Source organism: Gottfriedia acidiceleris (genome assembly GCF_050457485.1).
Lineage (GTDB): Bacteria > Bacillota > Bacilli > Bacillales > Bacillaceae_G > Gottfriedia > Gottfriedia acidiceleris_D.
This window is the reverse complement of sequence record NZ_JBCMJM010000026.1, coordinates 1-49,140: the sequence shown is the minus strand read 5'-3', so window position 1 is coordinate 49,140 and position 49,140 is coordinate 1. Positions and strand designations below refer to the sequence as shown.

Below are 49,140 nucleotides of genomic sequence, written 5' to 3'. Positions count from 1 at the left end.
TGCTGTTTTACTTCCTCATGAGCCCCTATAGCGTCTACTTCATTAAATCAGTTTTACATAGAAATTATTCCTTTTCTCTTTTTTAGACTATATTGAAAAGGTAAATTGTGGGTATCCTAACTGTTAGAATCGAATGCAATAGACCATTGATAATGGCCCCTTAGTAAGCGAGACATTTATATTTAGGACGTGAGATTATGTCAGAGACAGATATGTCAAAATATGAGAAGAAAATTGAAGTTCGAAATATACGTATGGAAGATATAAGTGAAATTATGAAGTTATCAAACCGTTGTTTCCCTGGTATGGAAGGATGGAAACGAGAACAATTAGAAAGTCATATCCGCATTTTTCCTGAAGGCCAGTTTTGCGTAGAGTATGAAGATAAAATTATTGGTTCTTGTTCAAGTTTAATGGTTGACTTCGATGAATATGATGACCAGCATACTTGGAACGTCATAACTGATAATGGTTATATTACAAATCATGATCCGAATGGATTTAATTTATATGGTATTGAAGTTATGGTCGATCCAGAATACCGTCGTATGAAAATTGGTCATCGTCTTTACGAAGCGCGAAAGGAATTAGCTCGACAATTAAATCTTCAAAGCATTATCATTGGTGGTCGAATCCCAAATTATCATAAACATAGAGATGAAATGTCACCACGTGAATATGTAGCTGCAGTAGAAAAACATAGTATATATGACCCCGTTTTATCATTCCAATTAATGGAAGGTTTTACAATTAAACGGATTAATACTCGTTACCTTCCGGATGATAAAGCATCAGATTCATTTGCCACTTTGATGGAATGGAGTAATATTGACTATCTTCCAAAATCTAAACGTGTTTATCGTGCTTCATTTCCGGTTAGAATTTGCGCAATACAATACATGATGAAAAAAATCGATTCATTCTCTGATTTTACGAAGCAAATCGAGTATTATGTTGACGTCGCCGCTGACTTCGGTTCAGATTTTGCTGTTTTCCCAGAGTTGTTTACAACACAATTGATGTCTTTTTTGGAAGAAAAACGCCCTGATCAGGCTGTTCGTAGGCTTGCAACTTATACTGAGCAATACATCGAACTGTTTACAGAACTTGCTGTACGCTACAATGTCAATATTGTTGGGGGATCTCACTTCGTTGAGGAAGACGGTAATATCTATAATGTTGCTTATCTATTTAGACGAGATGGAACGATTGAAAAGCAATTAAAAATTCATGCAACTCCTAATGAGAGAAAATGGTGGGGAATTTCAGAAGGAAACGAAATCCATGTGTTTGATACAGATTGTGGAAAAATCGCTATCCAAATATGCTACGATATCGAGTTTCCAGAACTTGCTCGTATTGCAGTTGATCAAGGTGCAAATATTATTTTCGTTCCATTTTGTACGGATGATCGCCAAGGTTATCTCCGAGTTCGTTATTGCGCTCAAGCAAGAGCGATTGAGAACCAAGTATATACTTGTATCGCAGGAACAGTTGGGAACTTAACACATGTAGAGAACATGGACATTCAATATGCACAATCTGGTATTTTCTCCCCTTCTGATTTTGGCTTCGCAAGAGATGGCATTGTTGGTGAATGTGATGCAAATGTTGATACTGTCGTAGTCGGTGATGTTGACCTTGAAAAATTAAGACGTTCACGAAATACGGGATCAGTTCGTCAATTACGTGATCGACGTCGTGATTTATATCGAATTGAATTTAAGAATTTAAAGTTAGAATAAAAAACTTGATTGATAAGTAAACACTAAAAATTTAAAGATAAAAAATTAAGCTCACTAAAATAGTAAGCTGAGCTTAATTTTTTTTATTATATTCAATTTATATGTGTTAGAAATAGGCTCCAATTGTAAACACTGATGAAATGTAAAACGAAAATGGAACTTTAAAAACTTCTGTTTCATTTTCTATTCCAGCTATGATTCCTGTTTTTCCCTGAACTGTTGATTTATCTATTCTCCCAATCAGGCCATTTCCACTAGTATTAAAAAAAACGATTATAAAAGTAATGAACAACGAACTAACAAAAAGCCAATCGGTCCAAGTAGAACCCATTGCATATGAAAATCCAAAAGGTGTCAGAATCAAAATAACGAGTGTAATACTTCCTGAGAGTAAATTTTTCACTTTTTCACCTCTTTGTCTCCCTGTTTTAAGGCTCATCTTTTACCATATTCTACCAATTATTTTAGATTCATTTATTTTTATATTTTATTTAATAGATTTACTCTTAAATAAAATAAATTTAAAGCCTTAATAATTTGAAATTTTGACATTTTTTGACATCGAGATAACCCTCTACTATTCTAAAAAAATATTAAACTGAGTAATTTTTACTAAAAATTTTTAAAAAGTACAAATTTATGTACGGTATCGTTTTTTTATGATATGTTTACTTTATAATTTGATTATTCAGAAATAATTACAATTTTATATTATTTGTCGAAACTTTGTATATTTTTATTATTTCTAATGAAATCTTTTTGATATGAGGAGTGAAAGCTTTGGATTTTACAGATGTACTACATGGGCACAGATCTATTCGAGAATATGAGGATAAGGAAGTTAGTCAAGAACTGTTAGATCAAATATTAGATGCAGGTATTCGTGCGTCTTCAAGTGGCAATATGCAATCTTATTCGATTATTGTCACAAAAGACAAGGAAATTAGAAAGAAATTATATTCTGCTCATATGGAGCAATCAATGGTTATTGATGCACCTATTCTTTTAACTTTCTGTGTGGATTTTAATCGAATGAGAAAATGGCTTACTCTTAATGATGCACCTGTGCATTTTGATAATTTCATGAGTTTTATGATTGGTGCCATTGATGCTACATTGGCATCTCAAAACTGTGCATTAGCAGCAGAGAATGCTGGTCTTGGTTTATGTTATATGGGCTCTACACTTGCAAATTGTAATCAAATTGGAGATATTCTTAACTTACCACCAAATGTCGTACCAGTTGTAGGCTATTCATTAGGCTATCCTAAAGAAAATCCAGCTTTACGTGACCGACTTCCAAGACAAGGTCTAGTTCATTATGAACAATATAATGATTATTCAGATGAAGATATTCTTGAAATCTATAAAGAAAGAAATGAAAAAGGCTGGCAACGTTACATGGACGTTCCAAAGCTTAAAGAAATGACAGAACGACTAGGATTAAAGAATTTAGCACAAATTTATACGATTGCAAAGTATACACAAGAATCTCATCATGAATATTCTCAAACAGTTCTAGAATATTTAGAGAAACAAAATTTTATGAATAATAAATGATAAGTAGCATTAAAAAAGTCGATTTCCACCTGAGGAATCGACTTTTTATAATTTTCTCTATTAAAATGGAATCCTATTAATAGCACTAGTAAATTTAAGTTAATAATTGATCCATTATAGGCTGCAACCTCTTGAATTTTTTATTGTAAGATTGTCTTTCTAACAATTCTTCTACTAATTTTATTGCATCTTCTTTTCGATTTGCTTTTACGTAGCAATCAATAATTACTTTATATTGCTCATCGTATGGTATTTTTTCTAGTCTAACTAGCTCAAAAGCTTTATCGAAACTGTTGGTAGCATTTTTATAATTTTTTAAATAAAAATAGGTTCCACCATTACCAACATGTAATTCTGCACGTTGTAAATCAGTTAATGATTCTAAATTCAGACCTTCTTCTCTTATTCGAAGAGCTTTTTCGTATTCTCTACTTTCATCACAATTTAAAGCCTCGTTATGGAAATGCTTAAATTTTGTTAAGTTTTTTCTAGACTTTTTTGTTTTTAATAAAATCAAAATAATAAATAAATCTATTAAGATTGAAATAGTATCAAAACCTAGATTATGCGTTTTATACTCTCCCCAAGCCTTATAAACAAATTGAATGAGATCCCATATAAGCTTAAAATACAAAATATATAGAAGATATTTTCTCAAATAGATCCCAACTTTCTAAGATTATATCTGTTTATTATAACAATCTTGAATTTAAATGGGTAATTTTAACAAAACCCTTCAACATACATGCCAAAGTATTCTTTAAGATTAATAGTCTTTAACTAAAAAAAATAATATAATTCAATTCAATTAATAAACCTGATTATTTATAAAGATATACATATAAACTGATATCTTCTTGCTTAATGTTATAATTCTTAAATTCAGTTTCATTTAAAAACATCTCAAAATTTTCTTTTGTATAAGCACCTTTTTTCAAGAAAGTTTTAAATGCAAATTTTACAAAATACTTATCAAATCCCTTCATTCCAGTTTTTCTAATTTCACCTTCAATATCTTGTGCAGTTGCATTAAAATTCATATCGATTATAAGTGATGTTCCACCTGGTTTTAATACCCTGTACATTTCTTTGAGTGCTTTTACTGGATCCATAAAGTTCTTAAATGCTGCACTGCAAACAATAAAATCAAATGTGTTATCATCACAAGGGAGATTTGATGCATTGCCTTCTTTAAAATCTACTAAAACATTTGCTTCCTTTGCATTATTTTTTTCGATGTTAACAAAATCCGGACTTAACTCTACTCCTGTAACATCAAAACCCATTTTTGCAAGTTCAATAGATAGATATCCTGGTCCAGGAGCTACTTCTAAAATTCTTGCACCTTCTTGAACTAAAGATTTAATTTCGGTTGCATATTCTTGCATTTGTGTTAGACGACTTTTTCGTGAGTTTTTGTCATACCATTTTGCTGTATACCCATAAATACCAACATCTTTTTTCTTACGCATATTTTTCATCATCATATCCACCCTATCTCTTTTTAATGTTATCTATCATTGTTCACAAGCATTATTATTTAAATTTATTTGATTTAGCTAGTAGGTAATTTGTTTGAACTTTAAAGTAGTTTATATTTTTAGTACAATAAGAGAACAAAAATGTCTAACAACGTTAGTTATCTAACATCGTTAGATTAACATCTAACACTGTTAGAGTCAATGACAATTATTAAAATTTTGGAGAGATTTTATGGCGATAACGAAAGAAGCAATTGTAAAAGCATCCCTCGATATATTAAATCGTGACGGAATAAGTAATTTATCGATGCGCACATTGGCAAAGGAGCTTGAGATCAAAGCCGCATCCTTATATTGGCATATTAAAGATAAACAAGCTTTATATGACTTAATTGCTGAGCATTTAAATAATGAAATTGTCCTACCTGAAGAATTAGATGATGCTAGGGAAGCTTTAACAGCTCTAGCATTTGAAGTGCGAAGAGTTTTATTAAAGACACGAGATGCAGTAGAAGTTTTTGCGCAATCAATGCCAACTACACCGAGTAGATTAAAAGCAGTAAAATTCACTTTAGAAAATTTAACTAAATACGGTGTATCTGATAAGAACTGTCTAGTTGCTGGTAATCTTTTTAACAATTATGTTTTATCATTTGTAGCAGATGAACATCGTGCAAAACAGTTCACATACACTCCCGAAGAAGTGACAGCATTTACATCATTTTTTGGTGAACAGTATCATTATAGTTTTGATTTTGAAGAACAATTTCTATATGGATTAGGGGTAATATTTGCCGGATTACATACTGAATAAATAAAAAAAGTCACATCATACTTTCGATGTGACTTTTTGAAATAGTATTTAGAATTTACATCTAATTTTAATTCGTTAAATTTCTTTGAAAACATTGGTTTATAAACTAATATACACATCTTTGAAATGAAAAAGAGCTGAATCCTTATCAGCTCCTATTCCGTTTTATTTTTTTCTTTTATAACTGGTTTTCCGTCCTTATCCAATAAGGAGGTAAGTCCTCCAGCATAGCCATGCCCACTAAATAAATATTGTATTCCTGTCTCTTTATCTTCTATTAATTTTACGCCAGACGTCATTTTAGCTTCTTTATAGGTTACATTAAAAATTCGCTTAATTATTCATTAAAATCTAACCGTACTGTCTCAATACCATCAACTATATCCTCTAATTCAGTTAAAAAATTTAATTGCACTGGACCTGGAATTTGCTCCATCCATTTTTTAACTTCAGGTAACTCTTCAGCATCTTCTATCTTTGTTGGTTTTGGATCAAGCGTTTCCCACCATTTCTTCATTTCGTCAATAAATTCATAGAAGTAGCGTTCGAATCTTTCTGCCCATTCTGCTCCTTCATCATCAGTCGTTTTTTGCATCATACTCCAAGCTTCCATTGCTGTTTCAAAGTATTCATCAATCTTTTTCATGTTATTTTTCCTTTCTTAGTAAAAGTACTACTTTCTCTATTATATTAATTTTTTCAAGCTTTAACTTCATTCGGAAAATTGATTAGAACTAATTGATGTGTTAGTCTTTTTTCTTTTCAATAATCACATTTAAAATCTTGGTCGATCATTATTATGTGTCTGTCTCGTAATTTCTTCATGTAATTTTTGACTCTCGGTTTTATCTGGCGCTTTTGTTCCGAACTTTTTTTGCATAAAGAAACCAAATACAATAGCTACAACTATAAACTCCCAAAATAGATAGCCAAACAGTGTCAATACAATCCCCCCTATCATCAAGTATATAGGCAAAATAAAAATCGACTAAACGTCGATCTTGTTGTTTTCCAAGTAACTGCTATATTGACTATTTTACAACCTATGGATTATTTCAATTATTCCAGGTATTAATATCATAATGATTGAGCAAGAAATTAATAGTTTTGTGACTATTTTAGTTAATTTCTCGCTTCCTTTTCCATTATACCACCCACTGAATTGTATTTTATTTCGATAGATGACAAATATTAAAACAAGTATACCAAAATAACACCACCATCCAGTATGCGTAAGATTCACACCAAATTCATTATATATTTCTGATACAACTGTTGATAATAAAGCACCAAGTAGCCCAAAGATCAATATGATTCTAATCACTTCTAATATTAGTCCAAGTGAAACGGATATTGCCTTCATTTAATGCCTCCAATAATCTTTTAATCTTCTTTTAATCTGTTCCTATGTATTAAATATTCGGTATTTGGTATTTTTACCCTTTTTTAATTTTACAAACTTGATAAATAACTAAATAAGATTTAAGAATAAAGTGAAAATAGTTAGAAAATACTATTGAAAGGTTTTTAATGTTTAGGGGGGATACTTTGTTTAGTCAGGTCGTAAAATCTATACCTAATTTACTTACAATCGGAAATTTAGTTTGTGGTGTTCTATCGATTACGCTTAATATGAGTGGTTTAATAATGTTATCCTCAATTTTTATTTTCATCGCTGCTATTTTTGACCTTCTTGACGGAAGAGTTGCAAGGAAACTAAAAGTGAATAGTGAATTTGGTGTAGAGCTAGATTCTTTAGCGGATATTGTTAGTTTCGGCGTTGCCCCTGCGCTTTTATTTCATTCCATTTCGGCACCATCAATCTTAACCTCGCTTGCATTTATCCTTTTTCCTACGATGGGGGCATTAAGATTAGCAAAATTTAGTGCTAAACCAACCATAGGTTATTTTAAGGGTTTACCTATTCCTGCTGCTGGTTTACCTTTAGCTGGTATGGGAATGTTTTTTTATAGTAATGCATGGATTACTTTAATTCTTGCTTTCTTAATGGTTAGTCCAATTAGGTTTAAAAAGCTATAACAAACTTCAATCTAAAATGCTATTACCTTCTGTAGAGGAAATAGCATTTTTAATTTGTATTGAAAAATTTTTCTCACATTAGTTTACTTATTATTAAATGAAATGATTGCATTTTTTAAGGTGTAGAGTTTTGCTGTGAAAATATAAAGTTCATTATAGTTATTTTCCACGTATTCATCAATGATGTTTATTCCTTTTATAAAGTTCTCGATCAATAAATATGTATATTTTCCGTCCCATGCGAACCGATTAATTCTGAATAGTTCATCTGCCAATACTTGGAATCTAAATTCTTCAATTAATAGTTTTATTTGATATATTTTGTCTTTATTATTAGTAGATGTGTATTTACTATTTTCATAACTAATATGTACTAATTTGACAAAATCATTTATATCTTCAGCCAACATATTCGCTTTTTGCATCTCAAATTTCATTTCTCCATCCCCTAAAGTGTTAAAAATATACATCACTAGAGTATATGTTTTTATTTTAAATCATATCACAATCAATCCAATTTATCCCGTATCCTACTCCTTCTAGGAAAAAAGTAAATCAAATAAAATAAGAGCCACACTGTGACTCTATAGTCTGCTCGTCAAATGCTCATTTCTTTATCTGCCCGCCCAGTGCTTATCACGCTCTAACGTAACTCGCCTCGAAAGACAATTGCTTTCATCAAGTCTGAAGATCTTTGCGACTTTGACTAAATACTGAAAGTCACTATTCAACTATTTCATATATTTAGTAGTTTCAAATTTTTTACATCCACTAGTTGTGGAAAAGTTACTTACTTTTTAGCCTACTCTTTTCCATATATTCTTCTTATGCTTCATCTATTTTCTTTTTACAAATCTCACTCCACAATATTTTAAGATCATTAATTTTTTCTTCACTAGCATGTTCTGTCCCAATCTCACTGCCAAAACCTAAATGTGAATCAACATCCGAAAATAAACCCTTATCATCCGTATTGGCAATCTCATTCGGAACATATGTTAAGTCTCGATGATTTCCTAATAATTAATCAATCTGTTTTCCATCTTCATCAAAATACCTTTTTTCTAAACTAAATGCATTTGTTGCTTTGTACATTGTAATGATTTTAGCGCTCGGTCTACCAACTTTTATTTCAACTTTTTCGGTGCTCCCAGTAGCATTCACAAGGCGAACGCTTAATTTAGAGATAGTATTAAAATGATTTGTGATGACTAATATTTTCAAAGGTAAAGGCTTGTCATTTTTATATTTGATAGGCAAAGCAAATTCTTGTAAGTTTGAATCTATTTTATTTTCATTATTTATGTCACTTTCATAGTTCGATCCGTATTCGGCATTTAGAAATCTATAGGTTCCAATTTTGTCTTTTTTAAAGTGAATGTACGACGGAGAATCATTTTGCAAATAGGCTACATATCGATCATTTCCAAAGTCAAAAATTTTAATAATATCAATTGATTTTTCCCCATTGTTTACTGATTGTATTGTTGCTAGTATATTTTTTTGATTGTTTCCATTCATCTGTAAGGTAGGCTTAAGGAATTTGTAACTGATGAAGGCTAAACACAATAAAAACAATAATGTAAACTTTATTTTCTTATTGAACACAAGGGACCTCCATTAACTATTTTTTGCTGCTTTTGTTTTTAATTATCCATCACACAAAATTTGCCGTCAATTGGGTTATTTCCTGCTTTTACCTTTATTAATTCAACTCTTCTTTTCACTTAAAACAAGGTATTAATATAGTTTTTCCACTTGATCCTACAAATTAAATCATCCCGAAATATGGTAAATCGTTCAAATTAATGGAAATTTTGCTATCAGAATCTTTCATTCGAATATATAATAAAAAGTGTGGAAGTGTTCAATTCGAACTTTCGCTCCATCAAATCGTAATTCCTTATTTATCTGCCTTTTAGATAAAGGAGGAAGTAAAATGCAAAAATTAATTTATATGATTGGAATTCCTGGTAGTGGGAAAAGTGAAATGGCTAAACAAATCGCCAAAAAAGAAAAAGCCATTATTTTATCCACTGATGAGTTACGTCAAACACTATTCTTTAATGTAAATAAGCAAAAGAGGACAAATCTTTTGTATATGGAATTATACAAAAGAGCCAATCGTTTACTTGCTGAAGGGAAAAGTGTTCTCATTGATGCAACAAATATTGAACGTGAAAGACGAATGAAAGCATTAAATAAATTCGTAGACGTTCACAAAGAGTGCTATTACATGGATGTGCCGTATGAGGTTTGTGTAGACCGAAATAACAAGAGAAAGCGTGTTGTGGAAGATCGAATTCTTGTTAAAATGAGGAAGAATCTTGATTTTCCTTTAAAAAATGAAGGTTGGGATGTCATCCATATCATTCATGAGCCATTTTCATATGAAATGACGAAAGAAGAATTAACAAATCTATTAGTAAGTAAAGTTTCATACGAAGAGTTATTCGAGAAGCTCAAAACAGTACCCTTTTTTCAAGCAATGAAGGGTTTTGATCAAGAGAATCCGTATCATTCAATGACGTTATGTCAACACACATACGGACTCATTGAGTACATTAATGAAATGTACGAAGAGAAAGATAAACTAACTCTGCAAATGGCAGCTTTATTTCATGATGTCGGGAAGATATTCTGTAAGACGTATAAGGTTACCAAAGGGTATTATTCATACTTTGGTCACGAAAAAGTTTCTTCTCAAATTGCATTTCATTTTTTAACGGAGCTTGGTTATGAAGATGAATTTATTCAAGTTGTAGTTGGAATCATCGAAATGCACATGTTAATTAACTACGGTGGTAACGAAGGAGCAACTGAAATTTATCATTTACTTGGGGATGAATTACTCGCAAAACTTTATTTCTTTCGTGAAGCAGATACGTTTGCGAAGTGAGGTGTTAGAAGATGAAAATTAAGTATCCAAAGACATTTCATTTACCTTGGTCAGAATCTAAAACTTCTGATGATAAAACACTTCATAATATTGACCATTTTATTGGTAAAGAAGTTGTTGTAACGGAAAAAATAGATGGTGAAAATTGCTCAATTTATCGAGATGGGATTCACGCAAGATCAACTGATAGCCTAGACCATCCATCCAGACATTGGGTGAAAATGCTACAAGCTACGATTGGTTACCAAATCCCCGAACATTGGCGAGTTTGTGGGGAAAATGTATTTGCAATGCATTCGATCCTTTATGAGGAACTAGATAGTTATTTTTATGTCTTTTCGATATGGGACGAACAAAATAAGTGTCTATCTTGGGAAGATACGATTATATGGTCCAAATTATTAGGTCTAAAAACGGCACCGGTTTTATACAAGGGTGTATTTAATGAAGAAGCTATAAAAGCTTGCTATACAAAAAAGTCAAATTTGGGCGGAGAACAAGAAGGATACGTTATACGATTAACTGATGGATTTCAATACGATGATTTTAAACACTCGGTAGCAAAATTTGTTCGAGAAAACCATGTGCAGACAGATAAACATTGGATGACCAAACAAATTAAAGCAAATCGACTAAAACAAGAATAGAAGAGATTGTGTATAACTAATTTAAATTTTATTGAAAGGAATGAGAACAATGTAATTTGTTAATTTTATAAAAATATATGATATAAGCCATAAGTATTCAACGATAAAGAGTTGATTAATATATGTAAAGGTAGTTTAACGGTAGAACAACCATTTAAAATGGAAGGAATGGGTTCGACTCCCAGCCATTACACCAACATAAAGCAAGACCCATCTCTTTTTTTACAAAAAACAAAAAAGAGACGCTATCCCCCAAAGAATCGCATCTCCTAAAAATACTTCTCTCGTAATCATTCAAGTAACCGTTGATATAAACCTATTTAATATAAGTTAATCCGATTCGATTATTAAAAATTTGATTTCGATTTTTGAAAACAAATGATCCATCAACATAATCGATTACTAGTTGGTCTTCGTATACATCTTCAAAATTTTTATTTACCATAAATTCAAACTGGTCTCCAATTATCATTTTTTCATTAGGACCACATTCTCTTTTATTAATAACTTTTATCTCATAAATGTTATTAACTACATCACAGCTTCCACGGTCAAATTCTAACTGAAGTATTTTATTTTGATCTACTGCGCCAAGTATTTCTTTGGCTGCATCAGTTATTTTAAAATCCATATTAAAAGTCTCCTAATTTAGTTTAAACGTTTAAAAATTTCACACATACTGCTTCAGGTACTTGTACGTCTGATTGAAGCACTGTTAATTTTCCAGTCGTTTTATTTCTTGCATATAAAACTAGATTCCCTGACATTTCATTTGAACCAACTAAATAGTTCTCAGATGGATCTAAAACGAAATCTCTTGGCCAATTCCCCTCACTTGAAGTAATTTCCACTAATTCAAGCTTACCAGTATCTTGATTTACACTAAATACTGCGATACTATTATGACCACGATTTCCTGCATATACGAATTGACCGTCTTTTGAAATATGGATGGCACTTCCTTGATTGTTTTCAGTAAAATCGCTAGGGATTGTAGAAATAGATTGTAAATCCGTAAAGCTTCCATCTTCATTTAATTGTAGCGCAATTACTTCTGAACTAAGCTCCGTCATAATATAAGCGAACTTTCCATTCGGATGGAATGTAATATGACGTGGCCCACTTCCTGGTTTAACAGATAGACTGCTTACTTCAATTAAAGAATTGTTTTCGATTTTATAAGTAATTAATTTATCGATTCCTAAATCTATTGCAGCAACATATTTTTCATTTAATGTATAACCAGAAAAATGGGCATGAGGTTTTTCCTGACGTTCTTTATTCGGACCTGTTCCTTCATGTTGCATAATCGATTTAACATCACTAGCAAAACCATTTTCTTGATTGATTTTAGATAATTCAATTGTACCTTTATGATAATTTGCTGTAACAATATTTTGCTTACTTGAGTCAACGCTAATATGACAAGGTGAAGCGCCTTCATTAAGCTGTTCATTTAATTTTTTAAGCTCTCCACTGTTTTCATCAATCGAATAAACAGCAATTCCACCTAAGTTTCCTTCTTTTACAACTGCATATAGATTCTTATTGTCTTCACTAATAGCTAAATAAGTTGGATTTTCTAATTCAGCAACCGGTTTAACATTAGTTATTCTTTCTTTTTCTGTATCTAGTATAAATTGATAAATACCTTTACTTTCACTTTTTGTATATGTACCTACATAACCAACAAATTTCTGATTCGAATTCATGACTATTTCCTCCTCTATTCCTTGCTTTTATGTAAATACCCCCATTTCATAGCTACAAAATGAGTTTCAATGAAGATGGGGGCTTGATACTTATTAGATTTAAAGTTTGTTACAAATTATAAAGAAGTTTTTGCCCAGTCAGCAGCAAATTTTTCAATACCTTGATCTGTTAATGGGTGTTTAGATAATTGCTCAATAACACTGTAAGGAATTGTTGCGATATGAGCTCCAGCTAATGCTACACGAGTAACATGGTCTGGGTGACGAACTGACGCAGCAATGATTTGAGCGTCCATATTATGAACTCGGAATAATTCAGCAATTTTAGCAACTAATAATACGCCATCTTCAGAAATATCATCTAAACGACCTAAGAATGGAGATACATAAGTAGCACCTGCTCTAGCTGCTAATAATGCTTGGTTAACAGTAAAGATTAATGTTACGTTTGTTTTAACACCTTTTTTCGTTAAGTAGCGGCAAGCTTCTAAACCAGCAAGTGTCATTGGTAATTTAATTGTAATATTTTTATCTCCACCATTTATTTTAATAAGCTCGTCAGCTTCAGCCATCATTTCTTCAGCAGAAACTGCGTTTGGCGTTACTTCTGCAGAAACTGATTCTACTTCAGGAACTAATTTTAAAATTTCTTCGATACGGTCTTCGAATTTAACTCCTTCTTTTGCTACTAAAGATGGATTTGTAGTTACTCCAGATAATACGCCCATTTTATAAGCTTTTTGGATGTCTTCTACATTAGCTGTGTCAATAAAAAATTTCATTTTCAAATTCCTCCAATTTTTAGGGATATTTCCTATTTTATACTTTATTTATTTCTTTTCAACTGCATGTCCACCAAATTCATTACGAAGAGCCGCAACAACTTTACCAGTGAACGTATCGTTATCTAATGAACGGTAACGCATTAATAATGACATTGCAATAACTGGTGTAGCAGCTTGAAGGTCTAGAGCTGTTTCAATTGTCCATTTTCCTTCACCAGATGAATGCATTACGCCTCTAATTTCATCAAGCTTAGCATCTTTTGAGAATGCATTTTCAGTTAATTCCATTAACCAAGAACGAATTACAGAACCATTATTCCATACTTTTGCAACTTTTTCATAATCATAATCAAAGTCACTTTTTTCTAATACTTCAAATCCTTCACCGATTGCAGCCATCATACCGTATTCGATACCATTATGAACCATTTTTAGGAAATGTCCACTACCAATTTTACCAGCATATAGGAAACCATTTTCTACTGAAGTATCTTTAAAGATTGGTTCTACGATTTCCCAAGCTTCTTGGTCTCCACCAACCATATAACAAGCACCGTTACGAGCGCCTTCCATACCGCCTGAAGTACCAGCATCCATGAATCGGATACCATGTTCTTTTAATTCATCATATCGTCTAATAGACTCTTTATAATGTGAGTTTCCTGCTTCGATGATTATATCACCTTCTGATAAGAATGGTTTAACATCATTAATTACAGAATCTACTACACCATGTGGTACCATAATCCATAGAACTCTTGGAGTATCAAGATTTTTTACTAATTCTTCTAAGCTTGAAGTACCGACAGCACCAAAGCCTTTCATTTCTTCTACTGCAGCAGTATTCAAATCAAATGCTACTACTTCATGATTATGATCCATTAAATTTTGACCTAAGTTTAGACCCATTTTTCCTAATCCAACTAAACCAACTTTCATTACGTTATCCTCCCATATTATCTACAGTAATATTAATGTTTTTCTCTAAGTAAAAATTTTTATGATAAAAAAATAAATAAAATATTATTTGATTAAGAATTTAATAAAGTTTTACTTACCTTTACTACATTCTCAGTACTAAAACCAAATAATTCCATTACTTCATTACCTGTTCCAGATGCTCCAAAAGTCTCAATTGAGATTTTTTTACCTTTGAAACCAACATAGCGTTCCCATCCAAGTGAAATCCCCATTTCAATTGAAACTCGGTTTAATACGTGTGATGGTAAAACAGACTCTTTGTATTCATCTGATTGCTGATCGAATAGCTCCCAACTTGGCATTGCTACTACACGAACTGATAAGTTTTCTTTTTCTAACTCATTTTTACTATTCACTGCAAGTGATACTTCTGAACCTGTAGCGATTAAAATTAAGTCTGGTTGATCGTTTGTTTCTGTTAAAACATATCCACCTTTTGAAAGATTATCTAATCTAGATGCTGTTTCTTCAAATACAGGTAAATTTTGACGACTTAATACTAAAGCGATTGGTCCATTTGTATTTTGTAACGCATATGCCCAAGCATTAGCTGTTTCATTTGCGTCTGATGGACGAATTACTGTTAAACCAGGGATTGCACGTAAAGCAGCTAAATGTTCAACTGGCTCATGCGTAGGGCCGTCTTCACCAACTGCAATTGAGTCATGAGTGAATACATATGTTACTGGTAATTTTTGTAATGCTGCTAAACGAATTGATGGACGTAAATAATCATTAAATACGAAGAATGTACTTACAAAAGGCTTAACTCCACCATGTAATGCCATACCATTTGCAGCAGCACCCATCGCATGCTCACGTACACCAAAATAAATATTGCGTCCAGCAAATGACTCTACAGCAAATTTACTTTCATCTTTAATATCTGTCATTGTCGAATGAGATAAATCTGCGCTTCCACCGAAAATTTCAGGAACTGTTTTAATGTAGTGATTAATTGCTTCTCCACTTGCAACACGGGTAGAGATTGTTTTATTCTCGTCAAAAGTTAATAAATCTTCAGCTTCGATTAAAACTTCACCTTTAATTGCTTTTTCAAGCTGAGCTGCTAATTCTGGGTAAGCTTCACGGTATGCATTAAATAATTGATTCCACTCAGCCTCTTTTTCACTGCCTTTTTCTTGTATTTCTTTGAAATGAGATTTAACTTCTTCTGGCACAAAGAAATCTTCTTCGTAGTTCCATGCATATGCTTTTTTCGTTTCTTTTGCTTCTTCAAGACCTAATGGATTACCATGGGCTTTATTTGTACCAGCCACTTTTGGACTTCCGTACCCAATAATTGTTCTAACTTCAATTATTGTCGGTTGGTCTGTGTTTTGTTTAGCTTGTTCGATCGCTTTAGAAATTTCTACATGATCGTTTCCATCTTCTACTCTTAAATATTGCCAGTTAAATGATTCAGCTCTCTTTTTCATATCTTCTGAATAAGAAAGATTTAATGTACCATCTAATGAAATATCGTTTGAATCGTATAATACAACTAACTTTCCAAGTTTCATATGGCCAGCAAGTGACATAGCTTCGTATGCAACACCTTCCATTAGATCACCATCACCAACTAATGCATAAGTAACGTGATCAATGATAGAAAGGTTATCTTTGTTAAATTTACCTGCTATATGAGCTTCAGCCATTGCCATACCAACCGCAGTAGCGATACCTTGACCTAATGGACCAGTCGTAGCTTCAACACCATCAGTGTGTCCAAATTCAGGATGTCCAGGTGTTTTACTATTTAGTTTACGGAAATCTTTAAGGTCTTCGATTGAAACATCGTAGCCTGCAAGATGTAGTAAACTATATAACATACTTGAACCATGACCAGCTGATAAAACAAAACGGTCACGGTCAAACCATTTTGAACTTTTTGGATTATGCTTTAAATGATCTGCCCATAATGCATATGCCATTGGCGCTGCACCCATTGGTAAACCAGGATGACCAGAATTAGCTTGGTTAATCGCATCAATTGAAAGTGTACGGATTGTATTAATTGATAATGTAGAAATCGAATTCATAATTTAAATACTCCTTTTTAGATCTGCTTTATTGTTTTCATTTTCTTGTACAAAATCTGTATCTAACCACCATTTGAAACCATCTTCTGCTAATAATTCATCAGCAGCTTCTGGACCAAATGAACCGGATTTATAAGTATGAAGTGGTACTAAATTTTCTTTAAATGCTTCTAAAATTGGTTGAACCCATTGCCATGACAATTCTACTTCATTCCAATGAGCAAAAAATTTCGAATCGCCTCGTAATGCATCGTAAACTAATAACTCATACGCTTCCGGACGATCTTCTTTATTCGCAAAATACTCAGCTTGTACAGGTTCAATATTGCCCTCTACGTTTTTGCTATTTAAATAGAAAGAAACTCTTTCATTTGGATTAATTTCAATAACCAATAAATTTGGTCCATTATTAGTTTTAAGGTTTTGAATCGGACTTTTGAATTCAAAAACGATTCGAGTAGATTTTTCTTTCATTCTTTTACCTGTACGGATATAGAATGGGATTCCCTTCCAAAAATCGTTTTCGATTAATACTCTAGCTGCTACATAAGTATCATTTTGTGATGAAAACTCGATTCCTGGTTCTTGTCTATATGCAACTACTTTCTTACCATTTTGTTCACCAGAACCATATTGACCTCGAACTACATGAGAAACTACTCCCTCTTTTGATAGAGATCGAAGAGATTCAAGAACCTTTTTCTTCTCAGCTCTTACGTCACTTGCAGTATTTTGGTTCGTTAAATGCATAGCAGACATCATTAACATTTGTAACATATGATTTTGGAACATATCTCGAATTGCTCCAGATTTATCATAATAACCCGCTCGTTCTTCAACTCCGACTGTTTCACTTGCCGTAATTTGAACATTTGCGATATATTGATTGTTCCATAACGCTTGTAAAACTGGATTAGCAAACTCTAAAGCTTCTAAGTTTTGAACCATAGGTTTACCTAAGTAATGATCAATTCGGAAGATCTCATCTTCTTTAAATGCCTTACTTAGTTTTTCATTTAAGTCTCTAGCAGTTTTCAAGTCACGCCCAAAAGGTTTTTCAATAATAAGACGCTTCCAACCCTTTGTCGTACCAAGTCCACTTTCCTTAATATTTGATGCAATAACTTCAAAAAATTCTGGTGCTACAGATAAATAAAATAATCTGTTTTCAGGGATCTGTAATTCCAGTTCTCTTTCTTTGACTAAATCTAATAAATCAACGAATCCTTCTTTGTTCGTAATATCTAGCTGTTGATAACGAATTGAATCTAGAAATTCTTGGACCATTTTTTGATCTTCTAAAGAACGTCTTGAAAAAGTAATTAGTGATTGCATTACTTGATTCTGAAATTCGTCATTTGAAAAATCTTTTCTACCAATTCCAATGATTGAAAAAGACTCAGGCATCTTTTGATCTATATATAAATTATATAAAGCAGGAAAAATTTTTCGTTTTGCTAAATCGCCTGTGGCTCCGAACAATACAAATGACATAGAATCCATTAACTAAACCTCCTCTTAGTCGAACTTTTAACTAGTTGATAATAAAAAATATATTTTCAAACGATCGTTAATTTTTATTTAGAGCTAATGTTAGTTCAAATAATTCATTCCAATTATACATTCGGAAAATATTTTTTACCCAAACCTATAATACATGAAAAAAATTTTTCTTTCCAATAAAATGCTTATGTTTCTATTTATTGGATTTTTTTAATTTCATTTAAAGAAAACTCTTCGATTGGCGAGGCTATAGGCGAAGAACAGAGGAGTATTTGCACTTAATACTTATTTCCTAAAATTGGCAACTACTTCGATTTTTTTCTCTGCTACCAATTTACTTTCTTAAAGTGAAAAAAACCTTAATTAACTTTTTACGTTAATTAAGGTTTTAGAATGAAATATTATGTGAAAATCAATCTTAGGCTTGTTAATACTAAACCAATAATAAATCCACAAACAGCTCCATTTACACGAATCCAAGTAATATCCTTACCAATTTTATTTTCCAATAAATCAGTTATTTCTTCAGTAGATAATTTTTCAATATTGTATCTTACTAAATCACTAATTTTGTGATGATATTTTTCAATTGTATTATTTAATAGTTTCTTAAAACTTTGCTCAACATTATCAATCCAATTCGAATTTTTAATGAAGCTGATCATTTTTTCGATAGCATTTAAAATAAATTCTTCATCATTCATTTTATTTCTAAACATTTTAATTGCTTGATCTACAATATATTCATAGCCATTATTTTTCCATTCATCTAATTGGCGAATAATGTTTTCATTCGATTTATTTTTTTCAGCTTCCAATCGAATAAACGATAAAATGAAATTCCTTCTGTCACTATTAGGGTGTTTTAATTCCGTTAGTAAATCGATTAATCCGCTATGTATAAATTCTGTTATTTTCTCTTCTCCAATCATTGGTAGAAAAGCTTTAATCATAAAAAACTTTCGCTCGATAAACTGTATAACCTCTTTGCCGATTAATTCCTTAATATGTGGTAAGCTAACTGTTTCTTCGATTTTATTAATTAAAAATTCATATGTCTTTGCATCCCATTCTTTTTCAATAACTGTGTCGACAGCTTTACTTAATAAGTTCTGAGATGATATCGAATCAATTGTAGGTTTAAATGTATTTAATAAAAATTTTTTGATTGTATCATCCTGAATAGATGCACCAAACTGCTTGATTGAATGAACGATTTTATTTCTTGATTCCTCATTTTCAAGCATCTTTTCAAAAGCATTAATACCTTGATTAATCCAATCACGTTCTTCTACCTTTTCAATTAAACTCTCCTTACTTAGCCATTGATTATTAAGTGTGCTTAAAATCCCCTCAGTAATCTTCTTTCTATTTTTAGGCAATAAGGCTGTATGTGGAATCGGTATACCAAGAGGATGACGAAACATTGCAGTTACAGCGAACCAATCCGCAAGACCACCTACTAAAGCTGCCTCAAATCCACCAGAAAGGATTTGAAATAATTTAGATTGAAACGGCATTGTTGCAGCGAAACCACAAGTTGCCACTATAAGTGAAATATTCGCTAGCCGTTTTGAATTCTTTTCTTTCATTTACTAAATGCCTCCTGTATCTATTTGAAAATAGTATATCATTCCTTTAATCTATTTTCTAAAATCAATTCTAAATAATAAAAGATTTTGTCAGTAAGCATATTTGTAAAGTTATTTAATTTTACTATCAAAAAAGAGACTGTTTTCACAGCCTCAATGTATTGAGTACACATTATCTAACTATTTATGTAGCAATTGCGATCACACTGATTTACTTAAAAATTCAATTGAAAATGGTGACAAGTAATATTTAAACTATTTTTAAGATAAAACCTATGAGCATCGTAACGCTGTACCCCTGAATCTAGATGAAATTGTTCACAATTATTTTGTTTTGCTTCATTAATTAACCAGTTCCACAAAAGTTGTGCATAGCCCTTTTTACGATGATTTTCACTTGTGATTAAATCGTCAACATAAAAGTATTTCCCCCATGCTAATGATTCTGTTATACGAAATCCAGCAACAGCTGTTACTTCATCGTTTTCGATCACGGATACAAGATGATAATGATTTGTGTTGATTAATCTGTTAATCGTGTTCACAAATTCATCTTCTCTTAAATGTGGACGTAATTGACGTACTGTTTGAAACGTTTTCAAAATATCCGAACTACTTTTCATTATTTTTACTTCTGCCATCTTTTATCTCTCCATTCATAAAAAACGTTCTACTATAAAAATACCACAATTTTCTATCGTTTTTTTATGAAATGATTTTTCAAATTTTTAGTTTATGGTTCGAAACCTTTTTGACTAATAAAAAGCTGATCCTCTGAAAAATATTTTTTAAACCGTTGATAAACTATTTGATAGGCTTCTGGACCATACCAATCTTCTAAATTAAGCTCAGTATATTTTTTTTCAATTCCAAGACGACCTGTTCGTTTCCCACCGCTTCCGTCTCCCATGAAAAAATCATCGATACAGATTCTACTAACAATTTCCGATAACCTTTTTGGGAATTCCTCGCTACTAGGCAGAATAGGAGCGATTGTAGCTTGGGTTGGAATTCCAGCTTTTACAAGTTCTTCGATCGTTTTAAGTCGTGCATTAATAGGAGGTGCATTTGGTGAGAAAGACTTTCTTATTTCATCCAAGTCAGTTTCAATCGTCATACTTACTCGTACTTTTTCCTTAAATAGCTTTAAGAGATCAATATCTCTTTTTACAAGCGGACTTCGAGTTTGAACGAATAAAAAATCTGGTTGATTTTGCAGCATGACTTCTAATAGACTTCTAGTCAATCTTTCTTTAAATTCAATCGGTTGATATGGATCTGTGCTAGATGACATAAAAATGGTTACTTTATCTTTGCTTTTTGCCTTTTTCAATTCTTTCTCTAGAATAGTAGGGGCACTCTGTTTAATATCAACCCAACTACCCCATTCTTTTTTTCGGAAAAGTGAAACAGGCATTTGTCTTACATAGCAATATGAACATGCAAATGAGCAACCAGTATAAGGATTTAAAGAGTGAGTATATCCTGAGAGAAAACCTGTACCTTTATTTAGAATGGTTTTTGGATTTTTATAAAATATTTCACTTTTCATCCAAACACCTCCTAATTAATTTCTACATTTTTAGTTTCTAGTTTCAATTTTTAAAAGACTTTTCTTCATTTCTAAACCACCACGATAGCCAGTTAAAGATCCATCCTTTCCAATTACACGATGACAAGGAATAATGATCAATATTGGATTTGCACCAATTGCTCTCCCAACTGCTCGAACAGATTTTGGCTTATTTAGGTAACTCGCAATGTCGGAATAAGTTTTAGTTTCTCCATAACCGATCGAGGATAGCGCATTCCAAACTGAATTTTGAAAAGCTGTACCACGAAAATCAAGTCTACTATTAAAATTAGTCCGCTCGCCCTCTAAAAATTCAATAATCTCTTTTTTATAAGCTTCTAATATTATTTCATCTTCTATCATTTCAATTCTAGGAAAGTATTTATCCTTAAATAAAAGTAATTCTTGAATGGTTCCACATTGTGAGCCTACGAAACATAGCCCTTTTACTGTTGCAGCAATATGAATCTTCCATTTTTTATGTTCGATTAATGTCCAATATAATTTTTCAGTTGAATCCAATTTTAATCACCCTTTGTTCTTCAAGGTCTTATTTAAATTTTATTATAGACTTAATTAAGAAAAATGGACTGATATTAGAATGAAAGAGCAAGAATTTGAAAAATATTTTAGAATGAACAGCAGATAAACTCTTGGAGAACTCAGTAAATAATGTCTTAAGAACTGCAAATAGGTGATGGTGAACTGCAATTAGGGAGTCTTTCTGATCAAGCTAACAAATCAATCAGCCCCTTACCCATCTACAAAGTTACAAAAATGAATTTTATTTCTGCTTCTCAATCATATCCATTACTAATTTTTCAGCTGCATTTTTATATAAATTACTCATATTAACGAAAGAAGTAATTAATAGCAATTGTTCGATATATTCTTTACTTTCATCATCAATATGTTCAATTTCTTTGTTTACCTTTTCACTAGATTGTTGAAGTTCAGTTTTAAACTTTTCGAGGTTTAGTTCATTTAAATGTAAAAAACTTGAATAAATATCATCAATGTTTATTTCATTGTTTTCAAGGATTCTTTGATTTAATCCATTTAAAGTTTCTTTTATATCATTAATCGATAGTGCACCTTTTAAATGATAAATTAAACTGATTAAAATTATATGATTCTTCGTGTATTTCTTATTTTTTATTGGGAAAAGTAATTTAGCTTTAGCGTAATTATTAATCATTGTTTTTGTCATTACTTTTTCATTTGAGTTCGGTTTCGCAAATTTATTATCAAATAGTTGGATTACTTGATCCATATAAAGATCTAGATTAGGAATATCCTCTAATAATATTCTTTTATCTAAATCTATTTGTTTAATTAATTCATTAATCTTTTTCATTTTTCGTCCTCTTTTTATGTAATTTACGGATTAATTTTATCATAAAAAAATTGTTCTTTAAACACTTGACTATATTATATCGTTGATGATAACTTTATATGTAGTTATCAAAACTACATAACATAGTTGGAGGAGATATCCATGGGGAACTTTATGCGTGAACCTATTAATACCATGACACATTTAGTCGGTGCCGTATTATCACTATTTGGATTACTAGCGATGGTTTTAAAGTCAACTTTTTCTGGTGGAAGTGTATTACAAACATCTGCGGTTATTGCATTCGGTGTAAGTATGATTCTTCTCTATTTGGCTTCAACGACCTATCATATGGCAAAAGCTAGCGATAAAATAATCGCTTTTTTAAGACGGATGGATCATTCAATGATCTTTGTTTTAATTGCAGGTACATATACTCCTTTTTGTATCATTAGTCTAAAAGGAACATTGGGATGGATCATCTTTTCGATTGTATCTTTCATTGCATTTTGTGGTGTTTTGTTCAAGTTGATTTGGTTTAGTTGTCCAAGATGGTTATCAACAGCACTTTATATCGCTTTAGGATGGGTCATTATTCTTGCTTCGGCACCTTTATCTGATGCGATTAGTATGAAAGGAATGTTCGCGCTAATCTTAGGTGGCATTTTCTATACAGTTGGTGGTGTGATTTATGGAATTAAACCTAAATTTTTATCTTTTAAAAATTGGGGATTCCATGAAATTTTTCATATTTTTATTATGCTTGGAACACTTTGTCATTTCTTCTGCGTCTATTACTTTGTAATCTAAATAAGAAAAACCATCCTCAATGGATGGTTTTTCTTATTTTAAGATACCTGTTCCGACAATTTTCACTTCAACTTTTGGTATAATTGTAATTTTAGTATAGTCTTTGTTCCAATCTAGTTTTTTCCATAAGTCTGGATGAAATGAAATTAACTGTCTGCCAATTCCTAAAGCATCACAATGTGATTCTTGAACTGTTTTAATGATTTTTTCAGCTTTTTTTGTTAATTGATTTGAAATACTTTTATTTAACTTATCAATTTCTTTTTTGGAGTCTAATTCATCATGTGCGTACTCAAGTGTATCAACGTCTAGTTTTAGATTTAAATTTACGGTTATTTTATTATCTTTTGAAACTTTAATTTTCATATTTGGCTTATTTTTTTTCACTTGAATCGTTATATACCGTTCCCTAATATCTTTTTCTTTCGGACTAACTTCCATATTAAATCTTGCGTACTTCTTCATTTGATTTTTTAATAAAAGTAACATAGTAGGTTCGTCCGCTAAAAGATTATACCCTGTATATTTGTGATTGTGAAATAATGCTACACCAGATATATTGATCAATTTATCATCATCTTTTTCAATTAGTGGTAAAAAAATATCTTCACCTGGGTCGAACATAATTGTACAGATCGATTGAACATTTTCAATCGGAACCATCGTATGGCTTTCAGCGTTAGTTACTAGATCCAAAATTTCTTCACTTACAAGAGTTTCCTCTACTTTGCTTAGTTTTAAAATGTCTTCCGCTCGGCCCTTAGTAATAATAACTTTAGCCCCTAATGAACTTCTTGGGTCTCTATATACAATATCGAATATAGGATAAATATCCTGTTTAGACAATTCATCTCCAAGTAATAAAACCCTTGTTTTATTTGTAGCATAATCACCTGCTACTTTTCGAGTAACTTTTATTCTTGCATCACTTGGTGTTTTTCCGCTAGCATTAATAATGACATTTGTTGTTTTAACTTGGGTAGGATCACTTCCACCTTGGCTATTTGTTTTTATGACTGCGGTTACTTGTAAATTATTATCCTCTGCTAAATCATATCCTGCACTATAAACTAGTCTAGATTCCTTAAGTAGTCTTTGATCCCAACAACTTGTTAAAGGTAAAAGACATATTAGCGAGATAAGTACTATTTTATACTTCATATAAATTACCAAGTTCTTTCTTTTTTCTAATAAACGAAACAATTAATAAAATTAAAGGGATAAGAAAGATAAATAAATAACTTGTAAAAGAAAGAAATGTCCCAAATTTCATTATAAATTCTTCACTTTGTGGTATAAAAAAGCAGATAATCGCTAATATAAGTCCCGTAAACATAGTTGTTTTACTATGGTTTTTAAATTTTAAAAGTTTACTGATTCCAAAACTAGTTAAATATAAATAAGTCACAAATGATGTTAAAATTGGTACAACCCATATGGAGAGAAAAACTAGATCTAATCTTTCAATTACTTCATAAGATAATGATTTTAATAAATATAAAATTGGCTCGGGAACAATTGCAATTTCTGCATTACTAAAACTCATATAACTTGTAATTAAAAAAAATGTATATAAAAGGCTTACAAAACTAATGGAAATTGTTCCAGCTTTTAAAATTTTGTTTGGGCTTCCTTTTATATACGGAAATAATACTAATATGAACTCAAATCCCATCATTGAGATTAGCGCATCGTGAGCTCCAAGAAGGATGTTTTTAACACCCGCCTGTCCAATTGGAAATAAATAGCGATAATTTACATTATTATAAGAACAAAATTCAAAGAAAATTAAAAATAAAATTAAAATACAAACGAAAGTAAAAAATCGTGCGATAACTTTCATATTTTCTTTTGCTAAATAAACCCCTGTACTAACTATAAATATGATTAATACAAAAGGTGGAGTAAATGTAAGAATCCATCTTTTAAGCACTGCAATGGTGATGATTACGACATAAATCGCAACAATAAAGAAAAATAAGATATAAAGATACGAAATGACAATCCCAATATATTTACCAACTATTTTCGTTGAATATTCATAGATCGTATCTTTCGGAAATCTCGTATTAAGCATCCACATTATTAGTAATAGAAAAAACACCCCAACCCCAGCAACTAATGTTGACATCCAACCATCGTGATCTGCATGTTTATGGACTACATATGGTAGTGAAAGTAATCCTACACCAATCTGAGCTTGAATGATGACGAATGTAAATTGTGATATTGAAAGCATCTTTTCATTTTTCATCATTTTCCCATCCTCTAGAATTATTTTCTCGTTTAAATTTCTTTGGTAAAGGTGAAAATGGTCTTTTTTTCATTATCCATTGTGGAACGCGTACAACTGTATCTTTTAGATCGGATTTTCTAAATGGTGCAAATGGTGCGAAATATGGTGACCCAAACGATTCGAGTTTACATAGATGGATTAGGATAATACTAAGTCCAAAAACAATTCCTATTAATCCTATTAATGATGCTGCAAACATTAGTGGAAATCCAAGCAAGCGGACAGAGGTTCCGATTTCATTGTCTGGTACTACAAATGATGCAATTGCTGTAAGTGAAATGACGACAATCATCGTATTTGAAACTAAATTTGCCTGTACGACTGCTGTTCCAATTACTAAACCACCTACCACACCTAATGTTTGTGCAATTGGATTCGGTAGTCTAATAGCAGATTCTCTAAGTAATTCTAATGTTATTTGCATTCCTAGGGCTTCAATTAATGGAGGATATGGAACGTTTTCTAATGAGCTTTTTACATTAAACACTAGGTCAATTGGAATAATTTCAAAGTGAAAAGAAACTAATGCAATATATAATGCCGGTAATGAAATAGCAATTAAAAAACTAACCAATCTTAAAATACGAGCAAATGATGCGACCATCCATCGGCTATTATAGTCATCTGGTGATTGATAAAATGTGAAAAAAGTAATTGGTAAAACAAGTGCTGAAGGGCTACCATCTGTTAAAATAGCAACCTTTCCTTCCATTAAATTTCCCGCTATGCGGTCAGATCGCTCAGTTGTTAATACTTGCGGAAAAGGTGAATATGGGTCATCTTCTATAAATTCCTCGAGATTACCTGGTGAATGGACATAATCAACATTTATATATGAAAGTCTTCTATGGACTTCTTTAACTAACTCCTCATTTGCAATCGTATCAATATATAAGACTGCTAATCGTGTGTCAGATTCAACCCCTAATGATAAAGTTTTTACAACAAGATTAGGATTACTAATTCTACGTCTTATTTGATTAATATTTGTCAATATACATTCAACTAATCCGTCATGAGAGCCCCTGATCGTTTGCTCACTACTAGGCTGTTGAATTGATCTATTTTGAAAGGAAGTAGTTTCTAATATAAATACAGTTTTTTCATTTTCTGTAAAAATGAGTGTGTTTCCTTTTACAATACTGAGAATACATTCATCAAATGAATCCGAACTTTTAACATCATTGATTGATACTGTATTCGGAATCGTATCCTTTGGATTATTAATAATTTGTTGAATGATTTGGACTTCAAGAGATTCTCTACCTACAATTGTACTAATATAGACAACTACAATCTTTTTATTATGAAACATTAAATGTCTAATTGTTAAATCACTCGTATTTATTAATGATTTCTTGACACTCTCTACATTACGATCCAAATTGCCACTAATTTCGATTATTGAACCTCGATTATTTTGGTTATGTTTATTAGAACGCATTATGCATTTCACCTAATTTCCAAACTCATACAATAAATTAGATTTATTTTGCGTTAAATTATGGTTATTATTCACTTGGAAGTTCCAGTATTTGTAAAACTGTTAACAAAAAATAAAAAAGACGACCCTATAAGTCAAAGTATTGACTTATAGATCGCCTTTTTGTTGTACTTAATTATTCATTTACTCTTTTTTTCCAAATTCCAAGCATGATCGCTGTGATGATTGAGCCAATTAATATAGCTAGTAAATACAATACTGGTTTATTTACTAACGGAATAACAAATGCTCCACCATGTGGGGCAGGTAATGTAATACCAAATGACATTGCAAGTCCACCTGCGATTGAAGAACCTACAACAGAACTTACAATTACCCTTACTGGGTCTGCAGCAGCAAATGGTATCGCTCCTTCTGTTATAAAAGAAATCCCCATAACATAGTTTGTAATACCTGATTTGCGTTCCATTTCAGTGAACTTCGATTTGAAAAGTGTAGTAGCTAAAGCAATACCTAATGGAGGTACCATACCACCTGCCATTACAGCAGCATGTGGTGCAAAATTATTTGCTGCAATTGCAGCTATACCAAATGTGAATGCAGCTTTATTGATAGGTCCACCCATATCTACTGCCATCATTCCACCAAGAATTAATCCTAACAATACAGCGTTTCCACCATTTAAACTACTTAACCAATGAGTTAAAGCTGAATTTAAATAAGTTACAGGAGGATTAACGACTAATTCCATTAAAATACCAGTAATTAATAATCCAAATACTGGATATAATAGAACCGGCTTAATACCTTCTAATGATTTTGGTAACTTAGAAAATACTTTCTTTAGTCCAAGTACAACATAACCAGCTAAGAAACCTGCAATTAAACCACCTAAGAATCCCGCTCCAGCACTTGAAGCTAAAAATCCACCAACTACCCCTGGTACAAATCCAGGTCGATCGGCAATCGAACTTGCAATAAAACCAGCTAATATAGGAACTAAATAACTAAAAGCACCTGTTCCTCCAATTTTCATTAGTAATTCAGCAACAGGACCTTTTGTATGAATTCCTCCAAAAGCAAATGCTAACGCTATTAGAATTCCCCCACCAACTACAAAAGGTAACATATTACTTACACCATTCATTAAGTGCTTGTAAATTCCCGAACCTTGATTCGTTGAAGAACTGCCACCACCATTATGATTAGCATGAAAAATTGGTGCATCTTGTTTAACAGCTCTTTCAAGTAATTCCTTTGACTTGCGAATTCCATCTGCTACTGGAACTTGGATTACATGCTTTCCATCAAAGCGATTTACTTCAACTTGTTTATCCGCCGCTACGATAATAGCTGCTGCTCTATTAATCTCGTCTTTTGTTAATTCATTTTTTATCCCTGTTGATCCATTCGTTTCAACTTTTAAATCAATATTTAATTCTCTTGCTTTTGCCTTTAAAGCATCTGCCGCCATATAAGTGTGAGCAATACCTGTTGGACATGCAGTTACTGCAAGGACTAGTGGACGTGATGAATCTTCTATAACTGTTTCTTCATTTTCATCATTTAACGATTTTTCTTTTTGATCGATTAACTGAATAATTTCATTTGCATCATTTGCACTTAATAAAGAGCCCCGAAATTCATCATCCATTAATAGTGAAGATAATCTAGATAATGTTTCTAAATGCGCATTATTTGCGCCTTCACTAGCTGCAATCATAAAAAATAAGTGAGCCGGTTGACCATCAAGTGATTCATAATCAACCCCATCTTTTGAGCGACCAAATGCAATTGCAGGAGTGTTAACCGCCGCAGTTTTAGCATGTGGAATTGCAATTCCTTCTCCTATACCTGTTGTGCTTTGACCTTCACGTGTTAAAATCGCTTCTTTAAATTTTTGTTTATCGTTTAATTTCCCTGACTGATCTAAAACTTGAATTAATTCATCAATTACTGACATTTTTGATGATGAATTCAAATCAATGAGAACTGTATCTATTTTTAATAATTCTGTGATTCTCATAGTTCGCCCCCCTAACCTTTTTCAATCTTTACTTGATTAAGTAATTCTTCAATTTTCTCTCTTTTTGTTAAATCCTCTGAAAAAGCGGTAGCACTACCTGATGCTACACCTACTTTAAATGCAGTTTCAATATTATTTGTTTTTACATAAGTACCAATAAAACCAGCCACAAGTGAATCACCTGCACCGACTGAATTAATTACTTCTCCCTTTGGAACATTTGATACATAAACGGAAGACTCAGTTATAAGAATCGCTCCATCACCTGCGAACGATATTCCTACATTTTGAGCACCCATTTCAACTAACTTTTTACCGTACGGGATTGCTTGTTCAATGGAAGTAATTTTGACATCAAATAAGTCACCTAATTCATGATGATTTGGCTTGATAAAAAATGGACGATGTTTAACCACATCTAAAAGTACTTTTCCACTTGCATCTACAATGATATGAATTCCATTTTCTTGTCCCCAAAAAGTCAATTGTTCATATAAATCAGATGGTAATGTATTAGGGATATTACCAGCTAATACAACATAATCACCTTTTTTAATTTGTTTTAATTTATAAAAAAATTGATCTAATTTTTCCTCGGAAATTGCAGGTCCTTGTCCGTTAATTTCAGTTTCTAATTGAGATTTTAATTTTATGTTAATTCTAGAATCGCCTTCCACTTGAACAAAGTCAGATGTAACTCTTTCATTTCCCAAGACATTTTTAATAAAATCTCCTGTAAATCCTCCTACGAAACCAAGTGCTATGCTTTCGACATCTAATCTTTTCAAAACTCTAGAAACATTAATTCCTTTACCACCAGGAAATTTATTTTCCCTTTTCATTCGATTAATTTTTCCTAACCCGATATCGTCTACTTCAACGATGTAATCAATTGAAGGATTAAGTGTTACTGTATAAATCATGATTTCACTACCTTTATCAAAGATGTTTTTTCCTCAAATTGTTTGGCTAGTACATCATCTATTTCGTCCGTTAAAATAATCGCTTCTTCAATTTCACCAATCTTCGCAAAACTTGTTTCACCAAATTTACTGTAATCAGCTATGATAAATACTTTCTCTGAAATAGAGATTGCTGTTTTCTTTACAAACGCCTCTTCAGGATCTGGCGTAGTATAGCCAAATCGAGGATGGATACCATTCGCCCCAATAAAACATTTATCAAACCGATAATTCTTTAAACTTTCAGAAGCCATACTTCCAATCAACGCTTTTGTATGCCCTTTCATTTTTCCACCTATAAGATATGCGGACACTTCATTTTCGAAAAGAGCTTCAACATGCATTAATCCATTCGTAACGACTGTTACATCTAACCCCTTTAATAAAGGAATCATTTCGAATGTAGTACTACCAGCATCTAAATATATACAATCGCCTTCATTAATTTGAGCTACTGCAAGCCCGGCGATTAATTTTTTACTTTGAACGTTTTTGGTTGTTTTTTCAGTCATACTTAATTCAGTGGCTTTGCTATTGATTGAAGCTGCTCCACCATGAACTCTTTTTAAGAGATTAAGAGACTCAAGCTCAACTAAATCACGACGTATTGTGGATTCAGAAGTATTTGTCGCCTCTACGATATCCCTTAATTTCACAATACCCATTCTTTTGATCATCTCTATTATGAATTGTTGTCTTTCCGGAGTTAACATAGAATTCATCCTTTCATAAAACCAAGTATAAGACACAAAAAATAAAAAATCAATCATTTTCTTCCAAAAACGCTCAATAACAACCTAAACCATTCAAAATCATTCAAAATCGCTCAAATTTGTAAAAATTTACAAGCTACATTAAACTAAAAATAAGAATTTAAATTTGTTTTTTATATTATTTCTTATGATTACTCATAATATTTATCTAAATAAGTAATACTCAATTTTTAGATTCATAGAGTCTGTTAAAAAATTTTGGTTTACGATTATTAATATAGAAATGGGGAAAATCTTTTGAAGGAAAATATCCAAATTCGTGAAGAACTGATGGAAGTTATTGATCATTTAACAGATGAACAGTTAAATAAAAAGGTAAATAATGAAAAATGGTCCATTATTCAAGTTCTAGAACATTTATACTTAATGGAATCTAAATTAGTAAAGCTAATGACACGTATATTTAATGAAGCACCTAGTGAAGTTATACAAGATAAGCCAATTCACCTAGCAATTGATCGTACTAAAAAAATAACCTCTCCACCTCATTTTGAACCAACTGATCAATTCATTACTAAAAAAGAAATGACTGAGAAATTGAACCAATCTAGAAGATCACTACATGAATTTGTTGAACTAACTAAAGATCATAAATTAGATGATAAAGGCATACCTCATCCGATTTTTGGACAAATCAATTTAAAACAATGGATACCTTTTATAGGTGTTCATGAAAAACGTCATATTGAGCAAATTAGAGAATTAAAAAACGAATTATAAATTATTAAGCTATAGAAACTTCGACGTTGATTGTACTCCAAATGATAATTGATTTTCATAACTTCCTTTTATTAAGGATAATTGCTTATTGAGTATCGGATATACGGGAAGGCTGAGACCCCGCAGACTCGCCGAGGAGGCTATATCATCTCGCCCCACGGAAAGTGAGCATCCTATAATGGAAATTAACATCACTCTAATCCTTTTACGAAAATTTGATAATAAGTGAACAATTTTGTTTTCAACAACGTGAAAAAGAGCTTACAACGCGTAAGCTCTTTTTAAATTAAAGATAATGCCTCTAATTCTTTTTGGTAAAGACTAAGTATTTGATCTTTATGTACTTCTAACTGATTAGACACTTGAGAAATTGAATAACCGATAAATAATGGCGATACAACAAATCTAGGAATAATTTTACATATAATTTTCCCCTTCCATTTATAAAAGAATAAATTATAGCTTTGAAGTCCTTTATAAAAATGGTTAAGTAAATAATGTGTAACCGTTTGTAAGTAGACAGACATTTGTGGAATAAATTCCTCATCATCAATAAGAATATTGAATTCTCTAAATCCCATAATTGGATGAATAGAAATGTTTAATTCATATCCTTTACCCGACGAAATTGTAATCCCCTCGAAATACACATCTGTTACCTTTTTGTTGTAATCAATATTTTTTAATCCAACAATTTGCATATGCGGATGACTTAGTGTTCCCCCTGATAATGGGCCATGATTTTTATATAAAATAACAGATTTGTATTCTCCTGTCGATTCCATTTCATTCCATTTATCAATTGCAAAGGCTAATAATTCTGTCAAATGTATTAAAGAATATTTCGAAGGATCTCCTTCACAATCTTCGCTTTCAATAATAACAGTTTGAAACGTATCTTCTAATGTTGGATATTTATTTTTCAAATAAATAATCGAACCAGATGTATCGATAATATCCGTTAAGTTTTCACGATCACAGAATGGGCATTTAACTTCTTTATTTTTAATACTATCAGGTTTTTTTACACCTATATCCATTTTAAATTGTAAGACCTCATTTTGAATATCCATCCCGGTTTCCCCTTTGAAAAAAGTATATTAACAATGTCTTTAAATTAATAACGCCTTTAATTCTTTCCATCTTCTTAAATAATAATCTAAATGCGGTTTTAATTTATTTTCATCTGTATTGATTAAATTTAAAGTTTTTCGATAGAATCCCCAATTTATGCACCCAGATAGCCAAAGTAATGAAGAAAGTCGATTAATATGCTCTGTTCTAATTTGAAAATGGTCACAATATTTATTCATAAATTTTCCAACTAAATTCTTTGACATGTCGACTGATGTATTCTCACTTGTTTTTGAATACCATTTAATTAACCACGCCAACCCTTCAATTCGGTCAACATAAGTAATCGATTCAAAATCAACAATTCCTTTTATTGTTAGATCCTCATTATCCCAAATAATATTTAGTGGATTCAAATCTGACTGAATAATAAATTCAAATTGATCAGTTTGTGCATTGTTTATATGCAGTTTAGTCAATTCTAAGTAATCACTTAGTAATGTTTTATTTTTTTTCAGAATATCTTTTGAATTTAATTCAACCATAAGCCTATTCACAAAACCTTCATAGGCAATTAAATGTGATTTTTTAGAAAAAGAATTACATTTAATTTGAGCCGCAGTCTCATGAAAACTAGCCGCCATAATTCCAACTTTTTCAGTTATCGTATGATTAAAGTTAGTAATATGAATTCCATCTATCCATTTAAATAATATAAAACGATACGATTGATTATCAATTAAAACGCTCAAAAAACGTTCATTCTTTCTAGATTTAACAATATGCATAAATGGAATTCTATTTTCAACTAATAATTCTGTGAATTTTATTTGTTCTTCTATTATTTCATCTGAAAGTTCACCAAAAAATTCATTATTTGAGCGATGTTTACTAATAAATCTAGCTGAATAAGCTTTGTTGTTAACTAGAATTTTAAAATGCTTATCATTATGCCAATTTTGTATGTTTAAGTCTTTAACAATTTCAATTGATTTAACTGATAATGAATATTTTTTTAGTATGTTTATTAGTAATTTTTCCATCTTTTAAATCCTTTCAATTCAAAATATTTATTTTAAACTTAAAGGAATTCAATAAAATTTATACAAATCCTTCAAAAAATTAACTATGGTAAAATTTATTGTTTTACTATTAACAATGGTATCTTTAATAAACAATCCCTGAGTTTCAAAGTGCTAAATCGATATTTAATTTAATGTATTTAAATAGTATCTTTTTCAACTTATTTTCAAATACTAACTACGATATTCAATTGAATATCGAAAATATCCTATAATATCTAAGAGGTGAATCAAACATGAACTCCAAAAATCATTTAGATCCACATTCTCAGAAATTTGTTCATAATTGGACAAGGGCTAAGCGTTCAGCATCTCAAGTGAACGGTAATACGATGATGTCTCAGCCAAACCTTATCTTGAAAACTAACACAAAGGCCCACAGTCTGTAACAAAAAGGATATTTAAAAATATAAGGAAGAAGACATTGTGTCTTCTTTCTTATTTAATTTTGCTGATTAAATTTATTAATGACAATAATTATATAATATATTTTCAGCATCGTTCTTATTTTTAAATAGAATTTTGAATGAACGCAAATTATTTATTATATTTAATATATAAAAAAAGCCATGACTATAGCCACAGCTTCATGCTTTTTTAATTTTATTTATTTGTTCCATGTTGCTTAGTAGGTAGTTTTTCATTTGGAGTTCCATTACCTTGGTGTTCTTTATTTTTTTGGTCTTTTCTCTGTTTTTCATGTAATTTTTCGACAAATTCATGTGTATCTTCCATTTTTTAATCCTCCTTAGTAAAGAATCTAAATGTTACTTTAACCAATCAAGTAGGAAAAAATTCATTAGCATGATATAGAAGTTACATAAGAATTTTTATCAAAAATAAAACAGACTTTACAATCAAGATTGTTTGAGCAATTCCAAATAAGAATCCTGTTAAGAAACGTAAGAAATTAGTACTTTCTCTCCATTTCCATTTCTGTGTATAACCATCAATTAATAACGGAGTCATTAAAATAGGAATGTACCACCAAAATATAAATGATGAGATCATAAATAGAAATGGAAGAAACAAATAACCCACAAGGATGGCAGTACACCTTGCACAGAGTGGAAAAGTATAAGAACCTATATGAAACGACCTTTCTTGCTTACGATGACATGGAAACCAATTTAAAATCAAAATTAATCCCCCTATTAGCTTGGACAATCTGGGCTACAATCACAATCAGGTGCACAATCAGGTGTGCAATCAGGCATGTGATGATGACAATCAGGGATGTGATGATGACAATCAGGGATGTCACAATCTGGTATAAAACCAAAATCACCACAATCACACCAATCGAATCCCCTATTCTGTCTTCTCCGCTCATAGTAAATAATCATTATAATTCCAAAAACGATACTTGCACTAATCAATATTAGTCCTTTTACTAAAAAACCCTTTATAATTAAAACGATTCCTAGAATAAGAAGAATGAAAAAACCACTGATTAAGAAAAAGACCAACTTTACCACTCTTTCTTAAAAATAATGAAAGACTAACCTGATGTTAGTCTTGTTCTTAAAAACAGACATATAATTATATCTTACCTATAAATCCTTCTATTTAGAACGTTGAGTTGCTGCACCAATTAAAATAAAAATGGCTGATAGAATATGCATAATCATACCTAATACCGGTATCCATGCAAGACAAGAAGTAACGATCCCAAAAATATTTCCACTAGCAGAGACACCAGCCTTTTTTGCTAACACGAGTGTAATAATGTGGAGGATTAAAGCTATAAATAACGGCGTATAACCAAAACCAATAACGATCGAACCACCTAAAACAGGTATCCCGAGTAATGCTTCAAAACCACCCGAAATCCATTTCAAATTTTTTACGTTAGATTTCATAAAATCTCCTTTTCAACATAAAAATGTTAATTTTTTCTAATAAATATTATTGTATTCGATAAATTCTTTTACGGATAGTTTTTATTATAAATTCCATTTAAATTCAGTCTAAAGAATGAGAATTTCAGATAGTGTAAAAATTAAAAAGCAAGAGACAAAAACTCTCTCTTACTTTTTTATCAGTTATATTGTTGTAAAAACGCCCTAAGCGAATTTGCAATTGATTGTACATCATGGAGTTGCTCATTTCTAAAACTAAGAGACGTTTTCTTTTCATCTAATCCGAATGACTCCTGTAGTAAACCTGTTAAACCACGAAATGAACCAGCTTTATCTACTGCTATCATCATAAACAGTCCATCTTTATTGGGTTCGATCATACATTCAATTTCATCAAATCGCCATTCTCTTTTAGAGCTTGGAACAAACTCCCACTCTTGATAGAATCGACCATTTTGAGCCTCCACCTCGACCTGACGTAAACGAAAGCCAAGAATTTTAAATGCTTCTACAAAGTTTGCTAATTCTTCATGTGCATGAACCTTTAAGAAATCAGTATCTGTTGGGTCTATACTTAAATCGATATCTAAATCAGTCTCAATCCAAACTTGGCCATGTCTTATTGTAATCGGTGTGTAAAATGGCAATTGGAACGAAAAAGGAATAACTTTTTCTTCATTCGCTTCAATTTTCATTTTGCCGGATACACGTTCTTCATGTAATTGAATTTTAACGTTTACCTCATCGTCTCCACTTTTCTTTTTAGCATAAGACTTTAATTTAAGCCCAATATGATTAATTTCTTGTGCAACTGAACCACCTTTAATTTCAACTACACCTTCAACATTTTTTCCTGGATATAAATCTTTAGTATGAATAATTGTATCTACCGAAGCTGCTCCAATTCCTAGTCTAGCTAGTACTTTTTTAAACATCAGATCCCCTCCAAAAAAATTACTACATTTCCATTATATAGTAGATTACCATTCTTGAATAATCCAAATTTAGTAATTATTCCCTTCTATACATTATGAATGAAAGAAATAATTATGAAACTTATGAAAGTAGAATTATTAGACAAGTTATCAATAGGATAAGCATATTTTATAATATGAAATTATTTTTGGAGGTGTCTTATGCACTTTATTTTTATTAAGAAAAAATGGTTATTAATTTGCTTTCTCCTTGTAGTGATTGGATTAAGTGGTTGGTATTACTTAACACCAAATTCAGTTCAGACTGCAGTAGGGCAGCAACACGTAAAAACAATAGACATCGATATGATTACAGCCGAATTCAGTACAAAGCTAGATGATGGAACGGAATTAGAAGCTTATAGATGGGATCCAGGTACAATAGTTATCGAAAAAAACCAAAAAGTAAATTTAAAAATTCATGGATTAAACGGAAAAGAACATAGTTTCCATATCGAAGGAACAAATACCACGGGTGTAGTTGTCAAAGGTAAAACGACTGAAGTACCTTTATTCTTTAAAAAAGAAGGTACATACCGATTAATTTGTGATACACATTCTCATGACGGGGCACCAATGATTGGTTATATTGTTGTAGATTAATTATTTAATAACAGAAGCAGGTAAACCAATTTGGCTTAAATGGACAACCAATTGTATTTCAAAAAAAGATAGTAAAAATAGTCTAGCTTACTAAATTTACTATCTTTTTCTTATTCTTGTTTATTTAATTGATACTTTACGTTCATTTTCACCCTTTTTTAAAGTAATTTGTTTACTCCAAGTACCTTCCATTGGGAGTTCCAAGCTCACTTCATATATACCTGTATTTATTTTCTTCATACTCGCTTCAACATGATGATTCATACTTTTCATTTCCATTTTAAAATTAATCGAATCTACATCAACTTCTTTTCCATCTGAATCTACTAAATTTACTTGATACACATGTGTATGGTTTTTATTTGTTAAATTTTTTTCGTTAATTGATAATTGAATATGATCTAAAAAAGGACTCGATTTAACTTCAGCCTTTTTTCCACAACCAGAACAAACTAGTAAAATACATAACATAGTTATGAATATGTAAAAGAATTTCTTCATTAACATCACTCCTTTTTAGATAAAATCCTCACCCTTACTTTACTTAAAAAGGTTAATTAAATTTGTGATAATTCTGTGAAAGGATAAATAAAAATAAAATTATTCTTATCTCATTCATACAATTAAGCTTTTTCAACATATAATTGAACGTTATAACTCAAACAACTAAGGATCCTACATAGGGAGGAGTTTAACTTAATGTTCTTAGAATGGGCTAGCATTGTCTTAACTGTTCTACTTTCATCATATGTCATCATAATCGCAAATAGAAAAAAAGAAAAACTTTCTTGTACAGCTGGAAAAATGATTAGTATGACGAATTCAATGATGACAAGTGTCACCGTAGGTACAATCTTTGGTATTTTTTTTCGGAATACAGATTTGACGATTCCTACAATTATTTCAATGACTGCAGGCATATTAATAGGATACTTAACAGGTAAACCTTTATCATTAATGGCTGTACTAGAAGGTATAACTGCGGGAATTATGGGTGGAATGATGGGAGCCATGCTTGGCATTATGCTACAGGAAACATATTTAAACATATTAATCTATTTTATAGATGTTGTTTTTGTATTAGTTACAATCCTATTAATTAAAGTAATTGATCAAGAAGTTAGCAAATTCAATAAAAATGAAAAATCTCTCCAATCAATTTAATCATTAAATTAGCCTACCTATTTTAATTTAGGTAGGCTAACATATTTTAGTAAAAACATTAAATACGATCCAATCGAGTTGTATCGCAAAGTACTTCAAATTCCAACTCTTTCTCTTCACCAAAATTAATAATCGTTAAACTTGTTCCGTGGACATAAGGTAGATCCCATAATTTTTCAATTGGTGCTTGTTAACAACTTTAGTCATTCATAAATTATTCCTTAACTTGTTTTTCTTCTCTTCGTTCATATAATATACCTGCGATTAAGGCAAGTAAAACATTTGTTATTAACAATGGACTAAATCCAGAGCCACAAACTAATGATAAAAAAGATGCAATAATAACGAAAAGGACTCGCAAATTCATTTTGTATTCTCCTTAAATGAAAAGTTAATTAATTTTAGACATATTTAAGACTATTTTATATTAAAAATATTTTACCATGAATTAACCATTTTCTAACAATTCAAAAAAAAAAAAAAACGATTCATTTGAATCGCTTTGGAATCATGATTGGGTTGATTATTAATTATATTTACTGTTTTACTTAGTTTAGTAAAAAATCTTCTGTCGCTTCCCCATTCGTATACTTACTAACTTAATTTATCTAGGGTATAAAAAGGATGAAAGCAATCATTAAATTGCTCTAAATTATTTGTACTTATTTTGACTTCATTTTATACATTTTTTCAACTTCTACAGTAGATTTAGACAAGCGTTTTTTTAGTAAATTGTTTTACTTCCATAAAAAACAATTCCTTCTCTTCTAAAAATGGATAATGATTACTTTCACTTAAAATGACTAATTTCGAATTTTCAATTCCTTCAGCCATTTCTTCTGAATATTCGATTGGACACTGTACATCATGTTTGCCACAAATGATTAAAGTTGGACAGCTTATTAATGCTAACTTTTTTTGTTACATCGTAAATTTGATATTCTCGATTAAAATAATTAAGTCGAATTGCAGACATTTTTTTAGAGATTGGTAAATTAAAATAGTCATGATATCGTTCAGGCTTATGTAAAGATAGCTTTGTCCGCTCAATTGATAGAGATTTTCTTTCTGCATTAGACAATTCATTACTTTTTAATCTTTCAATTAATTCTTGCATGTTATTAAATTGCGGATGAGCCCTGTTATAAATACAGTTTTTTGAAAATGTTGCATAGTCTCTTGCTGCAGCACCAACAATAATATTATGATTTAAAGAATTTGAAAAATAGATCCCATAAATGATTCCAATCATTCCACCAGTAGAATGTCCAGCAAAATTCCAGGATGAATAACCTAACGTTTTCCTAATTTCTTCTAAATCAAATATTGTTTCTAACATACTTAATTCATAAGGAAAATGTGCTTTTTCAGAATTACCCGTTTCTCTTAAATTTATTAAAAATACTTTAAATAATTTAGTAAATGAATTAGCAAAATAATCTCCTGTTTCATTAAACTCAGAGTAATTATGTGTGACACATAAAGGCTCTCCCACACCTTTACAAAATACTTCAAATGTACCTCGTTTCGTATTAATAAGTCTTCGTTCCCATTTCTCCATAGCGTAAAAACCCCTACTTTTTGACATACCCTACTATTTCTTGAAAATAGGTACTAATTCCTATCATTTTAAAAATTGTTCACATATTATTCAAAATTAATCATACGTAAATTCAGTTATCTCTGAACAATATAATACCAAACTGCTTCTTCACCAAAGTAGTCACCAGTCGGATTAAATCCGGATTGCTTATATAAATTCATAGCTAATTTATTATCTTTATGAACTGTTAAGCGAATTTCATTGCATTGCTGAAATTTATTCACAATCCATTTTATCATTTCAGCAAATGCTAATTTACCATAACCTTTACCCTGAAACTGTTTATCAATTAAAAACCCATTTATCCAATAACTATTTGTTGTATGTTCTTCATAAGCATGCATAATAAATCCGACCATTTTCTGATCATCATAAATGGCAAATGGGATATATTCCACATTTTTGCCATCTGGTTTTATATATACTTTTGCAATGGATACTGCAACCGAAGGAACAAAATCCAATTGTTCTCTATCTACTTCAAGTTTTAATGCTTCTTCCCAATTTTCTCTTGTTACGATTTCTAAATGAATAGTCATCGATAACCTCCCTTAAACTTAAATTTAAATCCCTTATATCATATCATTTTCTTTACTAAATTCAGAAATTTCCGAAATTACGGTAAATGAAATTTTTAATTAAAGGCGAATATTTTTTAGTCTTTAGGTAATAACAACCTTGAAAAGCAATTTTTCATATTTACTACCTAATTTTTATTTAGCTAGTACATTTAATATATATGAAAGGAAATTATTATGAAAAAAATCGTTATTATTCTCTCTATCTTATTTGCATTTGCATTTGGTTCATTAGCTGGCATCGGTTTTAGTAAAGCTGAATTTGCAAGAAGCACACAAGAACATAATGTTATGTCTACTAATTGGTTTCAATCCTCTGCGGAAAACAAGGCTTTGCAAATTCAAATTTATAATCAGGCAAAAGAAGAGCTTGCTGAAACAATGGTTAAAAAGAAAGCAAGTGATAAATTAAATAAAAAAGCGAAACCAGCCGCAGTTGTTTTAGACATTGATGAAACAATCCTTGATAATTCCCCTGATACTGCTTGGTCCATTAAAAATAATACTTCTTACCCACAAGGCTGGGATGAATGGATCCATATGGCAAAAGCTGATTTAATTCCAGGTGCAAAAGATTTCTTGCTAGCAGCGAAAAAAATGAATGTAGATGTTTTTTATCTTACAAATCGTCCTGAAAAAACACGAGATGACACAATTAAAAATTTGAATTTACATGGATTACCGAATGTTGACTCAAAACACTTATTTTTAAAAACAGATACAGCTCAAAAAGGACCGAGACAATCAGAGATTGCAAAAACTCATGAAATTGTTATGTTAGTAGGCGATAATTCAAACGATTTATCAGATATTTTTTATAAAGCGGATTTGAAAACTCGAAAAGATAATGTCGATAAAATTGCAAAGGACCTAGGTATAAAGTATATCCAATTACCAAATCCGATGTATGGAGACTGGGAAGATGCGATTTATCATTACAAAATGTCAAAAACTGCAGATGAAAAAGCAGTCGATCGATATAAGGCTTTGCACCCAATGAAATAGATACCTTACTAAGGTTAGATGAGCTAGTTTTAGCTTATCTGACCTTTTTTCTTTATTAAACATCTAACATTTAATTGAATAATTACTATTTTCATATGATTAAATTATATCATTTCTTGTTTTATTTAACTCAAACATAAGCCCCTTATGATCAATATTATTGGTTTTCAACACATAAAATCCGACAAAACTCCAGTATTTCCACAATTAAAATACTCTAAATTAATTTTCAAAATTTTCTTTAGACATTTGTCTGATAGGCTTTGGTTTAAGCAGGAAAATGCCAATACAATGAGGAATTTATTCTTAAACCAAATTTTTTGTCTAAGGATATTGTAGCCTTGATTCAACAGTCTAAATTTCAGTTTTTTCTTTTCTACAAAAATGATTTACGAAATTTGTTCAAAGCAATAATCTCAGCAATTTTTCCTAGGATTTGTATTAATGAAATATACAAGGAGATGTGACAAAATGTTAGAAGTAGGAAATTTAAAAGAAACCGAACAAACCATTTTTAATCATATTGGCCCGATTATCCAAACAATTGATCGCGAGATTGAGATAATTACTCGGAAAGAGGAACCATTAGTGGTCTTACTTGATAATGTTTTAAGTGATGAAGAATGTGACGAGTTAATCAACCATGCAAAGTTACGCATGAAACGATCAAAAATTGGATTAACTCATGAGGAAAATGAGATGCGAACAAGTAGTGGTATGTTTTTTGAGGAAAGTGAAACGGAACTTATTAAACGCATTGAAAATCGAATCGAAACGATCATGAATATTCCAATCGAACATGCAGAACCATTACAAGTTCTTCATTACGAACCAGGCCAGCAGTATAAACCACATTTCGATTACTTTTCTAATCATCGGACAAAAAATAATAGGATTAGTACACTCATTCTTTATTTAAATGATGTGGAAGAAGGCGGAGAAACGATTTTTCCTACACTTAATTATTCTGTCGCCGCAAAAAAAGGCACTGCTTTATACTTTGAATATTTTTATCAGGATGAAGCAATCAATGAACTAACGATTCATGCAGGTAGCCCTGTTATTAGTGGAGAAAAATGGGTTGCGACTCAGTGGATGAGGCGACAACGTATTCGCTAGAATTAATAAAATAAATAGATTATTTAATAGAATATTTGCATCTTTAGGACCTAATATTTCAGATAATTCTAATAATATTTGGTCCTATTTTATGTAAGTTCTTTTCCTTTTTGCTTTTTCAGTATCTTATGAGATATTTTATTCCAATTTTTTTCTATTATTTACTCATGACACTCTATGAGGTACTACTGAACACTTTTTTTCTTTTTTTCTTCCTCATGAACACCCTATAAGGTACTATAGATCAATTTTTCCCTTTTTAACTTCTTCATGAACACTCTATGAGGTACTATAGATCAATTTTTCCCTTTTTAACTTCCTCATGAACACTCTATGAGGTACTACTGAACACTTTTTTCCTTTTTTCCTTCCTCATGAACACTCTATGAGGTACTACACAACACTTTTTTTCTTTTTTACTTCCTCATGAACACTCTATGAGGTACTATAGATCAATTTTTCCCTTTTTAACTTCCTCATGAACACTCTATGAGGTACTACAGAATACTTTTTTTCTTTTTTACTTCCTCATGAACACCCTATGAGGTAACAAATCTCACTTTTTTCCTTTTTTACTTCCTCATGAACACCCTAAAAGTTACTAAAAATCACCCTTTCCCTTTCCAGCTACCCGTCCCCCCACCACTAACTAAATCCACCATAAAAAAAAAAAACGCAAGGTATCAACCTTACGTTTCACAATTTAAATGTTTATTCAACTTCCTTCAAAAAGCTTTCAACTACTCGTATATACTCTTCTGGTTCTTCTATGTATGGCATATGTGCACTTTGCTCATATTCGTGGAATTTTCCATTAGGCGTTAGCTCGCTGAAATATTCTGTTGATTTAGGCGTTGCTTCATCGTATCTACCGCAAGTATACAATGTAGGGATTTGGATGTCTTTTAATTTTGAAGTGCAGTCAAAATCCTTTAAGTTTCCAGTTACATGAAACTCGGATGGTCCCCACATAATATTGTATACTTCTGGATTTCTGTAGTGTTTTCCTTTTTTAAGGAATTCTGGATATGGATCTAATCTGCAAACAAAATGCTTATTAAATACAGCGTTGGCATTTTTGTATTCCTCTGAATCAGTTGTTCCATTTTCTTCGCACTTTATTAATGTTTCTTGTACATCAAGCGGGAGTAGTTTTCGATTTCGATGCTGATCCTCAGCCCATAATGGGGCGCTTAAACAAGGACTTGAAAAGATTATACTTTTTACTCCATCTGGGCTCGATAAATAATAAGCAGCAGCAAGTGTTGTTCCCCATGAATGACCGAGTATATGAAACTCATCAAGCGAAAGTGCTTCTCGGATTTGCGCTAATTCTTCAACGAATCTATCAATATTCCATAAAGAAGTATCTGTTGGACGGTCAGACTTTCCACAGCCTAACTGATCATAAAAAATTACTGGGCGATCTTCTGCTAATACGTGTAGACCTTGCATGGAATAATGCGATGATCCAGGTCCTCCATGTAAAACAACAACAGGGGTTTTAGATGAATTTTTATTATGAAACTGATACCATACCTTCCCGCCTGTTACTTCAATAAAACCTTCAATCACATTCATTTATTTCTCTCCTTTTCATTCAAAACAGTATATTAATACCCATCTCAAACATTGGTTTTTTTGATGATGAAAGCGAGTGCTAATGGAATTATTGGAAGAAATACAACCAACTTAAACCAATTCTCTGCGCCACCAAAATATAGTGTTGGTAGAATTAATGCAACTCCGCTCACTACTAATGATTTCCACGATTTTTTCCATAGTCCCAAAACTAAAAGAATGAATCCAGTACTAAATAACAACCAAAAGATTAACCCTACCCAGTAAAATCCAGCATGTTCCATTAAATCACACCTTAGTCGGTTTTATGTAATACAGGAAAGTTTATTTAACGATCATTCCGATAAAAAATAAACAATAGGTATTATTTCATGCTTGGCTAAATTTCTATATTTATCTGAATTTTACCACATTTTTATTTTAAATTGAAAAACATTATGTAATTACGTTAATCTTTACCCGAATGTAATAAAGTGATTAAAACCGTTATTTTAAATTAAACAGCCTTATTCAAAGAATTTGCGAATAGTCATGAATTATTATGAGATGAAATAATATAGGAATGTAAGGCATTTAAAAGCCAATGGGGGCGATTAAATTGGCATATGTAGAACTTGATTCTCATACAAAGCTCTATTATGAAGATCACGGAGAAGGTCAAACTGTTATTTTTGTTCATGGAGTTATGATGAGTAGTAAGTTTTTTCATAAGCAAGTACCGTATTTTAGTAAAAATTATCGCGTCATTACGTTAGACTTACGAGCACATGGGAAGTCCTCAAAAGTTCAATATGGGCATACAGTTGCACAGTACGCTCGTGATTTAAAATGTTTTATAGAAAAACTAGATTTAAAGGATGTAATTTTAGTAGGTTGGTCAATGGGAGCTTTTGTTTTGTGGGATTATGTTAATCAATTTGGGAGTAAAAATATTAAGGCGCTAACAGTTGTTGATCAATCTGCATCCGATTATATATGGCCAGATTGGGAGTTTGGAGCATTTGATTTTACGATTTTAAAAAATGTAATGCAATCTATCCAAGAAGATCAGAACAAATTTAATAGCGATTTTATATATGGTATGTATATGGATCAACCTGATCCAAAAGAACATAAATGGATACTAAAAGAAATGAATAAATTACCTGCAGCGATTGCAAGTACAATAGTATTTAATCAAACGGCTGTAGATTATCGGGATACTCTTCGTAATGTTGATATTCCAACATTAATTTGTTTTGGTAGTCATGGATTTTTTCCATTAGCCGCTGGTGAGTTTATTCAAAAAAATATAAAAGGTTCAAAATTTGTTCCATTTTATAATAGTAGTCATCTTTTATTTTTGGAAGAAACAGATAAGTTCAATCAGGAACTAGACGAATTTTTTAAGGAAGTACAAAAATCTGGAAAAGGAAAAATAAAATCTAGAAAAAAAGAAAAAAGAAAAGCAGGAAACTAAATGGTGAACAAGGAATGCAGGATTTAGGCCTAAAAGGATTGAAAAATTTTGTTTTTAATTCTTTCCCAACCTGCTTTTCTTGTTTTTTATTCTTCCTGCCATTAACTTCACTTAAACCAACCTTTTTCTTTTGATTGTTTTATAGCTTCGATTCTATTTTTAACTTCTAATTTGTCCAAAATCATAGATATATAATTTCTAACTGTTCCTGTTTTTAGACTCAATTCATCCGCAATTTCTTGTGTGTTCTTACCATCCGCTACTAGTTCTAAAACTTCTTTCTCTCGGTCAGTTAACGGATTTTCTTCTGCGTAAACATCATCCATAAGTTCCGGAGCATAGATTCTCTTCCCGGCAATAATACTTCTAATTGAGCTTGCTAACTCTTCACTTGGACTATCCTTTAATAAATAGCCCTTTACACCCGCTTTTAATGCTCTTTGAAAATAACCAGATCTAGCAAAAGTTGTTAATATAATTACTTTACAATCTAAAGGTTTTAATTCTTCTGCGGCCTCAAGTCCAGTTTTACCAGGCATTTCAATATCCATTATACAAATATCAGGTTGAAATCGCTTGACTAGTTTAACTGCTTCTTCTCCGTTTGATGCTTGACCAACAACTTCCATATCATCTTCTAGATTAAGTAAAGAACCAAGTGCACCTAATAGCATTCGTTGGTCTTCAGCAATTACAATCCTAATCATACTAGTTCCTCCACTTCAATTTGTTTTACATCGATTGGAACTTTCATAATTAAAGTCATTCCGTTTTCACAGTTTACCTCTAATGTTCCATTCACAAATTCGAGTCGTTCCTTCATTCCAATTAACCCATAACCAGTTGTAAATTTTTCTGATTTACAACCAACTCCATTATCTATTACCGAAAAAATTATTTCATTTTTCATTTGTTTAATTGATATTTTACATAAAGTGGCATTACTATGTTTTACTACATTTGTTACGGCTTCTTTTAAGCACATACTGACAATATTTTCTGTAAGTAAGGAAACATTTGAAAGTTGAAAGTTTTCGTTACATTCAACTATAATTTCAGCCGCATGTAGAATTTGCTTAATCCTTATTAGTTCATCTTTAATCCGAATCCCTCTCATTTGAGAAACGATTTTTCGAACCTCATTTAAAGCTGTTCTGGCCGTTTGTTGTACATCCTTTAATTCATTTTGAGCTAAATCTGGATCCTTTGTAATTAACTTTCTAGCTAAGTCACTTTTTAAGCCAATCAGTGAAAGTTTTTGACCTAGTGTATCATGTAAATCACGAGCAATTCTTTGACGTTCTTCTAGTTTTACTAGATCTGATATACGTTTATTAGCATCTACTAACTTTTCTTCCAATTGCCCTCTTTCATTTCGACTGTAAAGACTAAATGGTAATAAAATAACGCTAATCCAAGTAATGATAATAAATGGAAGCTGCCTAATTATTAATTCTTCTTGAAGGATAATCGTGATGTTGATTGATATTGTAGTAATGACTAAATGAAGGATATATAAAGTTAAAAATGTAGCTCGATTTTTTCTCTTTCCAATCATATAAGCTATAAAAAATGCAAAATATACATAGCTAAAAAGTATATTCATTGAAGTGGATATGATGATTAAGATTGATGACCATAGAAAAATTGACCATCCTTTAGATATGTACGCCAATCGATAGATTATAAAAAATGATATTGTTAGTAAAATTCCTATTATGATTCTTAAAGTGGAATGAGCAGAAAGAAAAATAAAATAAAATGGCGAAATTCCTAAAACTGTCCAAATATATGGTGAGATTCCGGTACTTTTTAGGAAAACTAAATATCTTTTAAACATAAATTTACCTCATTATTCAAACGATTTGTGACCTACTTTAACAATCTTATCATACTTAAGCAAAGTTAATCTTTATAAAAATGCAAATAAAATACATCAAAAGTTCAGACAGTGTCTGAACTTTCGCGATTTACTTTATAGATTGATTTTATATCTTTAAATCCTACAAATTGCTTTGTTTCTTCATGCCATAATCTGAATTTTAAAGACGTTAAACTTGTTTTTAGTGTAATTGTCGGTACATTTTGTAATGGAAGCGTATTATTATGAACGGTCTCTAAATTATAATTCGGTACTCTTGGACTTAAATGATGAACATGGTGGTATCCAATATTACCAGTAATCCATTGCAATAATTTTGGAAGTTTATAAAAAGAGCTTCCTTCAACCGCTGCTTTTACATATTCCCAATTCGCATCTTCTTCAAAATAAGTGTCTTCAAATTGGTGCTGTACATAGAAAAGCCAAATTCCTAATACTGCCGAAATGAAAAAGATCGGACCTTCCACTAATAAATAATTTTCCCAACCTATTGTATAGCAAAATAAAGCTGAAACCCCAACAATTAAGATATTAGTTAAATAAGTGTTTAGTCTTTCTTTTAATTTTGCATTTTTCGTATTGAATCGATTTGAAATTAATACGATATAAATTGGTCCTAAACCAAACATGATTAATGGATTACGATATAGACGATATTGTATTTTTGTCCAGAACGGTGCTGCAACGTACTCTTCAACAGTTAAAACCCACATATCTCCAATTCCACGCTTATCTAAATTACCACTTGTCGCATGGTGGATTGAATGACTATGCTTCCACTGGCTAAAAGGAAATAAAGTAACAACGCCTGTAATTGTGCCAAGAACTTTATTTGCTGTTTTATTCTTAAAAAATGATTGATGACAACAATCATGGAAGATGATAAATATCCTTATTAAGAATAGTGCAGCAACTATATCAATAAAGATCGTTAATACTACTGAAATAGATATACTTTTATAAGCAAGATACCACAAAAATATAAATGGAATAAAAGTATTAATCATTTGCCAAATACTAGCTTTTAAATTTGATTTTTCATAAGGAATAATTTGCTTTCGTAAACTCTTTTGATTTTCTTTTGACATTTAGAAGTTCCTTCCTAATGTTGTAACTTTTCATTATTATATTATCCTAATTATATAAGTTAATTTTGCTAGTGGTAGTAGCAGGCGTCATATGAAAAAGATGACAAATGTCATATTTAATTAAACGCTTACTTTCAATACTTGCTTCTATAAAGACACATTAATTAGAATGTTTAATTTTCTGGTAAATATTATAGTTTTTTCATGAAAAAAAGTAATACTCAAATAGTATTACTTTTTCACGCTGTTGAAAAACAAGATTATCAATTAAATTACCAAATTTTCGTAAAAGGAGTAGAGTGATGCTGATTTCCACTACAGGATG

55 protein-coding genes, 1 tRNA gene and 1 pseudogene are annotated in these 49,140 nt (G+C 31.2%); 15 read left to right on the top strand and 42 right to left on the bottom strand.

Translation table 11 applies throughout. The features are described 5' to 3' along the window. The first annotated feature begins 197 nt into the window (after positions 1-197). Complete coding sequence (locus ABEY15_RS22535; RefSeq protein ID WP_429892245.1) at positions 198-1,745, top strand: GNAT family N-acetyltransferase; 1,548 nt, start codon at positions 198-200, stop codon at positions 1,743-1,745. 106 nt (positions 1,746-1,851) lie between these two features. Here the strand turns inward: ABEY15_RS22535 and ABEY15_RS22530 are convergent, their stop codons facing one another. Beyond that, positions 1,852-2,148 (bottom strand): hypothetical protein, encoded by a 297-nt coding sequence (locus ABEY15_RS22530; protein WP_429892244.1) that lies wholly within the window; start codon positions 2,146-2,148, stop codon positions 1,852-1,854. 377 nt (positions 2,149-2,525) lie between these two features. Here ABEY15_RS22530 and ABEY15_RS22525 point away from each other — a divergent pair, with 377 nt between their 5' ends. Then, complete coding sequence (locus tag ABEY15_RS22525) at positions 2,526-3,305, top strand: nitroreductase family protein (protein ID WP_429892242.1); 780 nt, start codon at positions 2,526-2,528, stop codon at positions 3,303-3,305. Positions 3,306-3,399: 94 nt separating this feature from the next. Here the strand turns inward: ABEY15_RS22525 and ABEY15_RS22520 are convergent, their stop codons facing one another. Continuing rightward, positions 3,400-3,963 carry a hypothetical protein gene (locus ABEY15_RS22520; protein WP_429892241.1) on the bottom strand — a complete coding sequence of 188 codons (564 nt, stop codon included), beginning with the start codon at positions 3,961-3,963 and terminating at the stop codon, positions 3,400-3,402. Between the two features lie 163 nt (positions 3,964-4,126). After that, entirely contained in the window at positions 4,127-4,786 is a 660-nt protein-coding gene (locus ABEY15_RS22515) for a class I SAM-dependent methyltransferase (protein ID WP_429892240.1), read from the bottom strand. Positions 4,787-5,018: 232 nt separating this feature from the next. Between ABEY15_RS22515 and ABEY15_RS22510 the strand changes: the two genes are divergently transcribed. After that, positions 5,019-5,600 carry a TetR/AcrR family transcriptional regulator C-terminal domain-containing protein gene (locus tag ABEY15_RS22510; protein ID WP_429892238.1) on the top strand — a complete coding sequence of 194 codons (582 nt, stop codon included), beginning with the start codon at positions 5,019-5,021 and terminating at the stop codon, positions 5,598-5,600. A 155-nt stretch (positions 5,601-5,755) separates the two neighbouring features. Here the strand turns inward: ABEY15_RS22510 and ABEY15_RS22505 are convergent, their stop codons facing one another. The 4 genes from ABEY15_RS22505 to ABEY15_RS22490 all read right to left on the bottom strand — a co-directional run bounded on the left by ABEY15_RS22505 (position 5,756) and on the right by ABEY15_RS22490 (position 6,963). After that, the gene (locus tag ABEY15_RS22505; protein WP_429892247.1) at positions 5,756-5,929 is read right to left on the bottom strand and encodes a DUF6440 family protein; all 174 of its coding nucleotides are present in this window, start codon (positions 5,927-5,929) and stop codon (positions 5,756-5,758) included. An 8-nt stretch (positions 5,930-5,937) separates the two neighbouring features. Beyond that, positions 5,938-6,246, bottom strand: a complete 309-nt coding sequence (locus ABEY15_RS22500) for a hypothetical protein (protein WP_429892237.1) — start codon at positions 6,244-6,246, stop codon at positions 5,938-5,940. Positions 6,247-6,375: 129 nt separating this feature from the next. Then, complete coding sequence (locus tag ABEY15_RS22495; protein WP_429892236.1) at positions 6,376-6,543, bottom strand: hypothetical protein; 168 nt, start codon at positions 6,541-6,543, stop codon at positions 6,376-6,378. 93 nt (positions 6,544-6,636) lie between these two features. Continuing rightward, positions 6,637-6,963 (bottom strand): hypothetical protein, encoded by a 327-nt coding sequence (locus ABEY15_RS22490; protein ID WP_429892235.1) that lies wholly within the window; start codon positions 6,961-6,963, stop codon positions 6,637-6,639. 185 nt (positions 6,964-7,148) lie between these two features. On the opposite strand from ABEY15_RS22490, the gene pssA reads away from it, so the two are divergent. Beyond that, complete coding sequence (gene pssA, locus ABEY15_RS22485; protein WP_069032136.1) at positions 7,149-7,640, top strand: CDP-diacylglycerol--serine O-phosphatidyltransferase; 492 nt, start codon at positions 7,149-7,151, stop codon at positions 7,638-7,640. Between the two features lie 83 nt (positions 7,641-7,723). Here the strand turns inward: pssA and ABEY15_RS22480 are convergent, their stop codons facing one another. Next, the gene (locus ABEY15_RS22480) at positions 7,724-8,077 is read right to left on the bottom strand and encodes a hypothetical protein (RefSeq protein ID WP_429892234.1); all 354 of its coding nucleotides are present in this window, start codon (positions 8,075-8,077) and stop codon (positions 7,724-7,726) included. Positions 8,078-8,663: 586 nt separating this feature from the next. Continuing rightward, positions 8,664-9,248: a hypothetical protein gene (locus ABEY15_RS22475; protein ID WP_429892233.1), complete on the bottom strand. Its 585-nt coding sequence runs from the start codon at positions 9,246-9,248 to the stop codon at positions 8,664-8,666. A gap of 331 nt (positions 9,249-9,579) precedes the next feature. On the opposite strand from ABEY15_RS22475, the gene ABEY15_RS22470 reads away from it, so the two are divergent. The 3 genes from ABEY15_RS22470 (at position 9,580) to ABEY15_RS22460 (ending at position 11,382) form a co-directional block, all read left to right on the top strand. Continuing rightward, complete coding sequence (locus tag ABEY15_RS22470) at positions 9,580-10,539, top strand: AAA family ATPase (protein WP_429892232.1); 960 nt, start codon at positions 9,580-9,582, stop codon at positions 10,537-10,539. 11 nt (positions 10,540-10,550) lie between these two features. After that, positions 10,551-11,186: an RNA ligase family protein gene (locus ABEY15_RS22465; RefSeq protein ID WP_429892231.1), complete on the top strand. Its 636-nt coding sequence runs from the start codon at positions 10,551-10,553 to the stop codon at positions 11,184-11,186. Positions 11,187-11,310: 124 nt separating this feature from the next. Next, positions 11,311-11,382: transfer RNA gene (locus tag ABEY15_RS22460), tRNA-Leu, on the top strand. A gap of 120 nt (positions 11,383-11,502) precedes the next feature. On the opposite strand, the gene ABEY15_RS22455 is transcribed toward ABEY15_RS22460, so the two are convergent. The 11 genes from ABEY15_RS22455 to ABEY15_RS22405 form a co-directional block, all read right to left on the bottom strand. Then, positions 11,503-11,817 carry an iron-sulfur cluster biosynthesis family protein gene (locus tag ABEY15_RS22455; protein ID WP_098426108.1) on the bottom strand — a complete coding sequence of 105 codons (315 nt, stop codon included), beginning with the start codon at positions 11,815-11,817 and terminating at the stop codon, positions 11,503-11,505. Between the two features lie 22 nt (positions 11,818-11,839). After that, entirely contained in the window at positions 11,840-12,898 is a 1,059-nt protein-coding gene (locus ABEY15_RS22450) for a lactonase family protein (protein WP_429892230.1), read from the bottom strand. A gap of 116 nt (positions 12,899-13,014) precedes the next feature. Then, complete coding sequence (gene fsa / locus ABEY15_RS22445; protein WP_429892229.1) at positions 13,015-13,680, bottom strand: fructose-6-phosphate aldolase; 666 nt, start codon at positions 13,678-13,680, stop codon at positions 13,015-13,017. A gap of 48 nt (positions 13,681-13,728) precedes the next feature. Next, positions 13,729-14,622, bottom strand: a complete 894-nt coding sequence (gene gnd, locus ABEY15_RS22440; RefSeq protein WP_429892228.1) for a phosphogluconate dehydrogenase (NAD(+)-dependent, decarboxylating) — start codon at positions 14,620-14,622, stop codon at positions 13,729-13,731. A gap of 92 nt (positions 14,623-14,714) precedes the next feature. Next, entirely contained in the window at positions 14,715-16,709 is a 1,995-nt protein-coding gene (gene tkt, locus ABEY15_RS22435; protein WP_429892246.1) for a transketolase, read from the bottom strand. Then, positions 16,710-18,209 carry a glucose-6-phosphate dehydrogenase gene (gene zwf, locus ABEY15_RS22430; protein ID WP_429892227.1) on the bottom strand — a complete coding sequence of 500 codons (1,500 nt, stop codon included), beginning with the start codon at positions 18,207-18,209 and terminating at the stop codon, positions 16,710-16,712. It abuts the gene before it with no gap. Between the two features lie 401 nt (positions 18,210-18,610). Continuing rightward, the gene (locus ABEY15_RS22425; protein WP_429892226.1) at positions 18,611-19,801 is read right to left on the bottom strand and encodes a DUF445 domain-containing protein; all 1,191 of its coding nucleotides are present in this window, start codon (positions 19,799-19,801) and stop codon (positions 18,611-18,613) included. Between the two features lie 215 nt (positions 19,802-20,016). After that, positions 20,017-20,442, bottom strand: a complete 426-nt coding sequence (locus ABEY15_RS22420) for a GNAT family N-acetyltransferase (RefSeq protein ID WP_429892225.1) — start codon at positions 20,440-20,442, stop codon at positions 20,017-20,019. 92 nt (positions 20,443-20,534) lie between these two features. Further along, positions 20,535-21,353, bottom strand: a complete 819-nt coding sequence (locus ABEY15_RS22415) for an SPL family radical SAM protein (RefSeq protein WP_429892224.1) — start codon at positions 21,351-21,353, stop codon at positions 20,535-20,537. 30 nt (positions 21,354-21,383) lie between these two features. Next, positions 21,384-21,896, bottom strand: coding sequence for a methylated-DNA--[protein]-cysteine S-methyltransferase (locus ABEY15_RS22410; protein ID WP_429892223.1), 513 nt, complete (start codon positions 21,894-21,896; stop codon positions 21,384-21,386). Positions 21,897-22,158: 262 nt separating this feature from the next. After that, complete coding sequence (locus tag ABEY15_RS22405) at positions 22,159-22,731, bottom strand: DUF1836 domain-containing protein (protein ID WP_429892222.1); 573 nt, start codon at positions 22,729-22,731, stop codon at positions 22,159-22,161. A 141-nt stretch (positions 22,732-22,872) separates the two neighbouring features. On the opposite strand from ABEY15_RS22405, the gene trhA reads away from it, so the two are divergent. Next, on the top strand, positions 22,873-23,520 hold the full coding sequence (trhA, locus tag ABEY15_RS22400) for a PAQR family membrane homeostasis protein TrhA (RefSeq protein WP_429892221.1): 648 nt from the start codon (positions 22,873-22,875) through the stop codon (positions 23,518-23,520). Between the two features lie 33 nt (positions 23,521-23,553). Here trhA and ABEY15_RS22395 read toward each other — a convergent pair whose 3' ends face one another. The 6 genes from ABEY15_RS22395 to ABEY15_RS22370 form a co-directional block, all read right to left on the bottom strand. After that, on the bottom strand, positions 23,554-24,681 hold the full coding sequence (locus ABEY15_RS22395) for a Ger(x)C family spore germination protein (protein WP_429892219.1): 1,128 nt from the start codon (positions 24,679-24,681) through the stop codon (positions 23,554-23,556). After that, on the bottom strand, positions 24,671-25,774 hold the full coding sequence (locus tag ABEY15_RS22390; RefSeq protein WP_429892217.1) for a GerAB/ArcD/ProY family transporter: 1,104 nt from the start codon (positions 25,772-25,774) through the stop codon (positions 24,671-24,673). Before ABEY15_RS22390 ends, ABEY15_RS22395 begins: the two co-directional genes overlap by 11 nt. After that, entirely contained in the window at positions 25,764-27,260 is a 1,497-nt protein-coding gene (locus ABEY15_RS22385) for a spore germination protein (RefSeq protein WP_429892216.1), read from the bottom strand. The genes ABEY15_RS22390 and ABEY15_RS22385 overlap by 11 nt, the downstream gene beginning before the upstream one ends. Positions 27,261-27,435: 175 nt before the next feature. Beyond that, the gene (locus tag ABEY15_RS22380) at positions 27,436-29,286 is read right to left on the bottom strand and encodes a PTS fructose transporter subunit IIABC (RefSeq protein WP_429892215.1); all 1,851 of its coding nucleotides are present in this window, start codon (positions 29,284-29,286) and stop codon (positions 27,436-27,438) included. Positions 29,287-29,297: 11 nt separating this feature from the next. Then, a complete protein-coding gene (gene pfkB / locus ABEY15_RS22375; protein ID WP_429892214.1) occupies positions 29,298-30,209 on the bottom strand; it encodes a 1-phosphofructokinase in 912 nt (303 codons plus the stop codon). Further along, positions 30,206-30,961, bottom strand: coding sequence for a DeoR/GlpR family DNA-binding transcription regulator (locus ABEY15_RS22370; protein WP_429892212.1), 756 nt, complete (start codon positions 30,959-30,961; stop codon positions 30,206-30,208). The genes pfkB and ABEY15_RS22370 overlap by 4 nt, the downstream gene beginning before the upstream one ends. Before the next feature lie 297 nt (positions 30,962-31,258). On the opposite strand from ABEY15_RS22370, the gene ABEY15_RS22365 reads away from it, so the two are divergent. After that, positions 31,259-31,741 (top strand): DinB family protein, encoded by a 483-nt coding sequence (locus ABEY15_RS22365; RefSeq protein WP_429892211.1) that lies wholly within the window; start codon positions 31,259-31,261, stop codon positions 31,739-31,741. A 281-nt stretch (positions 31,742-32,022) separates the two neighbouring features. Here the strand turns inward: ABEY15_RS22365 and ABEY15_RS22360 are convergent, their stop codons facing one another. Both ABEY15_RS22360 and ABEY15_RS22355 read right to left on the bottom strand, forming a co-directional pair. Beyond that, the gene (locus ABEY15_RS22360; protein ID WP_429892210.1) at positions 32,023-32,814 is read right to left on the bottom strand and encodes a DUF4931 domain-containing protein; all 792 of its coding nucleotides are present in this window, start codon (positions 32,812-32,814) and stop codon (positions 32,023-32,025) included. A gap of 39 nt (positions 32,815-32,853) precedes the next feature. Further along, on the bottom strand, positions 32,854-33,858 hold the full coding sequence (locus ABEY15_RS22355) for a phosphotransferase (RefSeq protein ID WP_429892209.1): 1,005 nt from the start codon (positions 33,856-33,858) through the stop codon (positions 32,854-32,856). Positions 33,859-34,133: 275 nt separating this feature from the next. Between ABEY15_RS22355 and ABEY15_RS22350 the strand changes: the two genes are divergently transcribed. Continuing rightward, complete coding sequence (locus ABEY15_RS22350; RefSeq protein ID WP_082459321.1) at positions 34,134-34,286, top strand: YpzG family protein; 153 nt, start codon at positions 34,134-34,136, stop codon at positions 34,284-34,286. 214 nt (positions 34,287-34,500) lie between these two features. Here ABEY15_RS22350 and ABEY15_RS22345 read toward each other — a convergent pair whose 3' ends face one another. The 5 genes from ABEY15_RS22345 to ABEY15_RS22325 form a co-directional block, all read right to left on the bottom strand. Next, positions 34,501-34,632, bottom strand: a complete 132-nt coding sequence (locus ABEY15_RS22345; RefSeq protein ID WP_056466015.1) for a DUF4023 domain-containing protein — start codon at positions 34,630-34,632, stop codon at positions 34,501-34,503. Positions 34,633-34,713: 81 nt separating this feature from the next. Then, complete coding sequence (locus tag ABEY15_RS22340; protein WP_429892208.1) at positions 34,714-35,037, bottom strand: DUF2085 domain-containing protein; 324 nt, start codon at positions 35,035-35,037, stop codon at positions 34,714-34,716. A 14-nt stretch (positions 35,038-35,051) separates the two neighbouring features. Continuing rightward, entirely contained in the window at positions 35,052-35,276 is a 225-nt protein-coding gene (locus ABEY15_RS22335) for a hypothetical protein (RefSeq protein WP_429892206.1), read from the bottom strand. Between the two features lie 186 nt (positions 35,277-35,462). Further along, on the bottom strand, positions 35,463-35,759 hold the full coding sequence (locus ABEY15_RS22330) for a hypothetical protein (protein WP_429892205.1): 297 nt from the start codon (positions 35,757-35,759) through the stop codon (positions 35,463-35,465). Positions 35,760-35,938: 179 nt separating this feature from the next. Next, the gene (locus ABEY15_RS22325) at positions 35,939-36,694 is read right to left on the bottom strand and encodes a sporulation protein (RefSeq protein ID WP_429892204.1); all 756 of its coding nucleotides are present in this window, start codon (positions 36,692-36,694) and stop codon (positions 35,939-35,941) included. A 201-nt stretch (positions 36,695-36,895) separates the two neighbouring features. Here ABEY15_RS22325 and ABEY15_RS22320 point away from each other — a divergent pair, with 201 nt between their 5' ends. Beyond that, on the top strand, positions 36,896-37,336 hold the full coding sequence (locus ABEY15_RS22320) for a cupredoxin domain-containing protein (protein ID WP_429892203.1): 441 nt from the start codon (positions 36,896-36,898) through the stop codon (positions 37,334-37,336). A gap of 120 nt (positions 37,337-37,456) precedes the next feature. Here ABEY15_RS22320 and ABEY15_RS22315 read toward each other — a convergent pair whose 3' ends face one another. Next, positions 37,457-37,837 (bottom strand): FixH family protein, encoded by a 381-nt coding sequence (locus ABEY15_RS22315; RefSeq protein ID WP_429892202.1) that lies wholly within the window; start codon positions 37,835-37,837, stop codon positions 37,457-37,459. Between the two features lie 198 nt (positions 37,838-38,035). Here ABEY15_RS22315 and ABEY15_RS22310 point away from each other — a divergent pair, with 198 nt between their 5' ends. Next, complete coding sequence (locus ABEY15_RS22310; protein WP_429892201.1) at positions 38,036-38,500, top strand: hypothetical protein; 465 nt, start codon at positions 38,036-38,038, stop codon at positions 38,498-38,500. A 214-nt stretch (positions 38,501-38,714) separates the two neighbouring features. Here the strand turns inward: ABEY15_RS22310 and ABEY15_RS22305 are convergent, their stop codons facing one another. The 3 genes and pseudogenes from ABEY15_RS22305 to ABEY15_RS22295 form a co-directional block, all read right to left on the bottom strand. Continuing rightward, the gene (locus tag ABEY15_RS22305; RefSeq protein WP_429892200.1) at positions 38,715-38,867 is read right to left on the bottom strand and encodes a hypothetical protein; all 153 of its coding nucleotides are present in this window, start codon (positions 38,865-38,867) and stop codon (positions 38,715-38,717) included. A gap of 341 nt (positions 38,868-39,208) precedes the next feature. Next, positions 39,209-40,061: pseudogene (locus tag ABEY15_RS22300) on the bottom strand (alpha/beta fold hydrolase). Positions 40,062-40,177: 116 nt separating this feature from the next. Then, the gene (locus ABEY15_RS22295) at positions 40,178-40,642 is read right to left on the bottom strand and encodes a GNAT family N-acetyltransferase (protein ID WP_429892199.1); all 465 of its coding nucleotides are present in this window, start codon (positions 40,640-40,642) and stop codon (positions 40,178-40,180) included. Between the two features lie 216 nt (positions 40,643-40,858). On the opposite strand from ABEY15_RS22295, the gene ABEY15_RS22290 reads away from it, so the two are divergent. Then, entirely contained in the window at positions 40,859-41,686 is an 828-nt protein-coding gene (locus tag ABEY15_RS22290; RefSeq protein WP_429892198.1) for a 5'-nucleotidase, lipoprotein e(P4) family, read from the top strand. Between the two features lie 471 nt (positions 41,687-42,157). Beyond that, the gene (locus ABEY15_RS22285; protein ID WP_429892197.1) at positions 42,158-42,805 is read left to right on the top strand and encodes a 2OG-Fe(II) oxygenase; all 648 of its coding nucleotides are present in this window, start codon (positions 42,158-42,160) and stop codon (positions 42,803-42,805) included. A gap of 711 nt (positions 42,806-43,516) precedes the next feature. On the opposite strand, the gene ABEY15_RS22280 is transcribed toward ABEY15_RS22285, so the two are convergent. After that, a complete protein-coding gene (locus ABEY15_RS22280; protein ID WP_429892196.1) occupies positions 43,517-44,386 on the bottom strand; it encodes a proline iminopeptidase-family hydrolase in 870 nt (289 codons plus the stop codon). 44 nt (positions 44,387-44,430) lie between these two features. After that, positions 44,431-44,670: a hypothetical protein gene (locus tag ABEY15_RS22275; RefSeq protein WP_429892195.1), complete on the bottom strand. Its 240-nt coding sequence runs from the start codon at positions 44,668-44,670 to the stop codon at positions 44,431-44,433. Between the two features lie 314 nt (positions 44,671-44,984). On the opposite strand from ABEY15_RS22275, the gene ABEY15_RS22270 reads away from it, so the two are divergent. Next, positions 44,985-45,845: an alpha/beta fold hydrolase gene (locus ABEY15_RS22270; protein WP_429892194.1), complete on the top strand. Its 861-nt coding sequence runs from the start codon at positions 44,985-44,987 to the stop codon at positions 45,843-45,845. Positions 45,846-45,952: 107 nt separating this feature from the next. Here ABEY15_RS22270 and ABEY15_RS22265 read toward each other — a convergent pair whose 3' ends face one another. The 3 genes from ABEY15_RS22265 to ABEY15_RS22255 all read right to left on the bottom strand — a co-directional run bounded on the left by ABEY15_RS22265 (position 45,953) and on the right by ABEY15_RS22255 (position 48,815). After that, on the bottom strand, positions 45,953-46,552 hold the full coding sequence (locus ABEY15_RS22265; protein WP_429892192.1) for a response regulator: 600 nt from the start codon (positions 46,550-46,552) through the stop codon (positions 45,953-45,955). Next, positions 46,549-47,685: a sensor histidine kinase gene (locus ABEY15_RS22260; protein WP_429892191.1), complete on the bottom strand. Its 1,137-nt coding sequence runs from the start codon at positions 47,683-47,685 to the stop codon at positions 46,549-46,551. Before ABEY15_RS22260 ends, ABEY15_RS22265 begins: the two co-directional genes overlap by 4 nt. A gap of 104 nt (positions 47,686-47,789) precedes the next feature. Then, entirely contained in the window at positions 47,790-48,815 is a 1,026-nt protein-coding gene (locus ABEY15_RS22255) for a fatty acid desaturase (protein ID WP_429892190.1), read from the bottom strand. Positions 48,816-49,140: the final 325 nt, after the last annotated feature.

Coding starts and splice junctions, on each gene's coding strand:
- ABEY15_RS22280 (WP_429892196.1), bottom strand. CDS start 44,386: ATGAATGTGATTGAAGGTTTTATTGAAGTAACAGGCGGGAAGGTATGG.
- ABEY15_RS22535 (WP_429892245.1), top strand. CDS start 198: ATGTCAGAGACAGATATGTCAAAATATGAGAAGAAAATTGAAGTTCGA.
- ABEY15_RS22390 (WP_429892217.1), bottom strand. CDS start 25,774: ATGAAAAATGAAAAGATGCTTTCAATATCACAATTTACATTCGTCATC.
- ABEY15_RS22315 (WP_429892202.1), bottom strand. CDS start 37,837: ATGAAGAAATTCTTTTACATATTCATAACTATGTTATGTATTTTACTA.
- ABEY15_RS22275 (WP_429892195.1), bottom strand. CDS start 44,670: ATGGAACATGCTGGATTTTACTGGGTAGGGTTAATCTTTTGGTTGTTA.
- ABEY15_RS22360 (WP_429892210.1), bottom strand. CDS start 32,814: ATGGATATTCAAAATGAGGTCTTACAATTTAAAATGGATATAGGTGTA.
- ABEY15_RS22395 (WP_429892219.1), bottom strand. CDS start 24,681: ATGAAGTATAAAATAGTACTTATCTCGCTAATATGTCTTTTACCTTTA.
- pfkB (WP_429892214.1), bottom strand. CDS start 30,209: ATGATTTATACAGTAACACTTAATCCTTCAATTGATTACATCGTTGAA.
- ABEY15_RS22415 (WP_429892224.1), bottom strand. CDS start 21,353: ATGAAAAGTGAAATATTTTATAAAAATCCAAAAACCATTCTAAATAAA.
- ABEY15_RS22425 (WP_429892226.1), bottom strand. CDS start 19,801: ATGAAAGAAAAGAATTCAAAACGGCTAGCGAATATTTCACTTATAGTG.
- ABEY15_RS22325 (WP_429892204.1), bottom strand. CDS start 36,694: ATGTTTAAAAAAGTACTAGCTAGACTAGGAATTGGAGCAGCTTCGGTA.
- ABEY15_RS22370 (WP_429892212.1), bottom strand. CDS start 30,961: ATGTTAACTCCGGAAAGACAACAATTCATAATAGAGATGATCAAAAGA.
- ABEY15_RS22480 (WP_429892234.1), bottom strand. CDS start 8,077: ATGAAATTTGAGATGCAAAAAGCGAATATGTTGGCTGAAGATATAAAT.
- zwf (WP_429892227.1), bottom strand. CDS start 18,209: ATGGATTCTATGTCATTTGTATTGTTCGGAGCCACAGGCGATTTAGCA.
- ABEY15_RS22490 (WP_429892235.1), bottom strand. CDS start 6,963: ATGAAGGCAATATCCGTTTCACTTGGACTAATATTAGAAGTGATTAGA.
- ABEY15_RS22305 (WP_429892200.1), bottom strand. CDS start 38,867: ATGAATTTGCGAGTCCTTTTCGTTATTATTGCATCTTTTTTATCATTA.
- ABEY15_RS22420 (WP_429892225.1), bottom strand. CDS start 20,442: ATGGCAGAAGTAAAAATAATGAAAAGTAGTTCGGATATTTTGAAAACG.
- ABEY15_RS22380 (WP_429892215.1), bottom strand. CDS start 29,286: ATGAGAATCACAGAATTATTAAAAATAGATACAGTTCTCATTGATTTG.
- ABEY15_RS22285 (WP_429892197.1), top strand. CDS start 42,158: ATGTTAGAAGTAGGAAATTTAAAAGAAACCGAACAAACCATTTTTAAT.
- ABEY15_RS22255 (WP_429892190.1), bottom strand. CDS start 48,815: ATGTCAAAAGAAAATCAAAAGAGTTTACGAAAGCAAATTATTCCTTAT.
- ABEY15_RS22265 (WP_429892192.1), bottom strand. CDS start 46,552: ATGATTAGGATTGTAATTGCTGAAGACCAACGAATGCTATTAGGTGCA.
- ABEY15_RS22470 (WP_429892232.1), top strand. CDS start 9,580: ATGCAAAAATTAATTTATATGATTGGAATTCCTGGTAGTGGGAAAAGT.
- ABEY15_RS22295 (WP_429892199.1), bottom strand. CDS start 40,642: ATGACTATTCATTTAGAAATCGTAACAAGAGAAAATTGGGAAGAAGCA.
- ABEY15_RS22500 (WP_429892237.1), bottom strand. CDS start 6,246: ATGAAAAAGATTGATGAATACTTTGAAACAGCAATGGAAGCTTGGAGT.
- trhA (WP_429892221.1), top strand. CDS start 22,873: ATGGGGAACTTTATGCGTGAACCTATTAATACCATGACACATTTAGTC.
- ABEY15_RS22455 (WP_098426108.1), bottom strand. CDS start 11,817: ATGGATTTTAAAATAACTGATGCAGCCAAAGAAATACTTGGCGCAGTA.
- gnd (WP_429892228.1), bottom strand. CDS start 14,622: ATGAAAGTTGGTTTAGTTGGATTAGGAAAAATGGGTCTAAACTTAGGT.
- ABEY15_RS22510 (WP_429892238.1), top strand. CDS start 5,019: ATGGCGATAACGAAAGAAGCAATTGTAAAAGCATCCCTCGATATATTA.
- ABEY15_RS22310 (WP_429892201.1), top strand. CDS start 38,036: ATGTTCTTAGAATGGGCTAGCATTGTCTTAACTGTTCTACTTTCATCA.
- ABEY15_RS22355 (WP_429892209.1), bottom strand. CDS start 33,858: ATGGAAAAATTACTAATAAACATACTAAAAAAATATTCATTATCAGTT.
- ABEY15_RS22385 (WP_429892216.1), bottom strand. CDS start 27,260: ATGCGTTCTAATAAACATAACCAAAATAATCGAGGTTCAATAATCGAA.
- ABEY15_RS22345 (WP_056466015.1), bottom strand. CDS start 34,632: ATGGAAGATACACATGAATTTGTCGAAAAATTACATGAAAAACAGAGA.
- ABEY15_RS22350 (WP_082459321.1), top strand. CDS start 34,134: ATGAACTCCAAAAATCATTTAGATCCACATTCTCAGAAATTTGTTCAT.
- fsa (WP_429892229.1), bottom strand. CDS start 13,680: ATGAAATTTTTTATTGACACAGCTAATGTAGAAGACATCCAAAAAGCT.
- ABEY15_RS22450 (WP_429892230.1), bottom strand. CDS start 12,898: ATGAATTCGAATCAGAAATTTGTTGGTTATGTAGGTACATATACAAAA.
- ABEY15_RS22515 (WP_429892240.1), bottom strand. CDS start 4,786: ATGAAAAATATGCGTAAGAAAAAAGATGTTGGTATTTATGGGTATACA.
- ABEY15_RS22330 (WP_429892205.1), bottom strand. CDS start 35,759: ATGAAATCTAACGTAAAAAATTTGAAATGGATTTCGGGTGGTTTTGAA.
- ABEY15_RS22260 (WP_429892191.1), bottom strand. CDS start 47,685: ATGTTTAAAAGATATTTAGTTTTCCTAAAAAGTACCGGAATCTCACCA.
- ABEY15_RS22465 (WP_429892231.1), top strand. CDS start 10,551: ATGAAAATTAAGTATCCAAAGACATTTCATTTACCTTGGTCAGAATCT.
- ABEY15_RS22290 (WP_429892198.1), top strand. CDS start 40,859: ATGAAAAAAATCGTTATTATTCTCTCTATCTTATTTGCATTTGCATTT.
- ABEY15_RS22320 (WP_429892203.1), top strand. CDS start 36,896: ATGCACTTTATTTTTATTAAGAAAAAATGGTTATTAATTTGCTTTCTC.
- ABEY15_RS22405 (WP_429892222.1), bottom strand. CDS start 22,731: ATGAAAAAGATTAATGAATTAATTAAACAAATAGATTTAGATAAAAGA.